Here is a 54,847-nt window from a genome sequence, read left to right as displayed (position 1 = left end):
GACAGCGCGCCGATCAGGACGGCGGTGGCGCCCGCGACCGTCAGCGCCTCGGCCGGACTGAGCACCTGCTCGGGCGCGGGCCCGGACGCCGCCACGAGCAGCGCGCCCAGTCCCAGCAGGGTGAGCGCCGTGCCGCGCCACTCGCCCGCCGCGACCCGGCGCCCCGCCATCCGCGCTCCCATCGGCACGGCGGCCACCAGGGTGAGCGCGCCGAGCGGCTGGACCACGGTCAGCGGCCCGTACTTGAGGGCCACGACGTGCAGCAGTGCCGCCGATCCGTTCAGCGCCACGGCCCACCACCACGCGCCCGAGCGCAGCAGTCGCAGCGTGCCCGAGCCCGCCGTACGCGCGGCGAGCCGTTCCTGGGCGACCGCGGCGGCCGCGTAGGCGACGGCCGAGAACAGCGAGAGGACCACGGCGAGCATGGCGGCGGGGCTCATCGGGCCGCTCCCACCAGGGCGTTCTGCTCGGCCGGTACGGACGTCCGCCGGCTGCGTCCGGCGGCGGTGGCCACCGGGCGGTGCGGCAGCGGTATCACCGCGAGGGCGAGGCCGAGCAGCGCCGTCGCCGCCACCGCGTCGAGCCAGTAGTGGTTCGCGGTGCCCACGATGACCAGCAGGGTGAGCAGTGGGTGGAGCAGCCACAGCCAGCGCAGGCGGGAGGTGGTGGCGACGATGAGGGCGATGGCCACCATGAGCGCCCAGCCGAAGTGGAGCGAGGGCATCGCCGCGAACTGGTTGGAGAGGTGGTCGGTCTTCGGCGGTCCGTACACCGACGGCCCGAAGACGCGCGCGGTGTCGATCAGGCCGGCCTCCGCCAGCATGCGCGGCGGGGCCAGCGGGAACGTCAGATGCAGCACCAGGGCCGCGGCCGTCACGCCGGCGAGCACGCGGCGCGTCCAGATGTAGTGCGCCGGACGGCGCAGATAGAGCCAGATCAGCAGGCCCGCGGTGGCCGGGAAATGCACGGTCGCGTAGTAGGCGTTCGCCACGTGCACGAGGGTGTCGCCGTGCAGCAGCAGGGACTGGACCGAGCCCTCGCCGGGCAGGTGGAAGGCCCGCTCCAGGTCCCACACGTGGTGGGCGTTGCGGAACGCCTCTCCGGTGTGGTCGGCGGCGAGCTGCCGGCCCAGCTTGTAGACGAGGAACAGACCCGTGACGAGCAGGAGCTCGCGCACGAGCGGAGGCCGGGCGGGCCGGTCGGGACCCACTGCGGCGGCCTCGGTTCGGGAAGTCATGCCCCGGCCCCCTCGCTGGCGGTGTGCGTGTGTGTGCGGCTGTACCGCAGCATCGATACGATAGCGTACCGATACGCCAGTGTACCGATACGGTCAGGTACCGGTACACTGGCGTATCGATCGAATGCCTCACACCTGACGCGCCACACTGGAGAGCGGCCGGAGCGCCGCCGGAACACGAGCGAGGAGAAGAGTGATGACGTCGCAGGCCGCGGACGAACCGGAATCGGTCGCCTCCTCGCGCCGCTCCAAGATCACGCCCGCGCGTGAGCGGGAGTTCTTCGACGCCGTCCTCGAACAGATCCGCGAGTGCGGCTATGACGCCGTCACCATGGAGGGCGTCGCCGCCAGCACCCGCTGCAGCAAGTCCACGCTCTACCGGCAGTGGAAGAACAAGCCGCAGTTCGTGGTGGCCGCGCTGCGCGCCAACCGGCGCACGAGGTTCACGGGCATCGACACCGGCTCGCTCGCCGAGGACCTGCGGCAGGCGGCGCGCGCCGCGGGCGAGTGGTCGGGCAACGACACCCGGCTTCTGCAGGCCCTCGGTCACGCGATGCTGCAGGACCGGGAGCTGAAGCAGGCCCTGCGCGAGACGCTGGTCGAGCCGGAACTCGCCGCGCTGCGGGAGATCCTGCAGCGCGGGGTCGAACGCGGAGAGGTCCGCGCCGACAACCCGGCGCTGGAGTACGTGCCCGCGCAGATGTTCGGCGTCCTGCGCATCCGGCCCGTGCTGGAGGGAGAGTACGCCGACCCGGACTATCTGGTCCGGTTCGTGGAGGCCGCCGTGCTGCCCGCACTCGGCCTCACCCCATGACCCAGGCCGCCGTCCACGGGATGACTGGACGGTGACCTGCTCGCGCCGCACCGTGGGGACGGGGGCGGCGCGCACCCCGGCCGGGTGGTGTCCCTCTGAGCGGACAGGGACCCCACCCGGCCGGCGAACATCCGGCCGGATCAGACGTTCTGGCCGCTGCCGCCGCCCGAGGACACCTTGATGCCGCGGGTGATGTCGTCGATCACGGACTGCTGTTCGGAGACGTCCACGCCGAAGCGGACCACGACCAGGCGGCGGGAGTCCGCCGGGGACGGGAAGGCAAGGGACTCCACATATCCGTCGGAGCCCTTCTCGGTGACCGCCTTCCAGCGCACCAGGTAGCCCTTCTGGCCGGCCACGGTCACTTCCTTGGAGGCCAGCACCTGGTGCGAGGTGATCGCGCCGTAGGACTTGCCGCCGTAGGACTCCTTGGCGTTCGCCGCGATGTCGGCCTTGGCGACCTCCTCGGCCGTCTCGCCCCTGGTCCCGAGCAGCAGCGCGGGCGCCGAGTACGCGCCGCCCTTGGTGCAGTCGGCGCTGGTGTCGCCGGGGCACTTGTAGGAGTCGTCCGAGGTGACCTGGGCGCCCATGCCGAGCTGCTGGCCGTACCAGCCGTCGGGTATGGGCAGGCTGATGCCGCTGGCCTGGTCGGTGACCGACCCGCTCCGTATCTTCGGCGCCTCGGACGGGCTGCCGCCGGAGCCTCCCGAATCCCCAGACCCTCCGGAGCCGCCCTGGCCGCCGTCCCCGCCGTCCCCGCCGGGGCCGCCGAACGGCCCGCCTCCGCCGCCGGAACCCTCCTGCCCGCCGGAGCCGCCCTGCCCGCCCGGGCCCTGGTGCGAACCGGCCCGGTTGCCGCTCCCGCCGTCGTCCTTGCTCAGCGCGTACACCCCGACCCCGATGCTCGCCAGCACCGCGGCGGCCAGCACGACGGCGACACCCGTACGCACCCCGCGCCGCCGCGCCGGCGGCTGACCCGGATACCCCGGATACCCCGGATACACCGGGTACCCCGGATACCCAGGAGAGCCGGAATACCCCGGCTGCTCGGGCTGTCCCGGCTGCCCCGCGTACCCGGGCTCTGCCGCGGGCGGCTGCGCCGGCGGACCCCATACGGTGCCCGACCCGGCGGGGCGGGTCCGGTCCGTCCATGCCTTACCGTCCCACCAGCGCTCGGTGGCGGGACCGTCACTTGTCTGCCCCGGGTCGGGGTACCACCCGGGGGGAGTCACCTGCGTCATGCCCCCACCGTATGAGGCCTCGGTGAAAGCCGGATGAGAGGGCCGCCCCTCGGACCGCGACCCCCGCGAGATCGGGTGCGCGGGCCGTCTGCCGGACTGGGCCGCCCCGAGAGCCGGGTGAGTGGGCCGTCCGCCGGACCGAAGCTGTCGGGAGAGCTGGGTGTGTGGGCCGTCCGCCGGGCGTGACCGCCGCGGGAGCCGGGCGAGTGGTCCTCCGCCGGACCGCGACCGCCGCGCACACCGGATGAGAGGGCCGCCCAGCGGACCGAGACCGTCTCGAAGACCGTCAGTCGGCCGCCCACCGGACCGGTGTGGAAGCCGGATGAGACGGCCGCCCCGGGTGTCCGGTCGCCGCGAAAGTCCGTGCGGGGCACGGATGTTGACGGCTGATTGTTGACAAGGCATCCCCGTGCCGCGCAGGTCGCGGGGTCGGCGCGTCGTCGGGCCGTGCCGTAGATCACCCGACACGGCAGCAGGTGCCCGGACCGGCCTCCGTCGCGGCGGTCCGGGGACTAGGCTCGGGATCCGTACGTCGTTCGGGCGACTTGGGGAGGTAGCGGGATGACGGAGGTACGGTCGGGTGCGGCCGCCTCGGCTTCCCTGTGGGAGCGCGACGAGGAAGTCACCGCCGTCCGGCGCGCGGTGGACACACTGTGCTCCGACCGCTCGTCCACCGGAGGGCTGCTGGTCTTCCAGGGCGAGGCCGGACTCGGCAAGACCGCCCTGCTGGCCGAGACCCGGCGGATCGCCGAGAAGCGCGGCTGCACCGTGTGGTCGGCGCGCGGCGGCGAGATCCTGCGCTCCGTCCCGTTCAACGTGGTACGGCAGTTGCTGCAGCCCGCCCTGATAACGCTGATGCCGGAGGAGGCCCGCGACTACCTCGGCGACTGGTACGGCATCGCCGGGCCCGCCCTCGGCATAGCGGAACCCGGCGACCGGCAGGCGGACCCGCAGGGCGTGTGCGACGGCCTGGTCGCCGCGGTGCGCCGGCTGGCGAAGCGCGACTGGCCCCTGGTGCTGATGATCGACGACGCCCACTGGGCCGACGAGGAGACCCTGCGCTGGCTCGCCGCGTTCGCCGAACGCCTCGACGACCTGTCCGTCCTGGTCGTGGTGACCCGCAGGCCCGGCGAGGTGAGCGGGCAGAGCGCCCAGCGGCTGGACGCGGTCGCCGCCGCCGCGGGCGTGAGCACCCTGAGCGCCCTGACCCCCGAGGCCACCGCCGGACTCACCCGCACCGCCCTCGGCCCGCACGCGGACGCCCCGTTCTGCCGCGAGGTGTGGGCCGTCACCGGCGGCAACCCCTACGAGACCGTCGAACTCCTCGCCAAGGTGCACGACAGCGAACTCGAACCCGTCGAGGCCAGGGCCGGAGAACTGCGCGACCTGAACCGCGCGGCCCGCGGCGGCGGACTCGTCGCGCGCCTGGAGGAACTCGGCATCGACGCCACCCGGTTCGCCTGGGCCGCCGCCATCCTGGGCACCGGCATCTCCGTGGACCTCGTCGCCCGGCTCGCCACCATGGGCCGCGACGACGCGCTGCGCTGCGCCGACCTGCTGCGCGGCGCCCGCATCCTCACCGAACCCGACCCGGCGACCGCCCGCGGCGGCGAGGCGGAGCTGGAGTTCGTGCACCCGCTCATCGCCACCGCCGTCTACGACTCCATCCCGGACGCCCTGCGCACCGCCATGCACGGCATCGCCGCCCAGGTCGTCACCGACTCCGGGTACGGCGCCGCCGCGGCCTCCCGGCACCTGCTCCAGGTCCACCCGGACGACGACGAGGAACTCGTCGAACAGCTGCGCAAGGCCGCCCGCGAACACCTCGCCGTCGGCGCCCCCGACGCGGCCCGGCGCTGCCTGGAGCGTGCCCTGCTGGAACCGCCCACCCCGGACGTGCACGCCCGGGTGCTCTACGAACTGGGCTGCGCCACCCTCCTGACCGCCCCCGCCACCACCATCGAGCACCTCCAACTGGCCCTGAGCATGCCCGGCCTTGACGGCGACACCCGGGTCGACGCCGTGTGGCGGCTCTCCCAGGCCCTGCTCCACAACAACCAGCTGGAGGAGGCCGTCCGCACGGTCGAGGCCGAGGCCGCCCGCCACGCACCCGGACCCACCCGGCTACGCCTGCACGCCGTGCAGTACATGTGGGAGGGCCTGCACGCCGGGGAGACGATCTCATCGGGCCGCTCCGAGCACCTCGCCGAACTCGCCGCCGGCTGCACCGGACGCGACAACTCCGAGCGGGCCCTGCTGATCCTGCGCGGCTTCGACGCCATGACCCGCGGCGAGAACGCCGAGGAGGTCGTCGAACTGTGCGACCGCGCCCTCGTCAACGGCCGCCTCGCCCCCGGCCTCGGCTGGACCGACACCGAGTGGGGCATCGAACTGCTGCTGATGCTCGCCAGCGCCTACGCCTACAGCGACCGCCTCGACCGGGCCGAGACCCTCTACACCGAGGCACTGCGCGCCTACGAGACCGCCGGCTGGAGCGGCGGCCACCTCGCCCTCGCACACGCCTACGTCGGCCTCGGCCACCGCAGGCGCGGCCGGCTGAGGGAGGCGGAGGCGGCGCTGCGCGAGTCACTGCGGCTCGCCGAGCGGGTCGGCCGCGGGCTTCCCCTGTACTGGACCGCCACCTGCAACCTCGTCGACACGCTGCTCGCCCGCGGCCACGCCGAGGAGGCCTGGGAGGTCGCCGAGCGGTACGGGTTCGCCCCGCCCTACCCGTCCACCATCGTGATCCCCGACCCGCGCAGCGTCCGCGGCCGACTCCTGCTCGCCGTCGGCCACACCAAGGACGGCGTCAACGAACTGGAGGCGGCCGAGAAGGCGGCGGCCCTGCGCGGCCACCACAACCCGGTGATGGTGCCCTGGGCGGCCGACCTCGCCCGCGCCCTGGCCGCCGAGGACCGGCCCGGGCCGCCCGGCTCGCAGCCGACGTCCGCCGCCAGGCCGAGCGGTTCGGCACCGACACCGCGATAGGAGAGGCACTGCGCTGCGCCGCCGCCCTGGAGACCGGCCAGCGCGCCGTCCGCCTGGCCGCCCAGGCCGTCACCTACCTCGAAGCGTCCCCGTGCCAGTACGAACACGCCGCCGCCCGCGTCGAGTACGGCATCGCCTCCCGTTCGGTCGCCGAACTCGAACGCGGACTGGCGCTGGCGCGCTCCTGCGGCGCGGACGGACTGGTCGCCCAGGCTCGCGAGGTGCTGGAGTCGGGGCGGGGGCTGCGGTAGGCGTCCACCGCCGGACAACTCCAAGGGCCGGCGACCGGGCCTCGGCTCACAGGCCGAGCAACTGCTCGGTCACCGCCGTCAGGCGCGCCCGCACCCCGGCGTCGTAGGCGGCCTCGTGCGCCCGCGCCGGACGCGTGCCGTCGAAGTAGCGGCCGGAGCCCAGGTCGCGGGTGGCCAGGTCGAGCACGCCGGGCGCGCCGTCGGCGACCGTGTTCCAGGGCTCGATGCCGGCCGCCCGCACCATGGACGTGTCCATGTAGGTCGCCGGGTGCAGCACGTTCACCGCGACACCGGTGCCCGCCAGCTCCTCGGCGAGGGAGAAGGTGTGGGCGGCGAGCGCGAACTTGCTGCGGCAGTACGCGGCCACACCGCTGTAGCCGCGGGTCAGCTCGGGATCGGCGAAGTCGAGCGGCTCCTGGCCGGCCGAGCCGACGTTCACGATCCGGGCCGGTGCGTTCCTCCGCAGCACGGGCAGCAGCGACCGGGTCAGCACGACCGGCGCGAGGTAGTTCACCGCCAGCCGCAACTCGTGTCCGTCGGCGCTGACCTCGCGCGCGGAGTCCGGCCCGCCGCTGCCGACGCCCGCGTTGTTGACCAGTACGTCCAGCCCGGGGTACGCCTGTGCGACCTCGGCCCCCAGCTCGCGCACCTGCGCCAGGGAGGCGAGGTCGGCGACGAACCCCGCCGCCTCGCCCTCGGCGCGCAGCTCCTCGACCAGCCGCTCGGTGCGGCCCGGGTCCCGGCCGTGGGCGAGGACGACGTGCCCGGAGCGGACCAGTTCGAAGGCGACATACCGGCCGAGACCGGAGGTGGCGCCGGTGATCAGAACAGTGGACATGCACCCACCGTAGGCACCGGCGCCGCCCGGCGCGTGCTGCCGCTGGGGGTACGACCGGCAGGGTCACCCTTCGCCGGACTCCTCGGCCAGCACCCGCTGGGCCACCGCGAACGCCGAGTTCGCCGCCGGGACCCCGCAGTACACGGCGCTCTGCAGCAGCACCGCGCCGATCTCCTCCGGTGTGAGCCCGTTGCGGCGCGCCGCCCGCACATGCATCGCCAGCTCGTCGTAGTGGCCGTGCGCCACCAGCGCCGTCATGGTGATCATGCTGCGCTCGCGGCGGGTCAGCGTCGGATCGGTCCAGATCTCGCCCCACGCGTAGCGGGAGATGAAGTCCTGGAAGCGGGCCGTGAACGGGGTCTGCCGGGCCTGCGCGCGGTCCACGTGCGCGTCGCCGAGGACCTCCCGCCGCACCTCCATGCCCCGCCGGGGCGCACCGTCCAGGTGGGTGCGCAGCGCGGCCAGGACGGCCTCCGGGCGCTGGGCGGGCGCCAGGTGGGACGCCCCCGGGATCTCCGCCAGCGCCGCGCCCGGCACCGCGTCCGCGATCTGCCGCAGATGCGCGGGAGGTGTGGCCGGATCCTCGCGGCCGGCGATCAGCAGCGTGGGCGCGCCGATCCGGCCCAGCCGGTCGGTCAGGTCGAAGTCGGCCAGCGCGTCGCAGCAGGCGGCGTACGCCTCCGGGTCGGCCTCCCGGTGGTCCCGGACCAGCTCCGGCACGGTGAAGTCGCCCGCGAACCACCGGGCGTCCGCGCCGGCCACCAGCCAGTCCAGACCCTCCCGCCGGACCCGCTCGGCCCGCTCCCGCCACGCCTTCTCGCCACCGAAGTGAGCGGAGGAGCAGATCACCGCCAGGGACGCCACCCGCTCGGGGTGGTGCACGGCCAGATGCAGCCCCACCGCCCCGCCCAGCGACACCCCCGCGTAGGCGAACCGCTCGATGCCGAGCCCGTCCGCGAGCTGAAGCACCAGTCCGGCGAGATCGGCGACGGTCGCGCCCGCACCGACGAGGTCCGCCGCCGAACCGCCGTGCCCGGGAAGGTCCCAGCGGACCACCCGGTGGGAGACCGCCAGCTCCGGGGCGACCTTGTCCCACAGCCTGTACGACGTGCCGAGCGACGGTCCGAGCAGCAGCGGGGGAGCACTGGTGGGGCCTTCGGCAAGGTGGTGCAGAGTCAATGTCGCTCCAGGGCGCGGTCGATGAGGGCTCCGGCGGAGCCGGTGTAGCGGGTGGGGTCGGTGAGCGGGCCGAGGTCGATGTCCTTCAACTCCGATTGCTCGACGAGGAGTTCACCGAGTCCGCGGCCTTCCGTGTAGGTGCGGCGGGCGAGTTCGGTGAGCAGCTCCTTGGCACGGGCTCGGCCGATGAGTGGGGCCAGCTCCGCCGACAACCGCTCGGAGACGATCAGCCCGTGGGTGAGACCGAGATGGGCGCGCATGGCATCGGAGTCCACCCGCAGCCCCTCGGCAAGCTCCGCCGCGTCGCGGGCCGCGCCGCCGGCCAGCCGCAGCAGGTCGCGCAGCGGCTCCCACTCGGCGTGCCAGGCGCCCGCCGGGCGCTCGTCCTCCGCAGCGAGCGACCCGTACAGCGTGGCCGCGAGTTGCGGGGCGCGCCGGGCGGCCGCCGCGATCAGGGTGGCGCGCACCGGGTTCGCCTTGTGCGGCATGGCCGAGGAGCCGCCGCCGCTGCCCTCCGCCAGCTCCGCGATCTCCGTACGGCAGAGCACCAGTACGTCCGCCGCGGCCTTCCCCAGCGCCCCGGCCGTGAAGGCGAGGCATCCGGCGAGGTCGGCGACGGGGGTGCGCAGCGTGTGCCAGGGCAGCAGCGGTGCGCGCAGGCCGAGTTCCCGGGCGTACGCCTCCGTCAGCGCCGTCGCGTCGTCGGCGCCGTACGCGGCGAAGGCCGCCAGCGTCCCGGCCGCGCCGCCGAGTTGGGCGGGCAGCGTGTCCCGTACCTGCGTGATCCGGTCCCGGGCGTCCAGCACCAGCGACCGCCAGCCGGCCGCCTTCAGGCCGAACGTGGTCGGTACGGCGTGCTGGGTCAGCGTCCGGCCGGGCATCACCGTGTCGCGGTGCTCGCGGGCCAGCCGGGCCAGCGCCGCCTCGGTGCGGGCCAGGTCGGCGAGGACCGGGTCCAGGGTGCGCACGGCCACCAGCATCGTCGCCGTGTCCATGATGTCCTGGCTGGTCGCGCCCCGGTGGACATAGGGGCCGTACTCCTCGCCCACGGCCCGCGTCAGGTCGGCGACCAGCGGGATCACCGGGTTGCCGCCCGCGCGGGCGCGCTCGGCGAGCGCGCGCACGTCGAAGCGGGCCGGGTCGGCCGCCCGGGTCACCGCGTCCGCCGCCTCGGCCGGGGCGAGACCGAGCGTGGCCTGCGCCCGGGTGAGGGCGGCCTCGGCGTCGAGCAGCGCCCGCAGGAAGGCGGTGTCGCCCGACGCGGACGCGGCGGGGGAGCCGGCCCAGCCGGGCCCGAGCAGTCCGGCATCGGCCTCGGCGGACGATGCCGGTGAAGCGGGTGATGTCACTGGAACTCCAGGAAGACCGTCTCGCCCTCGCCCTGAAGGCGGATGTCGAAACGGTAGGTCCCGTTGCCCTCGTCCCCGGCGATCAACGTGCCGCGTCGCTGCTCGTCCAGCCGGGAGAGCAGCGGGTCGGACGCTGCCGCCGTCGCGTCGCCCGGCAGATAGATCCGGGTGAACAGGTGCACGAGCAGGCCGCGCGCGAACACGCACATGCTGAGGTAGGGCGCGTTCTGCCCGCGTGCGCCGGGCCGCAGCGTCCGTACGTACCAGTGACCGTCGGCGTCGGTCTGGATCCGTCCGAACCCGGTGAACTCCACGCCGTTGCGGCCGAGGAAGCCACCGGAGGCCGGGTCGCGCCGCATCGAGCCGTCGACGGCCGGCAGGCTGCCGTCCGGGCCGGGCCCCCACACCTCCAGCAGCGCGTCGGGCAGGGGGCGCCCCTCACCGTCGTACACGTACCCGTGCACGGTGATCGTGTCCGGGTGGCCCAGGGGGGCGATCTCCTCGCCGCCGCGGAACGGGAGCGCGTAGCCGTAGAAGGGGCCCACCGTGTGCGACGGAGTGGGCAGCACGCCCTCCGGGCCGCTGGTGTCGATCTTCGTCATGGCAGTCAGCGTCCTTCTTCGATCCAGGTGGCGTGCGGGCCGTCCAGCACGATGTCCCAGTGGTAGCCGAGCGAGAACTCCGGCACCGACAGGCTGTGGTCGTAGGTGGCGACCAGCCGCTGCCGGGCGGCGTCGTCCGTGACGGACTGCAGGATCGGGTCGTAGGGGAAGAGCGGGTCGTTCGGGAAGTACATCTGCGTCACCAGCCGCTGGGTGAACGCCGAGCCGAAGACCGAGAAGTGGATGTGCGCCGGACGCCAGGCGTTGACGTGGTTGCGCCACGGGTACGGGCCCGGCTGGATGGTGGTGAAGCGGTAGAAGCCGTCAGCGTCGGTCAGCGTGCGGCCCACACCACTGAAGTTGGGGTCGAGCGGGGCGTCGTGCTGCTCGCGCTGGTGGGCGTAGCGGCCGGCGGAGTTGGCCTGCCAGATCTCGACGAGCTGGCCGCGCACCGGGCGCCCGTCGCGGTCCAGCAGCCGCCCGGAGACGGTGATCCGCTCGCCGACCGGCTCCCCGGTGTGCTGCCGGGTGAGGTCGTTGTCGATCCCGGTGATGTCCCGCTCGCCGAAGGCGGGCGAGGACAGCTCGACCAGCTCCGGGTCCTTGCTGACGTCGATGGCGACCAGCGGCTGCTTGGGGTGGCGGAGCACGGAGGAGCGGTAGGGCGCGTAGTCGCGGCGCGGGTGGTGCTCGACCGGCGCGCCTTCGGCGAGGCGCTTCTCGTACGCGGCGTGCTCGGCCGCGATCTCCTGGTCGATGTCGTGTTGCGTGAGAGTCATGGGGGTACCTGACGCTTCCTTAGCGTTCGAGAACGAGGGCGAGGCCCTGGCCGACACCGATGCAGAGGGTGGCGACGCCGGTTCCGGAGCCCTTGCGGGCGAGCTGCTTCATCGCCGGAGCTCCTCCGGGACACGGACCTCGGCGTCGGTCCTGGCGGTGATCTCCTCGACGGAGACGCCGGGCGCGGTCTCGACGAGGACGAGTCCGTCGGCGGTGACGTCGAGGACGCCGAGGTCGGTGATGATCCGGTCGACGCAGGCCTTGCCGGTCAGGGGCAGCAGGCACCGCTCGAGGATCTTCGGCGATCCGTCCTTCGCGGTGTGCGTCATGACGACGATGACGGTACGGGCGCCGTGGACCAGGTCCATCGCACCGCCGATCCCGGTGATCATCTTGCCGGGGACGGCCCAGTTCGCCAGGTCGCCGGTGGCGGAGACCTGCATGGCGCCCAGCACGGCGACGTCGATGTGCCCGCCCCGGATCATCGCGAAGGACAGCGCCGAGTCGAAGAACGAGGCCCCCGGCAGGACCGTGACGGTCTCCTTGCCCGCGTTGATCAGATCGGGGTCGACCTGCTCCTCGGTGGGATACGGGCCGGTGCCCAGGATGCCGTTCTCCGACTCCAGGATCACCTCGACGCCCTGGGGCAGGTGGTTGGGGATCAGGGTGGGCAGTCCGATGCCCAGGTTGACGTACTGGCCGTCGCGCAGCTCGCGCGCCGCACGGGCGGCCATCTCCTCACGGGTCCAGGCCATCACGCACTCACCGTCCCTCGCGCCTCGGGCGCGGAAACCGTCCGCTTCTCGATCCGCTTGTCCGTCGCCTGCTCCGGGGTCAGCGCGACCACGCGCTGCACGAAGACGCCCGGCAGGTGCACCGCGTCCGGGTCCAGCTCGCCGGGCTCGACCAGCTCCTCCACCTCGGCGATCGTGATCTTGCCGGCCATCGCGGCCAGCGGGTTGAAGTTGCGGGAGGACTTGTTGAAGACCAGGTTGCCGTGACGGTCGCCCTTCGCCGCCCGGACCAGGGCGAAGTCGGTGCGGATGCCCCGCTCCAGCACGTACTGGACGCCGTCGAACTCGCGCACCTCCTTGGGCGGCGAGGCGAGCGCCACCCCGCCCTGTCCGTCGTAGCGCCAGGGCAGTCCGCCGTCGGCGACCTGAGTGCCGACCCCGGCCGGGGTGTAGAACGCGGGGATGCCCGCGCCGCCGGCGCGCAGCCGCTCGGCCAGCGTGCCCTGCGGGATCATCTCCACCTCCAGCTCACCGGCCAGGTACTGGCGGGCGAACTCCTTGTTCGCGCCGATGTAGGAGCCGGTCACCCGGGCGATCCGCCCGGCCGCGAGCAGCACCGCGAGACCGGAGTCCATGGCACCGCAGTTGTTGGAGACGACCGAGAGGCCGCCGACCCCGCGCTCGTACAGCGCCTGGATCAGCACGTTCGGCACGCCGCTCAGCCCGAATCCGCCCACCGCCAGCGACGCGCCGTCCGGCACGTCGGCCACCGCCTCCACGGCCGTGGCGACCACCTTGTCCATCCGTGAAGTCCATCTCTCCGCGGTTAATCAGGGCACTGAGTAATTCAGCGATATGCCATCACGCTGCCACCGGAGGTCAAAACCGTCAAGACCTCGGTGAATCACTGATCCAGGTGGACGACAGAAGAGGGATCGCCGACTATTGTTCAGTGCACCGACGAATCGATCAGGGAGCGCACATGGCCGCGGTGGACCTGACCACCCACCCCGGGCACCTGGCCCGGCGGCTCCAGCAGGCCCACTACCTGCTGTGGAACACGATGGTCTCCGAGGAGATCACCTCGCCGCAGTTCGCGGTCCTGAACGCGCTCGTCGCCGAGCCCGGGCTCGACCAGCGCACGGTGGGGGAGCGGGTGGGCCTCGACCGGTCCACCATCGCCGAGCTCATCAGCAGGCTCGGCCGCCGGGGACTGCTGGACAAGGTCCGCGACCCGCAGGACGGCCGTCGCTTCCTGCTGCGGCTGACCGAGGAGGGCGAGCGGACCCACCGCAAGCTCACCGTCCGCACGGCCCGGATGAACCAGGTCTTCCTGGCCCCGCTCAGCGCCGAGGAGCAGACCCGGTTCCTCGACCTCATCCGCAGGGTCGCGGACGCGGCCGAGGAACTGCGCAACCCGGGGGAACGCACGGCCGCGCCGGCCTGACTCCGTCGCCGCCGGAGAGTGTCTCGCTCCGCCGGTTCGCCCATGTCTGCCCGGGTACCCGGGCGTCCGCGAAGACGACGGACCACGGCGGAAAGGGGCGCCACACATGAAGGCAGTCACCTGGCAGGGCAAGCGCGACGTCCGGGTGGACGACGTTCCCGATCCGAAGATCCAGGAGCCGACGGACGCCGTCATCCGGATCACCTCGACCGGCCTGTGCGGCTCGGACCTGCACCTGTACGAGGTGCTCACCCCGTTCATGACACCGGGCGACATCCTCGGCCACGAGCCGATGGGCATCGTCGAGGAGGTGGGACCCGAGGTACCGAATCTGAGGCCCGGCGACCGCGTGGTCGTGCCGTTCCAGATCTCCTGCGGCCACTGCTTCATGTGCTCCGCCGGCCTGCAGACCCAGTGCGAGACCACCCAGGTCACCAGCGAGGGCATGGGCGCCGCACTGTTCGGCTACACCCGCCTGTACGGCGCCGTACCGGGCGCCCAGGCCGAGTACCTGCGCGTCCCGCAGGCGCACTACGGCCCGATCAAGGTTCCCCACGGGCCGGCCGACGACCGTTTCGTCTACCTCTCCGACGTGCTGCCCACCGCCTGGCAGGCCGTCGCCTACGCCGATGTGCCCAGGGGCGGCACCGTCGCCGTGCTCGGCCTCGGCCCGATCGGGGACATGGCCTGCCGGATCGCCAAGGCGCGCGGCGCCGAGCGGGTGTTCGGCGTGGACCTGGTCCCGGAGCGGCTGGCACGGGCGCGCCGGCGCGGAGTGGAGACGTACGACCTGCGCGACTTCGACCACGAGAAGGAACTCGTCGCCGCGATCCACGACGAGACCGGCGGGCGCGGCCCCGACGCCGTGATCGACGCGGTCGGCACCGAGGCGCACGGCAGTCATGTCGCCCGGCTCGTCCAGCAGACGGCCTCCGCCATGCCGCGCGCCCTGAGCGGCCCGCTCTCCGAACGCTTCAGCGTGGACCGGCTCTCCGCCCTCCACATGGCCATCGACCTGGTGCGCCGCGGCGGCACCCTGTCGCTCATCGGCGTCTACGGCGGCTCGGCCGACCCGATGCCGATGCTCACCCTCTTCGACAAGCAGCTCCAGATCCGGATGGGCCAGGCCAACGTCCGCCACTGGACCGACGAGATCCTGCCCTACCTCACCGACGAGGACCCGCTCGGCGTCGACGACTTCGCCACGCACCGGGTGCCGCTCGCGGACGCGCCGCACGCGTACGAGATGTTCCAGCGCAAGCAGGACGGCGCGATCAAGGTGCTGATGACACCCTGACGACGACGCACCGGCTCAGCGGGGCCGGGAGCCGAGGATCTCCGCGAGGTCGTAGCGGACCGGCTCCTCCAGCTGGGCGTAGGTGCAGCTGTCCGGGGTGCGGTCCGGGCGCCAGCGGCGGAAGCGTGCCGTGTGCCGGAACCGCGCCCCGTTCTCCATGTGGTCGTACGCCACCTCCGCCACCCGCTCCGGCCTCAGCGGCACCCAGGACAGATCCTTCCTGCCCGACCAGCGGCTCGGCGCGCCCGGCAGCCGGGCCGACTCGTGGGCCGCCTCGTCGGACCAGGCCGCCCACGGGTGCCCCGCCACATCGTCCATCCGCAGCGGCGCCAGCTCCTCGATCAGCTCGGCTCGGCGCTTCATCGGGAACGCGGCCGACACGCCCACATGCTGGAGCCTGCCGTGGTCGTCGTACAGGCCGAGCAGCAGCGACCCGACGACGGGACCGCTCTTGTGGAGCCGGTAGCCGGCGACCACCACATCCGCCGTGCGCTCGTGCTTGACCTTGAACATGGCCCGCTCGTCCTGGAGGTAACGCACCTGAGGCGGTTTGGCGATCACCCCGTCCAGACCAGCGCCCTCGTACTGCTCGAACCACTGCCGCGCCACCTCGACGTCGGTCGTCGCGGGTGCCACGTGCACCGGGGCGGTCGCCTCCGCCAGTGCCCTGACCAGCAGCGCCCGCCGGTCCGACAGCGGCACGTCGAGCAGCGACTCGTCGTCCAGCGCGAGCAGGTCGAACGCCACGAAGGACGAGGGGGTCCGCTCCGCCAGCATGCGCACCCGCGAGTCGGCCGGGTGGATCCGCTCGGTCAGCGCGTCGAAGTCCAGATGGCCCTGCCGGGCGATCACGATCTCCCCGTCCAGCACGCAGCGCTCGGGCACACGCTCCTTCAGGGCCTCCACCAGTTCCGGGAAGTACCTGGTCAGCGGCTTGCCGGTACGGCTGCCCAGCTCGACCTCGTCGCCGTCGCGGAACACGATCGCCCGGAACCCGTCCCACTTCGCCTCGTACTGCATGCCCGCGGGGATCTTCGCCACCGACTTGGCGAGCATCGGCTTCACAGGGGGCATCACGGGCAGATCCATGCTGAGATTGTGCGCGCTCGCGATGCCGTTCGCCCGGTGTGCGAGGTGTGCGGCGTACGCCTACCGTGGCTCGCATGGGCGATGCGGTGGAACTGGACGTGGCGGGCCGGACGGTACGGCTGTCCAGCCCGGACAAGGTCTTCTTCCCGGAGCGCGGCTACACCAAGCTGGACGTCGCCCGCTACTACCAGGCGGTCGCCCCCGGCATCCTGCGCGCCCTGCGTGACCGCCCCACCACCCTGGAGCGCTACCCCGACGGCATCACCGGCGAGTGGTTCTTCCAGAAGCGGGCGCCCAAGGGCATGCCCGCCTGGATCCCGACCGCCCACATCACCTTCCCCAGCGGCCGCAGCGCCGACGAGATGTGCCCCACCGAGGAGGCCGCCGTGGTGTGGGCCGCCCAGTACGGCACCCTCACCTTCCACCCCTGGCCGGTACGGCGCGACGACGTCGACCACCCCGACGAACTGCGCATCGACCTCGACCCGCAGCCCGGCACCGACTACGACGACGCCGTCCGCGCCGCCCACGAACTGCGCGGAGTGCTGGAGGAGTTCGGCGGCCTGCGCGGCTGGCCCAAGACCTCCGGCGGACGCGGCCTGCACGTGTTCGTGCCCATCGAACCCCGGTGGACCTTCACCCAGGTGCGGCGGGCCGCCATCGCCCTCGGCCGGGAACTGGAGCGCCGGATGCCGGAGCAGGTGACGATCAAGTGGTGGAAGGAGGAACGCGGGGCCCGCATCTTCGTCGACTACAACCAGACCGCCCGCGACCGCACCATCGCCTCCGCCTACTCCGTACGCCCCCGCCCCGACGCCCCCGTCTCGGCCCCCCTGACCTGGGACGAGGTGGGCGTCGCCCGCCCTCAGGACTTCGACATCGCGACCATGCCCGCCCGGTACGCCGAACTGGGCGACGTGCACGCCGACATGGACGACCACACCTTCTCCCTGGAGGCGCTGCTGGAACTGGCCGCGCAGGACGAGCGCGACCACGGCCTCGGCGACCTGCCCTATCCGCCGGAGTACCCGAAGATGCCGGGCGAGCCCAAGCGGGTGCAGCCGAGCCGGGCCCGGCGCGCGAAGGCCGCCCCGGAGTCGTAGGGGGTGTCTCGTCGATCGTGCCGGGCTCGCGGTGGCCGGCGCCGCACCTCGCCGCGTTGTCGTCGGTCGCCGATGCTCCGCATCGACTCCCTCCTCCGCCTTGCGATGCTCCCCCACTGCCTGAACGGCGTGGGAGGTGCCCCCACCACCAGCCACCGCTCCCTGATCCGGCCTGATCGACGAGACACCCCCTAGGGCCCCTGCCGGCCGCCGGTTGCGAGAGCGCTCTCAGGGCCGTTGCGGGCCGGGGCTATCCTGATCCGCAACCGCCGGTGAGGAGAGTCCGAAGTGACCGAGACAGCGTCGCGTCCCACGTTGGAGGCCGTGGCCGCGCGGGCGGGGGTGTCGCGGGCCACCGTCTCCCGGGTGGTCAACGGGTCGGACGGAGTCAGGGAGCCCCTGGCCGAGCGGGTCCGGAGGGCCGTGGAGGAACTGGGATACGTGCCGAACCAGGCGGCCCGCAGCCTGGTGACCAAGCGGCACGACGCCGTCGCCGTCGTCATCGCCGAACCGGAGACCCGCGTCTTCGCCGACCCGTTCTTCGCGCTCCAGCTGCGCGGGATCAGCAAGGAGCTGACGGCGCACGACTCCCAGCTCGTGCTGCTGCTGACCGAGGGGCGCGACGACCACACCCGGGTCGGCCGCTACCTCGCGGGCGGCCACGTCGACGGCGCGCTCGTCTTCTCCCTCCACCTCGACGACCCGCTGCCCGGCCTGATCCAGCGCGCCGGGGTGCCGACCGTGTTCGGCGGGCGGCCCGGCTGGAGCGAGGGCACCCGGGACGTGGTGTACGTCGACAGCGACAACCGGGGCGGCGCGCGGCAGGCGGTACGGCACCTCGTCGAGCTCGGCCGGAAGCGGATCGGGCACATCTCCGGCGTCCTGGACCAGACCTCGGCGGTGGACCGGCTGGACGGCTACCGGGACGTCATGGCCGGCGCCGCCCCCGGCTGGTCGTGGAGAGCGACTTCACGCCCGCCGGCGGCGAGCGCGGCATGCGGGAACTCCTGGACCGCTGCCCCGACCTCGACGCGGTGTTCGCCGCCAACGACCTGGCCGCCGCCGGCGCCCTGCGCGTGCTCCGCGAGCGCGGGCTGCGGGTGCCGGAGGACGTCGCGGTGGTCGGTTTCGACGACATGCTGCCCGTCGCCGAGCAGACCGACCCACCGCTGACGACCGTCCGTCAGGACATCGAGGAGATGGGCCGGCTGATGGCCCGCCTGCTGCTGCGCGGCCTCGACCGGCAGGGCGCCGAAGCGGCGGCCGCGGCCGCGCCCACCAGCGTCGTCCTGCCGACCACCCTGGTGCGGCGCGCCTCCGCGTAGACCGGCCGGGCCCGCCCGCCCGGGACCCTCATGCCTGCTGCTGCGGTGCGCTCTTGATGACCGCGAAGCGGGCACCGTAGGGGTCGGCGAGGCGGGCGATGCGGCCGACGCCCGGGACGTCGGCGGCCGCCCGGCGGACCGTGCCGCCCCGCTCCAGGGCCCGGGCGACCGTGACGTCCGCGTCCTCGACCTCGAAGTACGGCAGCCAGTACGGACCGGCCTCCGCCTCGATAGGGTCGTCGGACAGCGGGACGACGCCGCCGAAGATGGCGTCCTCGCCGCCCTCGGCGGGGTTGACACACGTGTACGTGCCGCCGGGGAAGGGGGCCGCCGAGGTCTCCAGACCCAGCACCTTGTAGTAGAACGCGGCGGCCGCCGCGATGTCCGGCGTGTACAGCTCGACCCAGCACAGCGAGCCCGGGTCACCGGCCAGGTCCACGCCTCTGATCCGCCCCGGCTGCCAGAGACCGAACGGCACGCCCGCCTGGTCGGCGAGGATCGCCATGTGGCCCTCGCCCATCACGTCCATGGGCCGCACCAGCACCCTGCCGTGCGCCTGTTCGGCCGCCTTCGCGGTCGCCTCCGCGTCGGAACACTGGAAGTACACGGTCCAGGCGGGCGGACCCTGCTCGGCCGTGGTCTGCATGCCGCCGGCCACGGTTCGGCCGTCCAGCTGGAAGAAGCCGTAGCCGCCTGCATCGGGCCCCGCGGACCGGAACTGCCAGCCGAACAGCGCGGCGTAGAAGGAGCGGGCGCCGTCGATGTCGGGGGTGCCGACGTCGATCCAGTTCGGAGCGCCGTCCACGAAACGGGTGGTGAGCATCGCTGCCCTCCTCGGGAAGAGACCCGTTGTCTGCTCTGCCGAGTCTCGCACCGCCCACTGACAATCGCGTGTCGCCGCCTTCCTCGGGCGCGCCGCCGTGCGCCGGCCCCGGTCGCGGCGCCATCATCGGGACCGCGGGCGGCCACTGTACGCGTCGTTGATCCGGCGTTGATCGAACGTTTTTCGCCGTCCGGCACGATCTCGCTCATGCACATCGAGACCCTCACCCCGGCCGACCCCGCCTGGCAGGCCCAGGCGCTGTGCGCGCAGACCGGGGCCGACTTCTTCTTTCCCGAGCCGGGCAGCTCCGTGCGCGAGGCCAAGCGCATCTGCGGCATGTGCGAGATGCGCTCGGCCTGTCTGGAGTACGCGCTGGCGAACGACGAACGCTTCGGCGTCTGGGGCGGACTGTCCGAAAAGGAACGGCAGAACCTGCGGCGGGTGACCCCCTAGGGGGACCGGCGCCACTGGGCCGTTCGGCCGCGGTTCCGGCCGGTTCGTTCAGGCGCCGGCGCGGGACGCCATGCGCGCCTTGCGGGCCGCCAGCTTCTCGTCGAACCTGGCCGCCTCCGCGTCCAGACCGCCCATGAACAGGCCGAGTTCCTCCTGTGCCTGCCGCCCCTCGGGGCCGAGACCGTCGATCTCCATGACCTTCAGGAAGCGCAGCACCGGCTGGAGCACGTCGTCGTGGTGGATGCGCAGGTTGTAGACCTCGCCGATGGCCATCTGGGCCGCCGCCCGCTCGAACCCGGGGATGCCGTGGCCCGGCATGCGGAAGTCGACCACCACGTCCCGCACCGCCTGCATGGTCGGGTCGGGGGCGATCTCGAAGGCCGCCTTGAGCAGGTTGCGGTAGAAGACCATGTGCAGGTTCTCGTCGGTCGCGATCCGCGCCAGCATGCGGTCGCAGACCGGATCGCCGGACTGGTGACCGGTGTTGCGGTGCGAGATGCGGGTGGCGAGCTCCTGGAAGGCGACGTAGGCGACCGAGTGCAGCATCGAGTGCCGGTTGTCGGACTCGAAGCCCTCGCTCATGTGCGCCATGCGGAACTGCTCCAGCTTGTCCGGGTCGACCGCGCGCGAGGTGAGCAGGTAGTCGCGCATCACGATGCCGTGCCGGCCCTCCTCGGCCGTCCATCGGTGCACCCAGGTGCCCCAGGCGCCGTCGCGCCCGAACAGGGTGGCGATCTCGTGGTGGTAGCTGGGCAGGTTGTCCTCGGTCAGGAGATTGACGACGAGGGCGATCCGGCCGATCTCCGTTACCTTGGACTGCTCCTTGTCCCAGGCCTCGCCGTCCGCGAACTGCCCGGGGAAGTTGCGGCCGTCGCTCCACGGCACGTACTCGTGCGGCATCCAGTCCTTGGCGACCATAAGATGCCGGTTGAGCTCGTTCTCGACCACTTCCTCCAGTGCGTACAGCAGCCGGGTGTCGGTCCAGGCGGACGGGCTGCCGAGGTGCGGGGAGGTGATCGTCACGGGAACTCCAGGGGGGACGCACAAGAAAGAGGGGACGTACCGGCGAGCGGTGCCGGAACTTACGGGATCGTAGGCTACGAAGCCGTAGGTTACGAAGCCGTAGGTTAAGTTCGCTGTAAAGGCCGCTGATCAGGCCGCCGAGCCCCGGGAGTTGGCCGCGCCTGGCGCACAGGCGGAGCGACCCCCGGGACCCGCAGGTCCCGGAGCCGCGCGAGGGACCGGCTCACCCGGTCAGGCGTACAACTCCCGCAGCCGCACCGAGAGGCATGTCACACACCCCTCCAGCTTCTCGAACTCGCTGATGTCCACCACGACCGGTTCGAAGCCGAGGTCGCCCAGCAGTTCGGCCGTCTTCGGCGCGCTCGCCGCCATCAGCAGCCTGCCGCCCCCGAGCAGCACCACATGGCCGCCGGACTCCTCCGGCACCGGCAGGAAGCGCGGGTACAGCGACGGTGTGTCCACCTTCGGGATGTGGCCGATGACGGTGCCGTCCGGGAGCGCCGTCACCGCCGACTTCAGGTGCAGCACCTTGCTGACCGGGACGGCCACCACCCGCGCGCCCAGCGGCTCGAACACGGCCCGCAGCTGCTGCACCCCGGCCGCGTTGGTACGCCCGCCACGGCCCACGTAGATCGTGTCGCCGACCTTCAGCACGTCGCCGCCGTCCAGGGTGCCCGGCTCCCAGACCCAGTTGACGGAGCAGCCCAGCCGTGCCACCGCCTCCTCGACCCCGGCGGTCTCCGCGCGCCGCGACTCGGCGCCGGGCCGGGTGATCAGAGCGACGTTCCGGTACACCACGACGGTGTCCTCGACGAACACCGCGTCGGGGCAGTCGTCGGCCGGCTCGACCTCGGTCGTCTCCCAGCCGTTCGCCCGCAGCGCCTCGACGTACGCCTCCCACTGCCGCGCCGCCAGCTCCACGTCGACCGTCTCCCGCTCGATGTGGGTCACCAGCCCTTCGGCGAGGCGCGGGCCGGGGCGGCGGACGAGGGCCTTCTGGCTGGGCACGAGGGTCTCCGTATCGAGCGGGGTGGTACTGGTGTGGTGGTGCCGGTGCCCTGCGGACGCGAGGCGCGGCAGGGCACCGACTGGCCATCATGCGTCACCGGAGCGCGCGGACTGAACCCCCGTTGCCGGGCTGTGGCCCTCCTGAGATGCGCATCCTGAGACGCGCACTCCCGTGCCCGCGACTACGCGGGGTCCCCGACGGCCTCCCGGTCGGTCTCCTTCAGCTCTCCCTCCTCCAGCAGCAGCCAGCGCGTGATGCCGATCGACTCCAGGAACGGCAGGTCGTGGCTGGCCACGATCAGCGCGCCCTCGTAGGACTCCAGGGCCGTCGTCAGCTGCCGCACACTCGCCATGTCGAGGTTGTTCGTCGGCTCGTCGAGCATCAGCAGCTGCGGCGCGGGCTCGGCCAGCATCAGCGCGGCCAGCGCGGCCCGGAAGCGTTCGCCGCCGGACAGCGTCCCCGCCTTCTGGTCTGCCCGGGCGCCCCGGAACAGGAAGCGGGCGAGGCGGGCCCGGACCCGGTTGTTGGTGGCTTCCGGCGCGAACCGGGCCACGTTCTCCGCGACGCTCAGCTCGCCGTCGAGGACGTCCAGGCGCTGCGGCAGGAACCGCATCGGGACGTGCGCGGCCACCGTGCCCGACTCCGGCACCAGCTCCCCGGCGATCGTGCGCAGCAGGGTCGTCTTGCCCGCGCCGTTGCGCCCGATCAGCGCGACGCGCTCCGGACCGCGCAGGTCGAGACCGCCGTCCACGCGCGCGCCGTACGCCAGCCGGAGGTCCTGGAGGGTGAGGACGGTACGGCCCGGCGGCACGGCCGTGTAGGGAAGGTCGACGCGGATCTCGTCGTCGTCCCGTACCGCCTCCACCGCCTCGTCGAACCGTTCCCGGGCCTCGGCGAGCCGCTCCTCGTGCATGATGCGGTGCTTGCCCGCGGACTCCTGGGCCGCGCGTTTGCGGGCCCCCATGACGATCTTCGGTTCGCGTTTGCTGTCCCACATCTTCTGGCCGTACCGCTTGCGGCGGGCCAGCTTGACCTGGGCGTCGGCCAGCTCGCGCTTCTGCTTGCGCAGATCGGCCTCGGCGACCCGCACCATCCGCTCGGCGGCCTCCTGCTCGATCGCGAGGACCTCCTCGTACGCCGAGAAGTTGCCGCCGTACCAGGTGACCTCACCGGAGCGCAGATCGGCGATCTGGTCGACCAGCTCCAGCAGTTCGCGGTCGTGGCTGACGACGACCATCACCCCGGGCCAGGCGGCGACGGCCGCGTACAGCCGCCGGCGCGCGTACAGGTCGAGGTTGTTGGTCGGCTCGTCCAGCAGCAGGACGTCGGGGCGGCGCAGCAGCAGCGCGGCCAGGCGCAGCAGCACCGACTCGCCGCCCGACACCTCGCCGATGGTGCGGTCCAACTCGATGTGGCCGAGTCCGAGCTCGCCGAGCGTGGCCAGGGCGCGTTCTTCCACGTCCCAGTTGTCGCCGATGGTCTCGAAGTGCTCCTCGGCCGCGTCGCCGGCCTCGATGGCGTGCAGCGCGGCCCGCTGCGCGGCGATGCCGAGCGCCTCGTCGACGCGGAGCGCGGTGTCGAGCGTGACGTTCTGCGGCAGGCAGCCGACCTCGCCGGAGACCCGCACGGTGCCGTCGGACGGCGCGAGCTCACCGGCGATCAGCTTGAGCAGGGTGGACTTGCCGGACCCGTTGACGCCGACGAGCCCGGTCCGGCCGGGGCCGAAGGCGATGTCGAGGCCGCTGAAGACGGTGGTGCCGTCGGGCCAGGCGAAGGACAGGGAGGTGCAGGTGATGGATGCGGACATGGGCGCCTCGCGGTTTGCTGTGGGTGCGGTAAGGGGGCAAACGCGTGTCGAGACACCGCAAGGCGAAGATCACCGTATGTGGGGAAGGGCCCACGGGGCATGAGAAAAGCCCTGGCCGGATTCCCGGAGGACGGCTCGGACGCCGAGGTCGCACGCGACGCACACACCTGTTCGATGTGACGCGGTGTCTCAGGACCTCAGACGAGCAACGTCCTTCTCCAATCGACGGCAACAGGACCGCTGTACACCGTACGAGAGCGCGAGACGGCTGTCAACGAGATAACGGGCCGCGCCGGGCACCCACCGGCGCGAACGTCCGAGAAGCCCGTTCCGGGTCCCGCGAGCCCGTTCCTGGGGCGGGAGTCCGTCTCGGGGCCGGGAGCCCGTTGCGGGCCGGGCGTCAGCAGGCGTCGCGCATCAGCTCCGCCAGGTCGCGGTCCAGGTCGAACTGGAGGTGCTCCAGGCCGGCCGGCACCAGCTCGCTCGTGGCGCTGAGGAACCGCCGAATCTGCTCGCTGCGCACATGCACCACGGCGGTGCCCTCCGGCGCGTGGAACTCCAGGACGGTCCGGTCGTAGCCGTACGGCCGCACGCGTACGTCCCCGTGGCCCTCGGGCTCGTGCAGGCCGGCCGCGAGCAGGTCGCGCGCGAAGGTCCAGCAGACCTCCACGCCCTCGAGGGTGGCCGGGGCCGGGAAGGTCATGCGGACGGCGAACGGGTCGCGCCGGTCGTAGTGGAATGTGGCGGGAATGCTGGGCATCCGCGGTGCGGCGGCGACCAGACGCGCCTCGACGGTCTGCTCGATGACGGTGGACAACGCCTTGCTCCCTTGTGGCATATGACGATCACGATCACACAGGACGATCACGCAGGACGGCTGGAGGGACGTCCGCACGGACGAGGCCGGGCACTGGGAGAGACGTCGGATCCAGCCGATCCGTGCACACGAAGTGCGAGTGACCTCTGTCACCGCGTTCATTCACAGAAGTTACGAGCGGTGTCTGTCCGCGCGGAACGGTTCTCCGGCCGTGCGAGGCAAGGGAGTTGGGGCCGTGGTCCGCGGTCCGGCGGTCGTGCGGTCCCACGGACGCGTTCGACGCCGTCGACCGCCCAGGGTCCGCGCGGTGCCGGGCAGCCGACGGCGAGGAGCGGGTCGCTCGACTGGAGGAGTGGATATCGCCTGAAATGACGAACTGTTTCAGGATGCGGGTATCCGTTCCTTGACAGAGAGGAAGTGAACGGCATGCCACGCGGTTCCAGCTCCAAACGGGAGCGCCAGTACGAGCACATCAAGGAGAGCGCTCAGGACCGGGGGGAGAGCGCAGGCCGCGCCAAGGAGATCGCCGGGCGCACGGTGAACAAGGAGCGCGCCCGCTCGGGCGAGTCCAAGACCGCGAGCCGGTCCGGACAGCGCTCCGGCCGGGGCTCCGAGGGCCCCACCTACGATCAGCTCTACGAGGAGGCCAAGCGGCGCAACATCCACGGCCGCTCGGACATGAACAAGCAGCAGCTGCGGCAGGCCCTGGGCAAGAGCTGACCCGCGCCCGGGGCGGGACGGGCCCACCCCGCCCCGCCCCGGCGTCCCTGGCGGACACGACGCCCCGTACCCTCGTCAGCACCATGACGACGACCGTAGGCATTCCCGCCGGCTGGCCTGTGACCGAGGAGCAGGCTCGCGCCGTGCAGGACGAGTTGCGCGCACGCGTGGTGCTGGACGAGCGGGGGCCGGAGCCCGGCGCGGGGCACGTCACGGGCGTCGACGTCGCCTACGACGACGAGCGGGACGTCGTCGCGGCGGCGGCCGTCGTGCTGGAGGCGGCCACGCTGCGCGTCGTCGCCGAGGCCACCGCCGTCGGCCGGATCTCCTTCCCCTACGTGCCCGGGCTGCTCGCCTTCCGGGAGATCCCCACCGTGCTCGCCGCGCTGGACGCCCTGGACCGCCCGCCCGGAGTGGTCGTCTGCGACGGCTACGGCCTCGCCCACCCCCGTCGCTTCGGCCTGGCCAGCCACCTCGGCGTGGTCACCGGGCTGCCGACGATCGGCGTCGCCAAGAACCCCTTCACCTTCGCCTACGACGACCCCGGCACCCCGCGTGGCAGCGCCTCCCCGCTCCTGGCCGGCTCCGACGAGGTGGGCCGCGCACTGCGCACCCGGGACGGGGTGAAGCCGGTCTTCGTCTCCGTGGGCCACCGGGTGACCCTGGACAACGCCTGCGCCCACACCCTCGCCCTCACCCCGGCCTACCGTCTGCCGGAGACGACCCGCAGGGCCGACGCACTGTGCCGCCGGGCGCTGAGGGAGGCCACGCAGCACGTCTAGGGGATGTCTTGCGCGGGGGCCGGGACGCAGGCGCCGCGCTAACGGCTCGCCGCCGTGCGGAAGGTGATGCCGGCCGCGCGCAGGCGGTCGATCAGCGTGTTGCCCATGGCCGCGGCCGTCGTCACCTGGCCGGCCGTGTGCGGCAGGTCGTCGAAGGCGAGGGACAGAGCGGACTCGGCGAACATCTTCGCCGTCTCGTCGTACCCGGGGTCGCCGCCCGCGACCTCGGTGAACACCCGCCTGCCACCGCCCTCGCCGACGAAGCGCAGCGAGAACCAGCTCCGGGCGCGCTTCTCCGCGCTCGGCCCCTCGCCGGGCCTGAGCCGGCCGGACAGCCAGCGGCGGGCGGGCGCCAGTTGGGCCGCCGCCGCGAGCGTGCCGACGGCGGCGACCCCGCCCACCGCGACCGGCAGGTGCCGTACGGCCGCGTAGTGGCGGTAGCGGAAGTCCGGGCCGTACCGTTCCAGCGCCCGCGCGGAGCGCACCACGATCTGCGGGTCGATGGTCGGCAGCGGCAGCGCCCACGCGCCGATCTCCCCGGCGAACCGCGGCGCGCCCACCGGTGCGGACGCCCGCCGCCCCATCAGCCGCGGCTCGTGCCGCGCGCGGTCCCGGGCCGCCGCCCGCATGCTCAGCGGACGCGCGAACTGGTTGAGCGCCGAGGCGAACGTCCCGCCCGAGAAGGCCGCGTCCGCCCGGACGTACCCGTCCACCGCGAGCGGCACGCCCTCCGGCAGCTGCTGCACGGTGAAGTACACGCCCAGGTCGTGCGGCACCGAGTCGAACCCGCACGCGTGCACCAGGCGCGATCCGGTCTCCCGCGCGCGCGTGTCGTGCCGGACGTACACCAGGTCGACGAACTCCGGCTCACCGGTCAGGTCCAGGTAGTCCGTGCCGCTGTCCGCGCAGGCGGCGACCAGTTCCTCCCCGTACGTCACATAAGGACCCACGGTGGTGGCCACCACGCGCGCCTGCCGGGCCAGTTCCCGCAGGGAGTCCGGTTCGGCCACGTCCGCCCGCAGCACCCCGACGGACGCACCGCCGGGCAGCCGTTCGCGCAGCTGCCGAAGCCTGTGCTCGCCGCGGCCGGCGATCGCCCAGCGCAGCCCCTCGGGGGCATGGGCGGCGAGGTACTCCGTGGTGAGCGTCCCCACGAAGCCCGTGGCCCCGAAGAGCACGATGTCGTACGGACGCTCCGTCGTTTTCAGCCTGCTCATGACACCCCTCGCCGTCGCTCCCGCAGCCCACATGCCCGCGCCGCTGTCGGTGGCCGAGGCTAGCGTGAAGCACGGCGGAACCCGACGGCGAGGGGTGGTGAGTGGTACGGCCACCGCCGTATCGGGTACATCTCGCCATGGCTCGGCTAAGCGCTTGCTCGTTCAGGGCTTGTGCGCGGTGGAACACGTTCTTAGCATCGTCGGTGTGACATCAGTTGTGTCACGTCGGTCGCGGCAAGGGGGCTCGATGGCAACGGCACAGGGACCAGGGCGGCACGGGCCGCTCACCGGCGTGCGCGTGGTCGAGCTGGCCGGCATCGGCCCCGGACCGTTCGCCGCGATGCTGCTGGCCGATCTGGGAGCCGACGTGGTGCGGGTGGACCGCCCCGGCGGCGCCGGACTGGGCATCGACCCCGCCCATGACCTCACCAACCGCAACAAGCGCTCCGTGATCGTCGACCTGAAGGCGCCGGACGGCCCCGCCCGCGTCCTCGACCTCGCCGCCCGCGCGGACGTCCTCATCGAGGGCTACCGCCCCGGCGTCGCCGAACGCCTCGGCGTCGGCCCCGAGGACTGCCACGCCCGCAACCCCCGGCTCGTCTACGGCCGGATGACCGGCTGGGGCCAGGACGGACCGCTCGCCCCGCGCGCGGGACACGACATCGCCTACATCGCCGTCACCGGCACCCTCGGCATGATCGGCGAGGCGGACGGACCCCCGGCCGTGCCCGTCAACCTCCTCGGCGACTACGCGGGCGGTTCCCTGTACCTCGTCGTCGGCGTCCTCGCCGCCCTGCACCACGCCCGCGCCACCGGCACGGGTCAGGTGGTGGACGCCGCCATCGTCGACGGCGCCGCCCACCTGTCCACGATGATCCACGGCATGCTCGCCGCCGGCGGCTGGCAGGACCGCCGCGGCTCCAACCTCCTGGACGGCGGCTGCCCGTACTACGGCACCTACGAGACCTCCGACGGCGGACACATGGCGGTCGGGGCGCTGGAACAGCGGTTCTACGACGAGTTCCTCAGCCTCCTCGGCCTGGCGGACCTCGCCGAGGCGCACGGCGACATCACCCGCTGGGACGAACTGCGCAAGGCGGTCGCCGACCGCTTCAGATCCCGCACCCGGCAGGAGTGGACCACCGTCTTCGAGGGCTCCGACGCGTGCGTGGCCCCCGTGCTGTCACTGCGCGAGGCCCCGCGCCACCCGCACCTCGCCGCCCGCGCCACGTTCACCGAGCACGCCGGCCTCACCCAGCCCGCCCCCGCGCCCCGCTTCTCCGCCACCCCCACCGCCGTCCGCACCGGCCCCGCCCTGCCGGGCGCCGACACGGCGGACGTGGCCCGCGACTGGGACCTGTCCTCCCTCGCCCCCCGACCTCATCGCACCGAGAACCCTCGCTGAAAGGCTTGCCCGTGACCACCGAAGCGTACGTGTACGACGCGATCCGCACCCCCCGCGGGCGCGGCAAGGCAGGCGGCTCCCTGCACGGCACGAAGCCCATCGACCTGGTCGTCGGCCTCATCCACGAGATCCGCGACCGCTTCCCCGGCCTGGACCCGGCGGCCGTCGACGACATCGTGCTCGGCGTCGTCGGCCCCGTGGGCGACCAGGGCTCCGACATCGCGCGCATCGCCGCCGTCGCCGCCGGACTGCCCGACACGGTGGCCGGCGTGCAGGAGAACCGCTTCTGCGCCTCGGGCCTGGAGGCCGTCAACCTGGCCGCCGCCAAGGTGCGTTCCGGCTGGGAGGACCTGGTCCTGGCCGGCGGCGTCGAGTCGATGTCCCGGGTGCCGATGGCCTCCGACGGCGGCGCCTGGTTCAACGACCCGATGACCAACCTCGCCGTCAACTTCGTGCCCCAGGGCATCGGCGCCGACCTGATCGCCACCATCGAGGGCTTCACCCGGCGCGACGTCGACGAGTACGCCGCCCTGTCCCAGGAGCGCGCCGCCACCGCCTGGAAGGAGGGCCGCTTCGACCGCTCGGTCGTCCCCGTCAGGGACCGCAACGGCCTGGTCGTCCTCGACCACGACGAGCACCTGCGCCCCGGCACCACCGCCGACTCCCTCGCCAAGCTGAAGCCGTCCTTCGCGGACATCGGCGACCTGGGCGGCTTCGACGCCGTGGCCCTGCAGAAGTACCACTGGGTCGAGAAGATCGACCACGTCCACCACGCCGGCAACTCCTCCGGCATCGTGGACGGCGCCTCCCTCGCCGCCATCGGCTCCAAGGAGGTCGGCGAGCGCTACGGCCTCACCCCGCGCGCGCGGATCGTCTCCGCCGCCGTCTCCGGCTCCGAGCCCACCATCATGCTCACCGGGCCCGCCCCCGCCACCCGCAAGGCGCTCGCCAAGGCCGGCCTGACCATCGACGACATCGACCTCGTCGAGATCAACGAGGCGTTCGCGGCGGTCGTGCTGCGCTTCGTGAAGGACATGGGCCTTTCCCTGGACAAGGTCAACGTCAACGGCGGCGCCATCGCCATGGGCCACCCGCTCGGCGCCACCGGCGCGATGATCCTCGGCACCCTCGTCGACGAACTGGAGCGCCAGGACAAGCGCTACGGTCTCGCCACGCTCTGCGTGGGCGGCGGCATGGGCATCGCCACGATCGTCGAGCGCGTCTGACCCCCTCCCAACGGATCACCACGGACCATCACGGAGCACCTTCCATGAGCACTGAGCCCACCACCATCCGCTGGGAACAGGACGACACCGGCGTCGTCACCCTCGTCCTCGACGACCCCCACCAGTCCGCGAACACCATGAACCAGGCGTTCCGCGACTCCCTCGCGGCGGTCACCGACCGCCTGGAGACCGAGAAGGACTCGATCCGCGGCGTCATCCTCACCTCCGCCAAGAAGACCTTCTTCGCCGGCGGCGACCTGCGCGACCTGATCCGGGTCACGCCCGAGACCGCCCAGGACCTGTTCGACGGCGGTCTCGCCATCAAGCGGAACCTGCGCCGCATCGAGACCCTCGGCAAGCCGGTCGTCGCGGCCATCAACGGCGCCGCCCTCGGCGGCGGCTACGAACTCGCCCTCGCCTGCCACCACCGGATCGCCCTCGACACCCCCGGCACGAAGATCGGCTGCCCCGAGGTGACCCTGGGCCTGCTCCCCGGCGGCGGCGGAGTGGTCCGCACCGTACGGCTGCTGGGCATCACCGACGCCCTGCTGAAGGTGCTCCTCCAGGGCACCCAGTACAACGCCCGGCGCGCCCAGGAGAACGGCCTCGTCCACGAGGTGGCCGAGACCCCCGAGGACCTGCTCGCCAAGGCCCGCGCCTTCATCGACGCCCACCCCGAGTCGCAGCAGCCCTGGGACCGCCCCGGCTACAAGATCCCCGGCGGCACCCCGGCGAACCCCAAGTTCGCCGCCAACCTGCCCGCCTTCCCGGCCAACCTGCGCAAGCAGACGAACGGCGCCCCCTACCCGGCGCCGCGCAACATCCTCGCCGCCGCCGTCGAGGGCGCCCAGGTCGACTTCGAGACCGCCCAGGTCATCGAGGCCCGCTACTTCGTGGAGCTGGCCGCCGGGCAGATCTCGAAGAACATGATCCAGGCGTTCTTCTTCGACCTCCAGGCCGTCAACTCCGGCGCCAACCGCCCCCAGGGCGTCGAGCCCCGCCAGGTCCGCAAGGTGGCCGTCCTCGGCGCCGGGATGATGGGCGCGGGCATCGCCTACGCGTGCGCCCACGGCGGCATGGAGGTCGTCCTGAAGGACGTCTCCCTGGAGGCCGCCGTCCGGGGCAAGGGCTACTCCGAGAAGCTGTGCGCCAAGGCCGTCGCCAGGGGCCGTACGACGCAGGACAAGGCGGACGCGCTGCTCGCCCGCATCACGCCCACCGCCGAGGTCGCCGACCTCGCCGGCTGCGACGCGGTGATCGAGGCCGTCTTCGAGGACCCGGCCCTCAAGCACAAGGTGTTCCAGGAGATCGAGGCCGTCGTCGCGCCGGACGCGCTGCTGTGCTCCAACACCTCCACCCTGCCCATCACCGCCCTCGCCGAGGGCGTCCAGCGCCAGACCGACTTCATCGGGCTGCACTTCTTCTCGCCCGTCGACAAGATGCCGCTGGTGGAGATCATCAAGGGCGAGCGCACCGGCGAGGAGGCGCTGGCCCGCGCTTTCGACCTGGTCCGGCAGATCAAGAAGACCCCGATCGTGGTCAACGACTCGCGCGGGTTCTTCACCTCCCGGGTGATCGGCCACTTCATCAACGAGGGCGTGGCGATGGTCGGCGAGGGCATCGAGCCCGCGTCGGTGGAGCAGGCGGCGGCGCAGGCGGGCTACCCGGCCAAGGTGCTCTCCCTCATGGACGAGCTGACGCTCACGCTGCCCCGCAAGATCCGCAACGAGTCGAAGCGCGCCGTCGAGGAGGCGGGCGGCACCTGGCCCGCGCACCCGGCGGAGGCGGTCATCGACCGCATGATCGACGAGTTCGGGCGCACCGGGCGCAGCGGCGGCGCGGGCTTCTACGACTACGACGAGGACGGCAGGCGGGCCGGGCTGTGGCCGGGCCTGCGCGAGCACTTCTCCGAGCCGGGGTACGAGATCCCGTTCCGGGACATGCAGGAGCGCATGCTCTTCGCCGAGGCGCTCGACACCGTCAGGCTCCTGGAGGAGGGCGTCCTGACCTCCGTCGCCGACGCCAACATCGGCTCGATCTTCGGCATCGGCTTCCCCGGCTGGACCGGTGGCGTCCTGCAGTACATCAACGGCTACGACGGCGGCCTGCCCGGGTTCGTGGCCCGCGCGCGGGAGCTCGCCGAGCGCTACGGCGAGCGGTTCACCCCGCCCGCCCTGCTGGTTGCCAAGGCGGAGAAGGGGGAGACCTTCACCGACGCGAGCTGAAGCACGTGCTCAGGCGGACGACGCGTCCCGGGACGCGTCCCCAGAGGTCCCGTCCCGCGACGCGCCGTCCGCCTCCGCCTCCGTCTCCGTCTCCGCAGAGCCCACCCACTCCCGCAGCTCCTCCTTCAGCGACCGCTGGAAGGTGGTCAGCAGGGCCTGCACCACCAACGGGTGCATATGAGCCGAAAGCGACTTCACGTCCCGGGTGTCACGCTCGGCGACCGCGTCGCGCAGCAGCCCCGACAGCTCGCGGGCGGCGGCGCGCGCGTGGTCGGTCAGCGCCGTGCGCGCGGCGAGGATCGTCTCCTGGGACAGCGGGACGTCCAGCAGCTCCACCCCGAGCCGGAAAAGCCCCGCGTCGACGCGGAACGCGTCCTCGCCCTCCCGCACGACCACGTTCATCGCCGCGAGCCGCTGCACGTCCTCGTCGGACAGCGGCCGCCCGGCCCGGCGGCCGAGCTCGCGGCGGGACACCGTCTCCACGCTCTCCGGCGCCCAGGAGGCGACGACCGCGCGGTGCACGGCCAGGTCGTGCGGGCTGAGGTCCGGCGGCAGCTGCCGCAGATGGCGCTCGATCGCGGCGAGTGTCATGCCCTGGTGCTGCATCTCCTCGATCAGCGCCAGACGCGCCAGGTGGTCCGTGCCGTAGCGGCCCACCCGGCGCGGACCGATCACGGGCGGCGGCAGCAGACCGCGACTGCTGTAGAAGCGGACCGTGCGCACGGTGACACCGGCCCGCGCGGCCAGCTCGTCGATCGTGAGGGCCGGCTCGTCGCTGTCCGTCGTCGTCATGTGCAGCAGTATCGCTGTCTCACCAATGGTGTGAAAGACGGTGACCGATCTGCGTGGGTCGTGTGAGAAGTTCCGCTCTGTGACCTACGCCATCGCATGACGGTCGATCTCCCTGGGAAGCTGCGGTTCTGGTCTGTACCGCGTCACGGGTGGTGCGGGCCGCGACTTGTACGGACGACCGGGCGCACCCCGCCCGGCGCACCAGAGAGTGGAACCACCCTTGAGCAAGGACGCCGTGCACACGGCCCAGGTCGCCGACCATCCCCAGGCGACCACGATGCCCGCCGACGCGGGCGACGCCGGATACAGCAAGGACCTCAAGCACCGCCACGTCAACATGATCGCCATCGGCGGAGCGATCGGCACCGGCCTCTTCCTGGGCGCCGGCGGCCGCCTCCACAACGCGGGCCCCGCGCTCGCGCTGGCGTACCTGGTGTGCGGCGTCTTCGCGTTCTTCGTGGTCCGGGCCCTGGGCGAGCTGGTCCTGTACCGGCCCTCCTCCGGGTCCTTCGTGTCGTACGCGCGCGAGTTCCTCGGCGAGAAGGGCGCCTACGTCGCCGGCTGGATGTACTTCCTGAACTGGTCGACGACCGGTATCGCCGACATCACCGCGATCGCCCTGTACACGCACTACTGGAGCCTGTTCACACCGGTCCCGCAGTGGGTGCTGGCGCTGATCGCGCTCGCCGTCGTGCTCGCCGTGAACCTGATCTCGGTGAAGATCTTCGGCGAGATGGAGTTCTGGTTCGCGATCGTCAAGGTGGCCACCCTGGTCGCCTTCATGCTGGTCGGCATCTTCCTGCTGGCCACGCAGCACCCGGTGGACGGCCAGACCCCCGGTCTGGGCGTGATCACCAACCACGGCGGGATCCTGCCGCACGGCGCCATGCCGGTCGTGATCGTCATGCAGGGCGTGATCTTCGCGTACGCCGCGCTGGAGCTGGTCGGTGTCGCCGCGGGCGAGACCGCCGAGCCCGAGAAGGTCGTCCCGCGCGCGGTGAACTCGATCATGTGGCGCGTGGGCCTGTTCTACGTCGGCTCGGTCGTGCTGCTCGCCCTGCTGCTGCCCGGCTCGGTGTACTCGGCCGACGAGAGCCCCTTCGTGACGGTGCTGTCGAAGATCGGCGTCTCCGGCGCGGGCGACGTGATGAACCTCGTCGTCCTCACCGCCGCCATGTCGTCGCTGAACTCCGGCCTGTACTCCACCGGCCGCATCCTGCGCTCCATGGCCGTGGCGGGTTCCGCGCCGAAGTTCACCCGCGTGATGAGCCGCACCCAGGTCCCCTACGGCGGCATCCTGCTGACCTGCGCGATCTGCGTGCTCGGCGTCGGCCTGAACTACCTCATGCCCAGCCAGGCCTTCGAGATCGTGCTGAACGTCGCCTCCCTCGGCATCATCAGCACCTGGGTGATCATCATGATCTGCCACCTGATCTTCGTCCGCCGCGCCAAGGCGGGCCTGGCCACCCGGCCGCACTTCCGCCTCCCGGGCAGCCCGGTCACCGAGATCGCCACGATCGCCTTCCTCCTGGCCTGCCTGGGCCTGATGTGGAACGACCCCGAGGTGGGCCGCAAGACCCTCCTCCTCATCCCTGTGGTCGCCGTGCTCCTGGTCGCCGGCTGGTTCGGCGTCCGCCGCCGGGTCAACCAGCAGACGGACCAGGAACTGTCCCAGCTCACGAAGTAGCAGCTCACCGCCACTGTCAGTGGCAGCCCGTACGGTGGCGTCATGTCGGAGATCACCTACATCCGAGGTGACGCCACCGCGCCGTCGGCGAAGGGCGTCAAGATGATCGCCCATGTCTGCAACGACATCGGGGGCTGGGGCAAGGGCTTCGTCCTGGCCCTCTCCCGGCGCTGGCCCGAGCCGGAGGCGGCCTACCGGGCCTGGCACCGCGACCGCGCGAGCAACGACTTCGGCCTGGGCGCCGTCCAGGTCGTCCCCGTCGACCGGTATGTCTGGGTGGCCAACATGATCGGCCAGCGCGGGATACGCCGAGGCAGCAAGGGCGTGCCCGTGCGGTACGACGCGATCGACAGGGCGCTGGACCGGCTCGCGGAGCGGGCCGTCGAGCTCGAGGCCTCCGTGCACATGCCGCGCATAGGGTGCGGGCTCGCCGGGGGCAGCTGGGAGCGGGTCGAGCCGTTGATCGTGCAGCGGCTGCTGCGGCGGGGGATCGCGGTCACGGTGTACGACCACGACGGCTGAACGGGACCGCCCGAGGCGTGAGCCGGACCGCCCTGGGCGGAGTGGCCCGGGGGGCGGTCCGGCCCTCACTCACCTGCCGTGCACGTCGTTCGTCGCCTCGATCTTCTTCCACGACTTCGGCTGCCGCTCGGTCGTGGGCGTCGCGGTGAGGGACGCCGTGCGGGCCGCCGGGGCGGCCGGCTTCAGCGGCTGGAACAGCCAGGTGTCGAAGAGCGCGGCCAGGGGCCGGCCCGAGACCTGTTCCGCGTACTTCTGGAAGTCGGCCACGGAGGCGTTGCCGTAGGCGTGCTCCTGCGGCCAGCCCTTCAGGACGGCGAAGAACGCCTCGTCGCCGATGTCGTTGCGCAGCGCCTGGATGGCGAGGGCGCCCCGGTCGTAGACCGCCGCGTCGAACTGGTCGTCCGGACCCGGATCACCCGGCTTCACCGTCCAGAAGGCGTCGTCGGCCGGGTGCGAGGCGTAGACGTAGTCCGCCAGCTCCTGTGCCGTGCCCTCGCCCTCGTGCTCCGACCACAGCCACTGCGCATAGCGGGCGAAGCCCTCGTTGATCCAGATGTCCTTCCAGCCCTTGAGCGACACGCTGTCGCCGTACCACTGGTGGGCCAGCTCGTGCACCACCACGGACGTGTTGGATCCGTTCGCGAACTGCTTCGGGCTGTAGTACACGCGGGTCTGCGTCTCCAGCGCGTACCCGGTCGTCGTGTTCGGCACGTAGCCGCCCGCCGAGCTGAACGGATACGGCCCGAAATAGCCGCTCAGCCAGTCGACGATCTCCCCGGTGCGCTCCACGCTCGCCCGCGCCGCCCCGTCATTGTCGCCGAGGTCCTTGCTGTAGGCGTTGATCACCGGCACGCCGCCCTCGGAGGTGCCGGTGGTGATGTCGAACCTCCCGAGCGCGAGAGTGGCCAGATATGTCGCCTGCGGCTTGTTCTGGCGCCAGTTGTAGCGGGTCCAGCCCCGCTGCGAGCTGGTCGACTGCAGCGTGCCGTTGGAGATCGCCTGCGTGCCGTCCGGGACCGCCACCGACACGTCGTAGGTGGCCTTGTCACTGGGGTGGTCGTTGCTCGGGAACCACCACCAGGCGGCCTCGGGCTCGTCCGCCGCCACCGCGCCGTCCGGGGTGCGGTGCCAGGTCGTGAAGCCGTACGCGCTCTTCGTGGACGGCACCCCGCTGTAGCGGACCACCACCGTGATCGGCGTGCCCTTGGCCAGCGGGTGCTTCGGCGTGACCACCAGCTCGTGCTGCCCGGAGGTGGTGAAGGCGGCCTGCGCGCCGTTGACCCGTACCTCGCTCACGTCCAGCAGGAAGTCCAGGTCGAAGCTGGACAGGTCCTGCGTGGTCCGCGCCGAGACGGTCGCCGTGCCCGCCAGTTCGTCCGTGCCGGGCCGGTACGTCAGCCTCAGGTCGTAGTGCGACACGTCGTAGCCGCCGTTGCCGTAGTACGGGTAATAGGGGTCGCCGATGCCCGGCGCGCCGGGGGAGTAGCTCGCGGCCGATGCCGGGATCGCCAGCAACAGGGAGGCCGCCGCCAGTGCGCCCGGCACGATGATTCTGCGGTGCACGTCAGCTCCAAGTCATAGGTGGACGAAGGCTGTTCGGAGCCTATTGAGTCCCTGTGACCGCAGGCATGTCCATGGCCACCGCTGTCACACGATCGCCATCCGGCCGTCATGAGTGCCGCCGATTTCGGACATGAGTGCCACCGATCTCGGGCAAGACCGCGGCCGGGCTCCTGCATGAGGGCGGCCGATCTCCGACCGGGCGCTCGTGCGATCAGGCCGCCGGACACGCCAGCGTGGCGGCCGCACGCGCGCATCCCCACGCCACGGTGACCCCGGCCCCGCCGTGCCCGTAGTTGTGCACCAGCACCCGCCCGTCCGGCAGCTCCGCGCGCTCCAGCCGCACCGCGTGCCGCGCCGGACGCAGCCCCACCCGATGCTCCAGCACCCGCGCCCCTGCGATCTCCGGCCGCAGCGCCGCGCACCGCGCCACGATCCGCTCGGCCACCGCCGGGTCGGGCGTCAGGGACCAGGCGTCCTCCTCCGCCGTGCCGCCGAGCAGCAGTCCGCCCGGCTGCGGAAGGAAGTACGTCGAGGACTGCGACGCCCGGTCGACGGAGGTCAGCCATGTCGTGATCCCCGGGTTCTCCACGACCACGAGCTGCCCTCGTACCGGGTGCACCCCTGGATCCGGTACGAGATCGCGGGCGCCCAGGCCCGTGCAGTTCACCACCACCGGGGCGTCGACGGCGGCCAGATCCGTCACCGCCCGCTCCTCGACCGCCCCGCCCGCCGTCAGCAGCCGCTCCCGCAGCCAGGGCAGATGAGTCGACATGTCGATCAGCGGCAGCCGCGCCCACAGCGCCGTCCCCGGGTACTCCCCGGCATCTGCCACCCGCAGTCCGGGCACCCGCGCGGCCCACGGCCCGAGCGCGTCCAGCCGGGTCTCGCCGTGCACCCCCTCGACCATCCGCACGCCCGTCTCGTCCGGGCGTGCGGCCAAGTCCTCGTACACGGCCAGTGAGTCGAGCGCCCACTCCCCGACGAGGGCGTCCGGCTCGATCCGGTAGGGCCACCACAGCCCGCCCGCCACGGCCGAGGTCGACCGCTCGGCCGGCTCCCTCGTCCACACCCGCACCCGCCGGCCGCCCTCGGCCAGCACGATCGCCGTGGTCAGCCCGATGACCCCGCCACCGACCACCACGACCTCGTCACTCGGTCCACCCGGTTCACCAACCATGCCGGGACCGTAGCGGAACCCGTCATGCCGCACGCACACCGGCCCTGCGCCGGCACACTCCCGTCAGACGCTCCCGTTAGGATCGGCGACCTGATGACTGCCACCCTCGTCGCCAAGAACCTCGCCGCCGGACACGGTGACCGCACCCTGTTCTCCGGGCTCGACCTCGTCGTCGCGCCCGGCGACGTCATCGGGCTGGTCGGTGCCAACGGCGCGGGCAAGTCCACGCTGCTCAGGATGCTCGCCGGGCTGGACGCGCCAGAGCAGGGCGAACTCACGCTCTCCCCGCCGGCCGCGACCGTCGGCCACCTCCCGCAGGAGCCGGAACGCCGCCCGGGCGAGACCGTACGCCGGTTCCTGGCCCGCCGCACCGGAGTGGCCGAGGCCCAGCGGGCGATGGACGAGGCCACCCAGGCCCTCGTCGACGCCGCCCCCGGCGCGGACGACCGGTACGCGAGCAGCCTGGAGCGCTGGCTCGGCCTCGGCGGCGCCGACCTCGACGAGCGCGCCGAGGAGGTCGCGGACTCCCTCGGGCTGGCCGTCGACCTGGACCAGCCCATGACGTCCCTCTCCGGCGGCCAGGCGGCCCGCGCCGGCCTCGCGTCCCTGCTGCTCTCCCGTTACGACGTCTTCCTGCTCGACGAGCCGACCAACGACCTCGACCTGGACGGCCTGGAGCGGCTGGAACGCTTCGTGACCGGGCTGCGCGCCGGCACGGTCGTCGTCAGCCACGACCGCGAGTTCCTCACCCACACCGTCACCAAGGTCCTCGAACTCGACCTCGCCCAGCGGCAGATCAACCTCTACGGCGGCGGGTACGCGGGCTACCTGGAGGAGCGGGAGGTGGCCCGCCGGCACGCCCGGGAGGACTACGAGGAGTACGCGGACAAGAAGGCGGCCCTCCAGGACCGGGCGCAGATGCAGCGCACCTGGATGGACAAGGGCGTGCGGAACGCCCGGCGCAAGTCGGGCAACGACAACGACAAGATCGGCCGCAAGTTCCGCAGCGAGGCCAGCGAGAAGCAGGCCGCCAAGGCCCGCCAGACCCAGCGCATGATCGAACGGCTGGAGGTCGTCGAGGAGCCCCGCAAGGAGTGGGAGCTGCGCATGGAGATCGCGGCGGCCCCGCGCTCGGGCGCGGTCGTCGCCACGCTGCGCGACGCCGAGGTGCGGCGCGGCGACTTCGTGCTCGGCCCGGTGTCCCTGCAGATCGACTGGGCGGACCGGGTCGCGGTCACCGGCGCGAACGGCGCCGGCAAGTCGACGCTGCTGGCCGCCCTGCTGGGGCGGATCACGCCGGACGCGGGACACGCGGCCCTGGGCTCGGGCGTCCTGGTCGGCGAGGTCGATCAGGCCCGCCGCCTCTTCCACGGCCCCGAGACGCTGCTGGACGCCTTCCGCGCGGCGGTCCCGGACGCCGAACCGGTGGACGTGCGCACGCTGCTGGCCAAGTTCGGCCTGAAGTCCGACCATGTGCTGCGTCCCGCCGCGACCCTCTCGCCGGGGGAGCGCACCCGGGCCGCCCTCGCCCTCCTCCAGGGCAGGGGCGTCAACCTGCTGGTCCTGGACGAGCCCACCAACCACCTCGACCTGCCGGCGATCGAACAGCTGGAGTCGGCCCTGGAGTCCTACGAGGGCACGCTGCTGCTGGTCACCCACGACCGCCGCATGCTCCAGGCGGTGCGGACCACCCGTCATCTGGAGGTCGCCGACGGCAAGGTGACCGAACGTTAGCCGCTCGAGGCACCGGGTGCCATGAGCGCGGCGGACGCGGGGCTTTACACTCGGCAACCGTTGCCTCGCGCAGCGAGACTCCCGACCGAAAGGCCTGGTTGCCCATGTTCCAAGACGCCCCCATCTACCACCAACTCGTTGCCGAGCGCGGCGACGTGCCCGCACGAGTCCGTGACGCGGCCACGAGCATACGCCGGGAACTCGACGAGGTGATGCGTACGGGGCAGCCGTCGGGCGCCTTCCAGTTGGGCCCCTCGTCCGCCAGCGCGGCCCCGCGACCGTACTCGGCCCTACCACCGGGCCCGCACCCCCGATAACGCCCCGCGGGCACGTGCCCGCGGCGGCCGTGTGCCTCGCGACGCGCGCCTCGCCCGCCGCCGGCCCGCGGCCCGCAGCGGCCGGCGGGCGTAACTGCCGGTACCGTCCGGGCCGCGCGTACGGCCCGGTGCCGCCTACCGCCGGGACCCGCTCGCTCACGCGGCGGGCCCGGCGGCGCCGGTTCGAGGGCCGGGCCCCGGCGGCGCCGGTTCCCGGTCCTCGGCGGTTGCCGTCAGCGGCGGCCGTTCTTCGAGTCGAGCAGGCCCGCGCGGCGCAGGGCGTCGGCCATCGCGCTGTTGGCGGGCGGCGGCGCCTGGCGCGAGCCGCCACCGCCACCGCCGCCACCGCCGCCACCGCGGCCCTGACGCTGCTGCGGCGGACGGCCGCCGCGCTGCCGGCGCTCGCCGCCGCCCTGCCGCTCCTGCGGCGCCGCCTCGTCGTCCAGGCGTAGCGTCAGCGAGATCCGCTTGCGCGGGATGTCGACGTCCAGCACCTTCACCTTGACGATGTCGCCCGGCTTGACCACGTCCCGCGGGTCCTTGACGAACGTCTTCGACATCGCCGAGACGTGCACCAGACCGTCCTGGTGGACACCGACGTCCACGAACGCGCCGAAGGCCGCCACGTTCGTGACCACGCCCTCCAGGATCATCCCGGAGGACAGGTCGGAGATCTTCTCCACGCCCTCCTTGAAGGTGGCCGTCCTGAACGCGGGCCGCGGGTCGCGGCCCGGCTTCTCCAGCTCGCGCAGGATGTCGGTGACCGTCGGCAGGCCGAACGTGTCGTCGACGAACTCGGCCGGCTTCAGCGAGCGCAGCACCCCGGTGTTGCCGATCAGCGAGGCCACCTCCTGACCGGTGGTCTTCACCATCCGCCGGACCACCGGATACGCCTCCGGGTGCACGCTGGAGGCGTCCAGCGGATCGTCACCGCCGCGGATGCGCAGGAAGCCCGCGCACTGCTCGTATGCCTTCGGGCCGAGCCGAGGCACCTTCTTCAGCTCCGCGCGGGACCGGAACGGCCCGTTGGCGTCCCGGTGCGCCACGATGTTCTCGGCGAGCCCGGAGGTGATGCCGGAGACCCGCGCGAGCAGCGGCACGGACGCGGTGTTGACGTCCACACCCACACCGTTCACACAGTCCTCGACCACCGCGTCCAGCGAGCGGGACAGCTTCACCTCGGACAGGTCGTGCTGGTACTGACCGACGCCGATCGACTTCGGATCGATCTTGACCAGTTCGGCGAGCGGGTCCTGGAGGCGGCGCGCGATGGAGACCGCGCCGCGCAGCGACACGTCCATGTCCGGCAGCTCCCGCGAGGCGTACTGCGACGCCGAGTACACCGACGCGCCCGCCTCCGACACCATCACCTTGGTGAGCTTCAGCTCCGGGTGCCGGCTGATCAGCTCACCGGCGAGCTTGTCCGTCTCCCGGGACGCCGTGCCGTTGCCGATCGCGACCAGATCGACCGCGTGCTCCTTGGCGAGGCGGGCCAGCTTGGCGATCGCCTCGTCCCACCGGTTGGCCGGGACGTGCGGGTGGATCACGTCCGTGGCGACGACCTTGCCGGTCGCGTCCACCACGGCGACCTTCACACCCGTACGGAAGCCCGGGTCCAGGCCCAGCGTCGCGCGGGTGCCGGCCGGGGCGGCCAGCAGCAGGTCGCGCAGATTGGCCGCGAACACGTTCACCGCCTCGTCCTCGGCGGCCGTACGCAGTCGCAGGCGCAGGTCGATGCCGAGGTGGACCAGGATCCGGGTGCGCCAGGCCCAGCGGACCGTGTCCGTGAGCCACTTGTCGGCGGGCCGGCCACGGTCGGCGATCCCGAACCGGTGGGCCACGATGCCCTCGTACGACGACGGGCCGTCGGTGGCCTCCTCCGGCTCCAGGACGAGGTCGAGGACCTCCTCCTTCTCGCCGCGCAGCATCGCGAGGATCCGGTGCGAGGGCAACTCGGTGAACGGCTCGGCGAAGTCGAAGTAGTCGGCGAACTTCGCGCCCGCCTCCTCCTTGCCCTCCCGCACCTTGGCGGCCAGCCGTCCGCGCACCCACATGCGCTCGCGCAGCTCGCCGATCAGGTCCGCGTCCTCGGAGAACCGCTCGGTGAGGATCGCCCGGGCCCCGTCCAGCGCGGCCTGCGGATCGGCCACTCCCTTGTCGGCGTCCACGAAGGCGGCCGCGGCGGCGAGCGGCTCCACGGCCGGGTCGCCGAGCAGGCCCTCCGCCAGCGGCTCCAGGCCCGCCTCGCGGGCGATCTGCGCCTTGGTCCGCCGCTTGGGCTTGTACGGCAGGTAGATGTCCTCCAGCCGCGCCTTGGTCTCGGCGCCCCGGATCCGCGCCTCCAGCTCGTCGGTGAGCTTGCCCTGCTCGCGCACCGACTCCAGGATCGCCGTCCGGCGGTCCTCGAGCTCCCGCAGATAGCGCAGCCGCTCCTCGATCGTGCGCAGCTGCGCGTCGTCGAGCATCTCGGTCGCTTCCTTGCGGTAGCGGGCGATGAAGGGCACCGTCGAACCGCCGTCGAGCAGCTCCACGGCGGCCTTCACCTGCCGCTCCCGTACGCCGAGCTCCTCGGCGATCCTGCCTTCGATGGACCCTGCTCCGAGGGACCCGGGTGTCGTCACGTTCCCGTACCGCCTTCTCGCTTCGACTTGCGCGGCAATTGTGACAGGCGGCACCGACAGCCGGGCGGACAGGGCGCGGCCCGGCGGGGCGGAATCCCGCCAGGGGCCCGCCCCGCGCGCCGCCGGGCGTCGCTCGCGGGCCGGTCAGGCCCCGCTGCGGCGCGTCGTGCTCGAAGCTCCGCCGAAGAGCCGGGCCAGGGCGCGGAACGGCAGCGTCACCACCGTGGCGATCGCCCCGCCGATCTGCCGCAGCACGTCTGCGATGGCACGGAACACGGGCATCTCCCTTCCTTCCTCCGGTCCGGTGACCGGAGCCGGTCGAGTACCGCTGGTGACCGCGCGGTATGCCTGCTCATCGGTGTCCGCATGGCAGGAAAGGTGGGAAATCCGTCGTTGCCGCCGTCGGCAGGGCCGCGAAGAATCGGAGCCATGGCGCAGCGAACCCTTCTCGTCGTCCTCTTCGACGGCGTGCAGAGCCTGGACGTCACCGGACCCGTGGAGGTCTTCTCCGGTGCCGAGCGGCACAGCCCGGGGACCTACCGCGTGCGTACGGCCTCCCTCGACGGCGGTCCCGTGCGCACCTCCAGCGGCCTGACCCTCGTACCGGACGGGTCACTGACCCGGGCGTCCGAGCCGCACACCCTGCTCGTGCCCGGCGGCGAGGGCACCCGTCGGCCCGATCCGCGGCTGGTGGAGTGGCTGCGGTCGGCCGGCCCCCGTGCGCGGCGGCTCGTCTCGGTGTGCACCGGGGCGATCCTCCTGGCCCGCGCCGGCCTGCTGGACGGCCGCCGGGTCACCACGCACTGGGCGTACTGCGAGACGCTCGCCCGGCAGCACCCCGCCGTCGAGGTCGACCCCGACCCGATCTTCGTGCGCGACGGCGACGTGGCCACCTCGGCCGGTGTCACCGCGGGAATCGACCTGGCGCTCGCGCTCGTCGAGGAGGACCTGGGCCGGGACGCCGCGCTCACCGTCGCCCGCCACCTGGTGGTGTTCCTGCGCAGGCCGGGCAACCAGGCCCAGTTCAGCGCCCAGCTCGCCGCGCAGACCGCGCGGCGCGAACCCCTCCGGGACGTCCAGCAGTGGATCACCGAGCACCCGGCCGGCGACCTGAGCGTCGAGTCCCTGGCCGCCCGCGCCGCCCTCTCGCCGCGCCACTTCGCCCGCGCCTTCCAGGCCGAGACGGGCATGCCACCTGGCCGGTACGTGGACCGGGTCCGCCTCGAACACGCCCGCCGCCTGCTGGAGGACACCGCCGACGGCATCGAGGAGATCTCCCGCGCCAGCGGCTACGGCACACCCGAGGCGATGCGGCGCGCCTTCCTGCGCACGCTCGGCGCCTCACCCGCGGAGTACCGGCGCCGCTTCCGCCCCGCGCCCGTCACCTGATCCACCCCCCTGATCCACCCGACACGGCACCACCTACCGAAGGGAAGACCCGTGCAGATCGCCATCGTCCTCTACGACCGCTTCACCGCACTCGACGCCGTCGGTCCCTACGAGACCCTGGGCCGCCTCCCCGGCGCGGACACCGTCTTCGTCGCCGAGCGGAGCGGACCGGTCCGTACCGACACCGGGCACCTCGCGATCACCGCCGACCGGACCCTGGCCGACGTGCCGTCCCCCGACATCGTGGTCGTGCCCGGCGGTCCCGGCCAGAGCCCGCAGATGGAGAACCAGGTCCTGCTGGACTGGCTGCGCGCCGCCGACGCCACCAGCACCTGGACCACGTCCGTCTGCACGGGTTCCCTGCTGCTGGCCGCCGCGGGGCTCCTGCAGGGCCGTCGCGCGACCTCCCACTGGCTGGCCCTGGACCAGCTCCCGCGCTTCGGGGCCGAACCGACCGGCGAGCGGGTGGTCGTCGACGGCAAGTACGTCACCGCGGCCGGCGTCTCCTCCGGCATCGACATGGGCCTGACCCTGCTGGGCACCCTCGCGGGCGACGACTACGCCATGTCGGTCCAGCTGCTGACCGAGTACGACCCACAGCCGCCCTACGACGCGGGCTCCCCGCGGAAGGCGCCGGCCCGCCTCGTCGAGGAGTGGCGCGCCAAGAGCCGCTTCATCGTGTCGTAGGCACATTCCAGCCGAAGCGCGGCTGCCTGCGCTCCAGGAACGCGGCGACCCCCTCGGAGGTGTCGCTGCTGCCGGCCGCCTGTTCGACCCAGTGCGCGTCCCGGTCCGTCCGGCCGTTCGCGAACTCCTTGGCCGCGGCCTGGGTCAGCTGGGAACGGGACACCAGGATCCGGGTCAGCTCGGCGACGCGCTTGTCCAGTTCGCCCTCGGGCAGCACCTCGTCGACGAGTCCGGTGCGCAGCGCCCGCTCCGTGCCGATCAGCTCGCCGGAGAACAGCAGGTACTTCGCGGTGGCCGGCCCCACCAGCGACACCAGCCGCCGGGTGGAGGACGCCGGATAGACGATGCCGAGCTTCGCGGGGGTCACCCCGAACAGCGCCCCCTCCTCGGCCAGCCGCAGATCGCAGGCCGCCGCGAGCTGGGCGCCGCCGCCGACGCAGTGACCGCGTACGGCGGCGAGCGTCGGCTTGGGGAACGCGGCGAGTGCCTCCTCGGCCGCCACCGACAGCCCCTGCGCCTCCTGCGGGGAGCCCTGGAGCGTGGAGATGTCGGCACCCGCGCAGAAGGTCGCGCCCTCCCCGGTCAGCACCAGCGTCCGCACCGCCGGGTCACGGGCCAGCCCGTCCAGCAGCGGCGGCAGCGCCCGCCACATCGCGGCCGTCATGGCGTTGCGCTTGGCCGGATGGCTGACGACGACGGTGGCGACCGAGCCGGCGACCCGGTGGGACAACTGGGGCTCCATGGGCCGGATGCTATCCGCCCGGCCAAGCGCTTGCTCAACAGGGTGCGCCGGTCCGGGACGGGGGCGATGACGGCCCGTACAACCCGAAGAGTTCCCGAAAGGGGCGCGGACCGGGCAGAAACGGTCGCCGCCGCGACGTGGTCATGCGCAAACGGTCGGAAAGTGCTGGAAATCAGCTGACTTGCGTTCAGTCCTTGGGGCCGAGCGCTGCGTTACCAACACTCGACGTGTGGTGACAATCGAGCGCGAGGGCGGCGACTGGGCGATGGACAACCACGGGCGCGGCGACGGGCCGCGCCCAGCGGGCGGCGCGGAGGCCTACCTGGACGCCCGGCCGCCGGATCCGCCGCCGTACGAGGGGGTCTGGCGGTTCACCGCGCCCGCCGTCGACGCCTCGGTCCCGCAGGCCCGGCACGCCGTGCGGGACCTGCTGCGCCGCCAGGGGGTACCGGCCTCGGACGACCTGGTCCACGGGCTGCTGCTGATCGTGTCCGAACTGGTCACGAACGCCGTGCGGCACGCGGCGGTGCTGTCCCCGATGCTCGCGGTGGAGGTCGCCGTCGGCGCCGAGTGGCTGCGGGTGTCCGTGGAGGACAACCATCCCTACCGGCCGACCGCGCTGGAGACCGACCACGCGCGCACCGGCGGGCGCGGACTGCTGCTGGTCCGGGAGATCGCCCGGGAGGCGGGCGGGGTCTGCGACGTGGAGCACACGGCGAGCGGCGGCAAGGTGATCTGGGCCGCCCTGCCGCTCAAACCCGTGCTGTGACCGTGCCACCCGGTCGGGTGACCGCGCCCTCCGGTCCGGTGACCGCGTCCCCCGGTCCGGTGAGTGTTCCGCCCCGCGTGTTCACCAGCCCGCCGGACCGGTCAGCTCCCTGATCGCGGGACGCGCGGCGTCCAGCACCGTCATGAACCAGGAGGAGAAGGTCTCCGTGGCGTGCCGCTCCATGAGCTCCGCGGGCGTCACGAACGCCGTCGCGCCGACCTCCTCCGGGTCCGGCCGCAGTGCGGCCTGCACCAGGCCGACGAAGAGGTGGTTGTACTCCTGCTCCACCAGACCCGACACCGGGTCCGGGTGGTTGTAGCGGACGGTGCCCGCCTCGGCCAGCAGCGAGGGGGAGACCCCGAGCTCCTCGTACGTCCGCCGGGCCGCCGCCGCGAAGGGCGCCTCGCCCGGGTAGGGATGGCCGCAGCATGTGTTGGACCAGACACCCGGGGAGTGGTACTTGCCGAGCGCCCGCTGCTGGAGCAGCAGCCGGCCGTGCTCGTCGAAGAGGAACACGGAGAAGGCGCGGTGCAGCCGCCCCGGCGGCTGATGGGCGGCGAGCTTCTCCGCGGTGCCGATCGTCACGCCGTCCTCGTCGACGAGTTCCAGCAAGATCGCGTCCGCGGTCCCGTTCGACGAGCTGTGCGTCGCGGTAGCAGGTGTGATCGGCATACCCATCCTTCACATCGGTCCTCGGGCCCCAAGTCTGCCGCACGAATCCGGCACTCCCGGCACTTCCCGGCACACCCGCATGTCCCACGCTGCAGCCGTGGGCGGCGGCCGTCACCGGTCGGACGCCGGAAGCGGGACCCGGTAAGTGATCGTGCCCGTCCGGACCCGTCCGGAACCGTCCGGGCATCTCCGGTCGGTTCCAGAACACGGCTTCAGTGGCACAGACGCGCCTCGTGCTCCGCGTGCCCGCTCGGCTCCAGCTGGAAGGTGCAGTGCTCCACGTCGAAGTGGTGGCCGAGGCAGCCCTGCAACTCGTGCAGCAGCTTCTCGTGGCCGATGGCGCTGAGCACCTCGGAGCTGACGACCACGTGTGCGGACAGCACCGGAAGGCCGGAGGTGATCGTCCAGGCGTGCAGGTCGTGCACGTCCTCGACGCCGTCCAGGGCCAGGATGTGCGCCCGTACGTCGGCCATGTCGACGTTCTTCGGAGCCGCCTCCAGCAGCACGTCGAGGGTCTCGCGCAGCAGCTTGACGGTGCGCGGCACGATCAGCAGGCCGATGGCGAGGGAGGCGATCGGGTCGGCGGCCTGCCAGCCGGTGAGCAGGATCACCGCCGCGGAGATCATGACCGCCAGCGAGCCGAGCGCGTCCGCGGCGACCTCCAGGAACGCGCCGCGCACGTTCAGGCTCTCCTTCTGGCCGCGCATCAGCAGCGTCAGGGAGACCGAGTTCGCCACCAGGCCGATCAGACCGAACACGATCATCAGCCCGCCGTGGGTGCCGGCCGGGGAGAGGAACCGCTGGACGGCCTCGTACAGGACGTAGCCGCCGACGCCGAGCAGCAGCAGGCAGTTGGCGAACGCGGCGAGGATCTCGGCCCGCGCGTAGCCGAAGGTGCGGTTCCGGCTCGGCGGCCGGTTCGCGAAGTGGATCGCCAGCAGCGCCATGCCGAGCCCGAGGGCGTCCGTCGCCATGTGGGCGGCGTCCGCGACCAGCGCGAGCGAGTCCGCGAGCACACCACCGATGATCTCCACCACCATCACGGTGAGCGTGATCGCCAGTGCGACGCGCAGCGTGCCGCGGTGCGCCGCCGCGGCCGTACCGCCCGCGCCGTGCGTGTGCCCGTGGTCGTGACCGGCCCCCATGAGACTGACCGCCCTCCTGTGTTCCGCTCGGGACCACAGTGAACTACGGGTGGGGGGTATCGGGCAACGCGGCACTGAACACCGTTGTCATGTGCCCTGACCTGCGTAAACGAAGCGCAGGTCAGGACGCGCGACCGATCGGCCGCCGTGGCGCGGCCCCCACCTCTGCCGCGCCGAGGAGACCATCTCGAGTACCCCGCGCCGGGCCTCAGCCGATCCGGGAATCAGGGACAGGTGGAGGGTGTATGTGGAAGTACGTCCGATCTGGTGCCGGAGTTTGTGAACCGGCCGTCCGATCAACGATGATGATCGCGGCCAAGGCCTGCGGCATGCCCCGTCGATCGGCCCGTGAACGGCCGGTGAACACGGAATTCCGAGCATCCGATAGCCTCTGCCGACATGCCGCCGCGGTGCCACGGGCCAACGGTGCGCCTTCCATCATGCACATGACCGGCGCGGACGCGTCGGCACCAGGGAGTGAGTTCGGTTGTCGACCGCCATCCTCACCGGCCGACCGGTGCCCGGATCGTCGATCGAGGGCGATCTGCTGTCCCTCGGCTTCGACGTGCGGATCGCCGTCGATGTCTCCGCCGCCGAGACCCTGCTCGCGCAGGTGCCCGGCGACCAGCGGGTCGCCGTCGTCGACGCCGGGTTCGTCGGCCATCTGCACGCCCTGCGCCTGGGGCTGACCGACCCGCGCTTCCCGCTCGCCGCCGTCCCCGGCGCCGTGACGGCACAGCCGGACGGCCGGCAGGCGCTGACCCGCGCGATGGCCCGGGAGAACTCCGCCGGCGGCGGCACCGCGGTCGCGGTCGACAGCCTCGCCGACCGGATCACCGCCGGCCTGGAGGCCGACGGCGCCGGCGTGCACCGTCCCGAGCTCGGCAGTCTCGTCGCCGTCGTCCCCGCCGACCCGCAGGCCCGCAACGAGGCACGGCAGGCCGTCTCCGCCGTGGACGACGAGGCGGTCCGCCTGAAGTCGGCCGTCAAGGCCCGCGACGGCTTCTTCACCACCTTCTTCATCAGCCCGTACTCGCGCTACATCGCCCGCTGGTGCGCACGCCGCGGCCTGACCCCCAACCAGGTCACCACCGCATCCCTGCTCACCGCGCTCATAGCGGCCGGCTGCGCCGCCACCGGCACCCGCGGCGGGTTCGTCGCCGCCGGAGTGCTCCTGATCGCCTCGTTCGTCCTGGACTGCACCGACGGACAGCTCGCCCGCTACTCGCTGCAGTACTCCACCCTCGGCGCCTGGCTCGACGCCACCTTCGACCGGGCCAAGGAGTACGCCTACTACGCCGGACTCGCCCTCGGCGCCGCCCGCGGCGGCGACGACGTGTGGGCCCTGGCGCTCGGCGCCATGGTCCTGCAGTCCTGCCGGCACGTGGTCGACTTCTCCTTCACGGAGGCCAACCACGACGCCACCGCCAACACCAGCCCCACCGCCGCCCTCTCCGACAAGCTCGACAGCGTCGGCTGGACGGTCTGGGTGCGCCGGATGATCGTGCTCCCCATCGGCGAGCGCTGGGCGATGATCGCCGTCCTCACCGCGGCCACCACCCCCCGCATCACCTTCTACGCCCTGCTCATCGGGTGCGCCTTCGCCGCCACGTACACCACCGCGGGCCGCGTGCTGCGCTCGGTGACCCGCAAGGCGAACCGGACGGACCGGGCGGCGCAGGCGCTGGCCGACCTGGCGGACAACGGGATGATCGCCGCCCTCGTGGGCCGTGTCACACGCGTCCGCCTCGGCGGCCCGCTGCCCGCGGCCCTGGCCGGTACGGCCGTCCTCGCCGTGTCCCTGTTCTCGGGGGTGGCCTGGGCGCCCGTCTGCGGCGCCGTCGTCTACGCGGTCACCTCGGGCCAGGCCCTCTCCCGCCCCCTCAAGGGCTCCCTCGACTGGCTGGTCCCGCCGCTGTTCCGGGCCGCGGAGTACGGCACGGTTCTGGTCCTCGCGGCCCACGCGAACGTGAACGGAGCGCTGCCGGCGGCTTTCGGGCTGGTTGCGGCCGTCGCCTACCATCACTACGACACGGTGTACCGCATCCGCGGCAACGCCGGAGCGCCACCGGCTCTGCTGGTGCGCGCCATAGGGGGGCAGGAGGGGCGGACGTTGCTCGTCACCGTGCTCGCCGCACTGCTCACCGCTGCTCAGTTCAAGGTCGCGCTCACGGCCCTCGCCGTGCTCGTGGCCGTGGTGGTGCTCACCGAGAGCATCCGCTTCTGGGTGTCCGCAGGGGCGCCCGCTGTACACGACGAAGGAGAACCCGCATGATCGGCCTCGTGCTGGCGGCCGGTGCCGGACGGCGCCTGCGCCCCTACACCGACACCCTGCCCAAGGCGCTGGTGCCGGTGGGGCCCGAGGGTGCGGAGGACAGCCTGACGGTGCTCGACCTCACGCTGGGCAACTTCGCCGAGGTGGGCCTGACCGAGGTCGCCGTCATCGTCGGCTACCGCAAGGAGGCCGTGTACGAGCGCAGGGCGGCCCTGGAGCAGAAGTACGGACTGAAGCTCACCCTGATCGACAACGACAAGGCCGAGGAGTGGAACAACGCCTACTCCCTGTGGTGCGGCCGTGACGCCCTCAAGGACGGCGTGATCCTCGCCAACGGCGACACCGTCCACCCGGTCTCCGTCGAGAAGACCCTGCTGGCCGCCCGCGGCGACGGCAAGAAGATCATTCTGGCCCTGGACACCGTCAAGCAGCTCGCCGACGAGGAGATGAAGGTCGTCGTCGACCCCGACAAGGGCGTCCGGAAGATCACCAAGCTGATGGACCCGGCCGAGGCGACCGGCGAGTACATCGGCGTCACGCTGATCGAGGGCGAGGCGGCCGAGGAGCTGGCGGACGCGCTGAAGGCCACCTTCGAGCGCGACCCGCAGCTGTACTACGAGGACGGCTACCAGGAGCTCGTCAACCGCGGCCTGAAGATCGACGTGGCCCCGATCGGCGACGTGAAGTGGGTCGAGATCGACAACCACGACGACCTCGCCAAGGGCCGGGAGATCGCGTGCCAGTACTGACCCGGCTCATCCCGACGCCGGTCGCCGTCGACATCCGCGCGGGGGCGCTGAACGACCTGGCGACCGTGCTGGCCGACGAGCGCGTCTCGCACTCGGGCCGCCTGGCCGTCGCGGTCAGCAACGGCTCCGGTGCCCGGCTGCGCGAGCGGATCGAGCCCCTGCTGCCCGGCGCCACCTGGTACGAGGTGGGCGGCGGCACCCTCGACGACGCGATCCGGCTGGCCGGCCAGATGAAGTCCGGCCACTACGACGCCGTGGTCGGCCTGGGCGGCGGCAAGATCATCGACTGCGCCAAGTTCGCCGCCGCGCGCGTCGGCCTGCCGCTGGTCGCCGTACCCACGAACCTCGCCCACGACGGCCTGTGCTCCCCGGTCGCCACCCTCGACAACGACGCGGGCCGCGGCTCGTACGGCGTGCCGAACCCGATCGCGGTGGTCATCGACCTGGACGTGATCCGCGAGGCACCGGCGCGCTTCGTGCGCTCCGGCATCGGGGACGCCGTCTCGAACATCTCCGCGGTCGCGGACTGGGAGCTGGCCAACCGCGTCAACGGCGAGAAGGTGGACGGCCTGGCCGCCGCCATGGCCCGGCAGGCCGGAGAGGCCGTGCTGCGCCACCCGGGCGGCATCGGCGACAACGGCTTCCTGCAGGTGCTCGCCGAGGCGCTGGTGCTCAGCGGCATCGCCATGTCGGTGTCGGGCGACTCACGGCCGTCCTCCGGGGCCTGCCACGAGATCAACCACGCCTTCGACCTGCTGTTCCCGCAGCGCGCCGCGAGCCACGGCGAGCAGTGCGGACTGGGCGCGGCCTTCGCGATGTACCTGCGCGGCGCCCACGAGGAGTCGGCCTTCATGGCCGATGTGCTGCGCCGCCACGGGCTGCCCGTGCTGCCGGAGGAGATCGGCTTCACCGTGGACGAGTTCGTCCGCGTGGTGGGGTTCGCCCCGGAGACCCGGCCCGGCCGCTACACGATCCTCGAACACCTCGACCTGAAGACCGACCAGATCAAGGACCTCTACGCCGACTATGTCAAGGCCATCGGTAGCTGAACTCAGACCGGTCGTCCACCCCGCGGGGGTCAAGGACCGGCGCAGCGGCGAACACTGGGCGGGGCGCCTCTACATGCGCGAGGTGTCCCTGCGAATCGACCGCTACCTGGTAGGCACCAGGGTCACGCCCAACCAGCTCACCTACCTGATGACGCTGTTCGGCGTCCTCGCGGCCCCGGCCCTGCTGGTGCCGGGGATCTGGGGCGCCGTGCTCGGCGTGGTGGCGGTCCAGCTGTACCTGCTGCTGGACTGCGTCGACGGTGAGGTCGCGCGCTGGAAGCAGCAGTTCTCGCTCGGCGGCGTCTACCTGGACCGGGTCGGGGCCTATCTCACCGACGCGGCGGTCCTCGTCGGGCTGGGACTGCGCGCCGCCGACCTGTGGGGAGGCGGGCGGATCGACTGGCTGTGGGCCTTCCTGGGGACCCTGGCCGCGCTCGGCGCGATCCTGATCAAGGCCGAGACAGACCTCGTCGGCGTCGCCCGCCACCAGGGCGGGCTGCCGCCGGTGAAGGAGGCCGCGGCCGAGCCGCGCTCGTCCGGGATGGCGCTGGCCCGCCGGGCCGCGGCGGCGCTGAAGTTCCACCGGCTGATCCTCGGGATCGAGGCCTCGCTGCTGATCCTGGTCCTCGCGATCGCCGACCAGGCCCGGGGGGATCTGTTCTTCACCCGGCTCGGCACGGCGGTGCTGGCCGGCATCGCGCTGGTGCAGACGCTGCTGCACCTGGTGTCCATCCTCGCCTCCAGCAGGCTGCGGTGAGTGCCGTGGGCAGGTCGCCGAAGGTCGGGGCCGTCGTCATCACCATGGGCAACCGTCCCGACGAGCTCAGGGCCCTGCTCGACTCGGTCGCCAAGCAGGACGGCGACCCGGTGGAGGTGGTGGTCGTCGGCAACGGCTCGCCCGTGCCGGACGTCCCCGAGGGTGTCCGGACCATCGAGCTGCCCGAGAACCTGGGCATCCCCGGTGGCCGCAACGTCGGCATCGAGGCCTTCGGCCCGGGCGGCCGCGACGTCGACATCCTGCTGTTCCTGGACGACGACGGCCTGCTCGCCCGCCACGACACCGCCGAGCTGTGCCGTAAGGCCTTCGCGGCCGACCCGGAGCTGGGCATCATCAGCTTCCGCATCGCCGACCCGGAGACCGGGCAGACCCAGCGCCGCCATGTGCCGCGGCTGCGGGCCTCCGACCCGATGCGCTCCTCCCGGGTCACCACCTTCCTCGGCGGCGCCAACGCCGTCCGTTCGAAGGTCTTCGCGGACGTCGGCGGCCTCCCGGACGAGTTCTTCTACGCGCACGAGGAGACCGACCTGGCCTGGCGGGCCCTCGACGCGGGCTGGATGATCGACTACCGGTCCGACATGGTGCTGTACCACCCGGCGACCGCGCCCTCGCGGCACGCGGTCTACCACCGCTTGGTCGCCCGCAACCGGGTCTGGCTGGCCCGCCGCAACCTCCCGGCCCCGCTGGTGCCGGTCTACCTGGGGGTGTGGCTGCTGCTCACCCTCGCCCGCCGCCCCTCGCGCCCTGCCCTCAAGGCCTGGTTCGGGGGCTTCAGGGAGGGGTGGACCGCGCCGTGCGGGCCGCGCCGGCCCATGAAGTGGCGTACGGTGTGGCGGCTCACCCGACTGGGCCGTCCGCCGGTCATCTGACAAGCTCGTTCCCTGGGAGCACCGGCCGGCCACCGCCGGCCGTGCTCGCGCCACGCCCGTGACCCGCACGGGCTGCGCATCTCGAAGACGAAAGTATCCACTTGTGAGTGAGACAACGCATGACGGCGGCGTCGCCCTCGGCGCGGCGCCGTCGCCCGACGAGGGGCTCCCGGCGGCCCGGCTCGCCGCCAAGTACGGGCTGTCCGTCAGCGGCGCCCGGCCCCCGCTCATGGAGTACGTACGCCAGCTGTGGGGCCGGCGCCACTTCATCCTGGCCTTCTCCCAGGCGAAGCTGACCGCCCAGTACAGCCAGGCCAAGCTCGGCCAGGTCTGGCAGGTGGCCACCCCGCTGCTCAACGCGGCCGTCTACTACTTCATCTTCGGCATCATCCTCAAGGCCAGCCGGGGCATGGGCCACGACACGTACATCCCGTTCCTGGTGATCGGCGTGTTCGTGTTCACCTTCACCCAGAGCTCGGTCATGGCGGGCGTGCGGGCCATCTCCGGCAACCTCGGTCTGGTGCGCGCGCTGCACTTCCCGCGCGCCTCCCTGCCGATCTCGTTCGCCCTGCAGCAGCTCCAGCAGCTGCTGTTCTCGATGATCGTGGTGTTCGTCGTGGCGATCGCGTTCGGCAACTACCCGAGCCTGTCGTGGCTGCTCATCGTCCCGGCGCTGGTGCTGCAGTTCCTGTTCAACTCCGGCCTGGCGCTGATCCTGGCGCGGATGGGGGCCAAGACCCCCGACCTCGCCCAGCTGATGCCGTTCATCATGCGCACCTGGATGTACGCGTCGGGCGTGATGTTCTCCATCAGCGGCATCATGGCCGGGCGGCCGGAGTGGGTGATCCGCGCCATGCAGGCCAACCCCGCCGCGGTCTACATGGACCTCGTGCGCTTCGCGCTGATCGACGACTACGGCGCCTCGCACCTCCCGCCGCACGTGTGGCCCCTTGCCGTGTTCTGGGCCGTGGTCTTCTTCGCGGGCGGTTTCGTGTACTTCTGGAAGGCGGAGGAGAGGTACGGCCGTGGCTGAGCAGAACTCCGGCAGGGACGCCGCGCGCAGGGACGGGGCACGGGTGCCCACCGTCATCGCGGACGAGCTGCACATCGTCTACCGCGTCAACGGCGCCAAGTCCGGCAAGGGCAGCGCCACCGCCGCCCTCAGCCGCATCGTCAAGCGGGGCTCCGACGACTCGGCGCGGGGCGTGCGCAAGGTGCACGCCGTGAAGGGCGTGTCCTTCATCGCCTACCGCGGCGAGGCCATCGGACTGATCGGCTCCAACGGCTCCGGCAAGTCCACCCTGCTGCGTGCCATCGCCGGCCTGCTGCCCGCCGAGAAGGGCAGGGTCTACACCGACGGCCAGCCCTCGCTGCTCGGCGTGAACGCGGCGCTGATGAACGACCTGACCGGCGAACGCAACGTCATCCTGGGCGGTCTCGCCATGGGCATGTCCCGCGAGGAGATCAGGTCCCGCTACCAGGAGATCGTCGACTTCTCCGGCATCAACGAGAAGGGCGACTTCATCACG

The 54,847-nt window shown here is 72.4% G+C and carries 48 protein-coding genes and 3 pseudogenes; 25 read left to right on the top strand and 26 right to left on the bottom strand.

Translation table 11 applies throughout. The annotated features are described in order from the left end of the window. A partial coding sequence (locus IE318_RS30645; protein WP_506005419.1) for a DMT family protein occupies positions 1 to 440 on the bottom strand: 440 nt, incomplete at its 3' end. Continuing rightward, positions 437 to 1,237 carry a phosphatase PAP2 family protein gene (locus tag IE318_RS30640; protein ID WP_189905554.1) on the bottom strand — a complete coding sequence of 267 codons (801 nt, stop codon included), beginning with the start codon at positions 1,235 to 1,237 and terminating at the stop codon, positions 437 to 439. The genes IE318_RS30645 and IE318_RS30640, both read right to left, overlap by 4 nt. Positions 1,238 to 1,433: 196 nt before the next feature. Between IE318_RS30640 and IE318_RS30635 the strand changes: the two genes are divergently transcribed. Then, entirely contained in the window at positions 1,434 to 2,051 is a 618-nt protein-coding gene (locus IE318_RS30635) for a TetR/AcrR family transcriptional regulator (RefSeq protein ID WP_030169234.1), read from the top strand. Positions 2,052 to 2,191: 140 nt separating this feature from the next. Here IE318_RS30635 and IE318_RS30630 read toward each other — a convergent pair whose 3' ends face one another. Next, positions 2,192 to 3,292, bottom strand: a complete 1,101-nt coding sequence (locus tag IE318_RS30630) for a DUF2510 domain-containing protein (RefSeq protein ID WP_189905552.1) — start codon at positions 3,290 to 3,292, stop codon at positions 2,192 to 2,194. A gap of 561 nt (positions 3,293 to 3,853) precedes the next feature. On the opposite strand from IE318_RS30630, the pseudogene IE318_RS30625 reads away from it, so the two are divergent. Beyond that, a pseudogene (locus IE318_RS30625) lies at positions 3,854 to 6,531 on the top strand (ATP-binding protein). Between the two features lie 46 nt (positions 6,532 to 6,577). Here the strand turns inward: IE318_RS30625 and IE318_RS30620 are convergent. The 8 genes and pseudogenes from IE318_RS30620 to IE318_RS30585 form a co-directional block, all read right to left on the bottom strand. Beyond that, entirely contained in the window at positions 6,578 to 7,369 is a 792-nt protein-coding gene (locus IE318_RS30620) for an SDR family NAD(P)-dependent oxidoreductase (protein WP_189905550.1), read from the bottom strand. A 63-nt stretch (positions 7,370 to 7,432) separates the two neighbouring features. Then, on the bottom strand, positions 7,433 to 8,548 hold the full coding sequence (gene pcaDC, locus IE318_RS30615) for a bifunctional 3-oxoadipate enol-lactonase/4-carboxymuconolactone decarboxylase PcaDC (protein ID WP_189905548.1): 1,116 nt from the start codon (positions 8,546 to 8,548) through the stop codon (positions 7,433 to 7,435). Continuing rightward, on the bottom strand, positions 8,545 to 9,897 hold the full coding sequence (gene pcaB / locus IE318_RS30610; RefSeq protein ID WP_189905546.1) for a 3-carboxy-cis,cis-muconate cycloisomerase: 1,353 nt from the start codon (positions 9,895 to 9,897) through the stop codon (positions 8,545 to 8,547). Before pcaB ends, pcaDC begins: the two co-directional genes overlap by 4 nt. After that, on the bottom strand, positions 9,894 to 10,499 hold the full coding sequence (gene pcaG, locus IE318_RS30605; RefSeq protein WP_030169215.1) for a protocatechuate 3,4-dioxygenase subunit alpha: 606 nt from the start codon (positions 10,497 to 10,499) through the stop codon (positions 9,894 to 9,896). The genes pcaB and pcaG overlap by 4 nt, the downstream gene beginning before the upstream one ends. 5 nt (positions 10,500 to 10,504) lie before the next feature. Then, positions 10,505 to 11,278 (bottom strand): protocatechuate 3,4-dioxygenase subunit beta, encoded by a 774-nt coding sequence (gene pcaH / locus IE318_RS30600; RefSeq protein ID WP_189905544.1) that lies wholly within the window; start codon positions 11,276 to 11,278, stop codon positions 10,505 to 10,507. Between the two features lie 19 nt (positions 11,279 to 11,297). Continuing rightward, positions 11,298 to 11,384: pseudogene (locus tag IE318_RS30595) on the bottom strand (thiolase family protein); the annotation flags it as partial. Between the two features lie 2 nt (positions 11,385 to 11,386). Continuing rightward, positions 11,387 to 12,034, bottom strand: coding sequence for a CoA transferase subunit B (locus IE318_RS30590; protein WP_189905542.1), 648 nt, complete (start codon positions 12,032 to 12,034; stop codon positions 11,387 to 11,389). Further along, positions 12,034 to 12,816, bottom strand: a complete 783-nt coding sequence (locus IE318_RS30585; RefSeq protein ID WP_189905540.1) for a CoA transferase subunit A — start codon at positions 12,814 to 12,816, stop codon at positions 12,034 to 12,036. Before IE318_RS30585 ends, IE318_RS30590 begins: the two co-directional genes overlap by 1 nt. A gap of 179 nt (positions 12,817 to 12,995) precedes the next feature. Between IE318_RS30585 and IE318_RS30580 the strand changes: the two genes are divergently transcribed. Together IE318_RS30580 and IE318_RS30575 are read left to right on the top strand one after the other, a co-directional pair. Next, positions 12,996 to 13,460, top strand: a complete 465-nt coding sequence (locus tag IE318_RS30580; RefSeq protein ID WP_189905538.1) for a MarR family winged helix-turn-helix transcriptional regulator — start codon at positions 12,996 to 12,998, stop codon at positions 13,458 to 13,460. 106 nt (positions 13,461 to 13,566) lie between these two features. Then, complete coding sequence (locus tag IE318_RS30575; RefSeq protein WP_030169205.1) at positions 13,567 to 14,757, top strand: zinc-dependent alcohol dehydrogenase; 1,191 nt, start codon at positions 13,567 to 13,569, stop codon at positions 14,755 to 14,757. Positions 14,758 to 14,772: 15 nt separating this feature from the next. On the opposite strand, the gene IE318_RS30570 is transcribed toward IE318_RS30575, so the two are convergent. After that, complete coding sequence (locus IE318_RS30570) at positions 14,773 to 15,846, bottom strand: ATP-dependent DNA ligase (protein ID WP_189905537.1); 1,074 nt, start codon at positions 15,844 to 15,846, stop codon at positions 14,773 to 14,775. Between the two features lie 74 nt (positions 15,847 to 15,920). Here IE318_RS30570 and ligD point away from each other — a divergent pair, with 74 nt between their 5' ends. Beyond that, complete coding sequence (gene ligD / locus IE318_RS30565; protein WP_189905535.1) at positions 15,921 to 16,949, top strand: non-homologous end-joining DNA ligase; 1,029 nt, start codon at positions 15,921 to 15,923, stop codon at positions 16,947 to 16,949. 288 nt (positions 16,950 to 17,237) lie between these two features. Then, positions 17,238 to 18,274, top strand: a pseudogene (locus IE318_RS30560) (LacI family DNA-binding transcriptional regulator). Positions 18,275 to 18,302: 28 nt separating this feature from the next. Here IE318_RS30560 and IE318_RS30555 read toward each other — a convergent pair. Continuing rightward, complete coding sequence (locus IE318_RS30555; protein WP_189905533.1) at positions 18,303 to 19,097, bottom strand: VOC family protein; 795 nt, start codon at positions 19,095 to 19,097, stop codon at positions 18,303 to 18,305. A gap of 207 nt (positions 19,098 to 19,304) precedes the next feature. On the opposite strand from IE318_RS30555, the gene IE318_RS30550 reads away from it, so the two are divergent. Next, entirely contained in the window at positions 19,305 to 19,550 is a 246-nt protein-coding gene (locus IE318_RS30550) for a WhiB family transcriptional regulator (protein ID WP_189905531.1), read from the top strand. Between the two features lie 48 nt (positions 19,551 to 19,598). Here the strand turns inward: IE318_RS30550 and IE318_RS30545 are convergent, their stop codons facing one another. The 4 genes from IE318_RS30545 to ssgD form a co-directional block, all read right to left on the bottom strand. Continuing rightward, a complete protein-coding gene (locus IE318_RS30545; protein ID WP_189905529.1) occupies positions 19,599 to 20,573 on the bottom strand; it encodes an acyl-ACP desaturase in 975 nt (324 codons plus the stop codon). 231 nt (positions 20,574 to 20,804) lie between these two features. Then, positions 20,805 to 21,581: a dimethylargininase gene (gene ddaH / locus IE318_RS30540; RefSeq protein WP_189905527.1), complete on the bottom strand. Its 777-nt coding sequence runs from the start codon at positions 21,579 to 21,581 to the stop codon at positions 20,805 to 20,807. Between the two features lie 182 nt (positions 21,582 to 21,763). Beyond that, positions 21,764 to 23,389: an ABC-F family ATP-binding cassette domain-containing protein gene (locus IE318_RS30535; protein ID WP_189905525.1), complete on the bottom strand. Its 1,626-nt coding sequence runs from the start codon at positions 23,387 to 23,389 to the stop codon at positions 21,764 to 21,766. Positions 23,390 to 23,789: 400 nt separating this feature from the next. Beyond that, on the bottom strand, positions 23,790 to 24,206 hold the full coding sequence (gene ssgD, locus IE318_RS30530) for a spore wall synthesis regulator SsgD (protein ID WP_189905523.1): 417 nt from the start codon (positions 24,204 to 24,206) through the stop codon (positions 23,790 to 23,792). A 426-nt stretch (positions 24,207 to 24,632) separates the two neighbouring features. Here ssgD and IE318_RS30525 point away from each other — a divergent pair, with 426 nt between their 5' ends. Both IE318_RS30525 and IE318_RS30520 read left to right on the top strand, forming a co-directional pair. Beyond that, entirely contained in the window at positions 24,633 to 24,926 is a 294-nt protein-coding gene (locus IE318_RS30525) for a hypothetical protein (protein ID WP_030169176.1), read from the top strand. Between the two features lie 83 nt (positions 24,927 to 25,009). Further along, positions 25,010 to 25,708, top strand: a complete 699-nt coding sequence (locus tag IE318_RS30520; protein ID WP_189905521.1) for an endonuclease V — start codon at positions 25,010 to 25,012, stop codon at positions 25,706 to 25,708. A 38-nt stretch (positions 25,709 to 25,746) separates the two neighbouring features. On the opposite strand, the gene IE318_RS30515 is transcribed toward IE318_RS30520, so the two are convergent. After that, positions 25,747 to 26,925, bottom strand: coding sequence for a saccharopine dehydrogenase family protein (locus IE318_RS30515; protein ID WP_189905518.1), 1,179 nt, complete (start codon positions 26,923 to 26,925; stop codon positions 25,747 to 25,749). 247 nt (positions 26,926 to 27,172) lie between these two features. Between IE318_RS30515 and IE318_RS30510 the strand changes: the two genes are divergently transcribed. The 3 genes from IE318_RS30510 to IE318_RS30500 are packed head-to-tail and all read left to right on the top strand — an operon-like array spanning position 27,173 to position 31,781. Continuing rightward, positions 27,173 to 28,330 (top strand): CaiB/BaiF CoA transferase family protein, encoded by a 1,158-nt coding sequence (locus IE318_RS30510; protein ID WP_189905516.1) that lies wholly within the window; start codon positions 27,173 to 27,175, stop codon positions 28,328 to 28,330. 11 nt (positions 28,331 to 28,341) lie between these two features. Further along, positions 28,342 to 29,556: an acetyl-CoA C-acetyltransferase gene (locus tag IE318_RS30505; RefSeq protein ID WP_030169164.1), complete on the top strand. Its 1,215-nt coding sequence runs from the start codon at positions 28,342 to 28,344 to the stop codon at positions 29,554 to 29,556. Positions 29,557 to 29,600: 44 nt separating this feature from the next. Further along, positions 29,601 to 31,781, top strand: coding sequence for a 3-hydroxyacyl-CoA dehydrogenase NAD-binding domain-containing protein (locus IE318_RS30500; protein WP_189905514.1), 2,181 nt, complete (start codon positions 29,601 to 29,603; stop codon positions 31,779 to 31,781). Positions 31,782 to 31,790: 9 nt separating this feature from the next. On the opposite strand, the gene IE318_RS30495 is transcribed toward IE318_RS30500, so the two are convergent. Then, positions 31,791 to 32,573, bottom strand: a complete 783-nt coding sequence (locus tag IE318_RS30495) for a MerR family transcriptional regulator (RefSeq protein ID WP_229903837.1) — start codon at positions 32,571 to 32,573, stop codon at positions 31,791 to 31,793. Positions 32,574 to 32,793: 220 nt separating this feature from the next. Between IE318_RS30495 and IE318_RS30490 the strand changes: the two genes are divergently transcribed. Further along, positions 32,794 to 34,260 (top strand): amino acid permease, encoded by a 1,467-nt coding sequence (locus IE318_RS30490; protein WP_189905512.1) that lies wholly within the window; start codon positions 32,794 to 32,796, stop codon positions 34,258 to 34,260. Positions 34,261 to 34,302: 42 nt separating this feature from the next. Next, on the top strand, positions 34,303 to 34,782 hold the full coding sequence (locus IE318_RS30485; protein ID WP_189905510.1) for a macro domain-containing protein: 480 nt from the start codon (positions 34,303 to 34,305) through the stop codon (positions 34,780 to 34,782). Positions 34,783 to 34,851: 69 nt separating this feature from the next. Here the strand turns inward: IE318_RS30485 and IE318_RS30480 are convergent, their stop codons facing one another. Continuing rightward, entirely contained in the window at positions 34,852 to 36,345 is a 1,494-nt protein-coding gene (locus IE318_RS30480; protein ID WP_189905508.1) for a M1 family metallopeptidase, read from the bottom strand. 211 nt (positions 36,346 to 36,556) lie between these two features. Beyond that, positions 36,557 to 37,522, bottom strand: coding sequence for an FAD-dependent oxidoreductase (locus IE318_RS30475; protein ID WP_189905507.1), 966 nt, complete (start codon positions 37,520 to 37,522; stop codon positions 36,557 to 36,559). A gap of 93 nt (positions 37,523 to 37,615) precedes the next feature. Between IE318_RS30475 and IE318_RS30470 the strand changes: the two genes are divergently transcribed. Beyond that, positions 37,616 to 39,256 carry an ABC-F family ATP-binding cassette domain-containing protein gene (locus tag IE318_RS30470; RefSeq protein ID WP_189905505.1) on the top strand — a complete coding sequence of 547 codons (1,641 nt, stop codon included), beginning with the start codon at positions 37,616 to 37,618 and terminating at the stop codon, positions 39,254 to 39,256. 550 nt (positions 39,257 to 39,806) lie between these two features. Here IE318_RS30470 and IE318_RS30465 read toward each other — a convergent pair. Together IE318_RS30465 and IE318_RS30460 are read right to left on the bottom strand one after the other, a co-directional pair. After that, entirely contained in the window at positions 39,807 to 42,194 is a 2,388-nt protein-coding gene (locus tag IE318_RS30465; protein ID WP_189905503.1) for a Tex family protein, read from the bottom strand. Positions 42,195 to 42,338: 144 nt separating this feature from the next. After that, positions 42,339 to 42,470: an LPFR motif small protein gene (locus tag IE318_RS30460; protein WP_267882681.1), complete on the bottom strand. Its 132-nt coding sequence runs from the start codon at positions 42,468 to 42,470 to the stop codon at positions 42,339 to 42,341. Between the two features lie 153 nt (positions 42,471 to 42,623). On the opposite strand from IE318_RS30460, the gene IE318_RS30455 reads away from it, so the two are divergent. Together IE318_RS30455 and IE318_RS30450 are read left to right on the top strand one after the other, a co-directional pair. Further along, complete coding sequence (locus IE318_RS30455) at positions 42,624 to 43,583, top strand: GlxA family transcriptional regulator (RefSeq protein ID WP_189905500.1); 960 nt, start codon at positions 42,624 to 42,626, stop codon at positions 43,581 to 43,583. Between the two features lie 51 nt (positions 43,584 to 43,634). Beyond that, positions 43,635 to 44,270 (top strand): DJ-1/PfpI family protein, encoded by a 636-nt coding sequence (locus tag IE318_RS30450; protein WP_189905498.1) that lies wholly within the window; start codon positions 43,635 to 43,637, stop codon positions 44,268 to 44,270. Here IE318_RS30450 and IE318_RS30445 read toward each other — a convergent pair. Further along, positions 44,257 to 45,012 carry an enoyl-CoA hydratase/isomerase family protein gene (locus IE318_RS30445; protein ID WP_189905496.1) on the bottom strand — a complete coding sequence of 252 codons (756 nt, stop codon included), beginning with the start codon at positions 45,010 to 45,012 and terminating at the stop codon, positions 44,257 to 44,259. The genes IE318_RS30450 and IE318_RS30445 overlap by 14 nt on opposite strands. A 265-nt stretch (positions 45,013 to 45,277) precedes the next feature. On the opposite strand from IE318_RS30445, the gene IE318_RS30440 reads away from it, so the two are divergent. Next, positions 45,278 to 45,781: an ATP-binding protein gene (locus IE318_RS30440; protein WP_189905598.1), complete on the top strand. Its 504-nt coding sequence runs from the start codon at positions 45,278 to 45,280 to the stop codon at positions 45,779 to 45,781. An 81-nt stretch (positions 45,782 to 45,862) separates the two neighbouring features. On the opposite strand, the gene idi is transcribed toward IE318_RS30440, so the two are convergent. Together idi and IE318_RS30430 are read right to left on the bottom strand one after the other, a co-directional pair. Next, complete coding sequence (gene idi, locus IE318_RS30435) at positions 45,863 to 46,453, bottom strand: isopentenyl-diphosphate Delta-isomerase (protein WP_030168821.1); 591 nt, start codon at positions 46,451 to 46,453, stop codon at positions 45,863 to 45,865. A gap of 212 nt (positions 46,454 to 46,665) precedes the next feature. Then, the gene (locus IE318_RS30430; protein WP_189905494.1) at positions 46,666 to 47,598 is read right to left on the bottom strand and encodes a cation diffusion facilitator family transporter; all 933 of its coding nucleotides are present in this window, start codon (positions 47,596 to 47,598) and stop codon (positions 46,666 to 46,668) included. 487 nt (positions 47,599 to 48,085) lie between these two features. Between IE318_RS30430 and IE318_RS30425 the strand changes: the two genes are divergently transcribed. The 7 genes from IE318_RS30425 to IE318_RS45355 all read left to right on the top strand — a co-directional run. After that, a complete protein-coding gene (locus IE318_RS30425; RefSeq protein WP_189905492.1) occupies positions 48,086 to 49,873 on the top strand; it encodes a DUF5941 domain-containing protein in 1,788 nt (595 codons plus the stop codon). After that, the gene (locus tag IE318_RS30420) at positions 49,870 to 50,622 is read left to right on the top strand and encodes a phosphocholine cytidylyltransferase family protein (protein WP_030168811.1); all 753 of its coding nucleotides are present in this window, start codon (positions 49,870 to 49,872) and stop codon (positions 50,620 to 50,622) included. The genes IE318_RS30425 and IE318_RS30420 overlap by 4 nt, the downstream gene beginning before the upstream one ends. Next, entirely contained in the window at positions 50,610 to 51,671 is a 1,062-nt protein-coding gene (locus tag IE318_RS30415; protein ID WP_030168808.1) for an iron-containing alcohol dehydrogenase family protein, read from the top strand. The genes IE318_RS30420 and IE318_RS30415 overlap by 13 nt, the downstream gene beginning before the upstream one ends. After that, positions 51,649 to 52,428, top strand: a complete 780-nt coding sequence (locus tag IE318_RS30410; protein WP_189905490.1) for a CDP-alcohol phosphatidyltransferase family protein — start codon at positions 51,649 to 51,651, stop codon at positions 52,426 to 52,428. The genes IE318_RS30415 and IE318_RS30410 overlap by 23 nt, the downstream gene beginning before the upstream one ends. A gap of 44 nt (positions 52,429 to 52,472) precedes the next feature. Beyond that, positions 52,473 to 53,318, top strand: coding sequence for a glycosyltransferase family 2 protein (locus IE318_RS30405; RefSeq protein ID WP_373311326.1), 846 nt, complete (start codon positions 52,473 to 52,475; stop codon positions 53,316 to 53,318). 103 nt (positions 53,319 to 53,421) lie between these two features. After that, on the top strand, positions 53,422 to 54,351 hold the full coding sequence (locus tag IE318_RS30400; protein ID WP_030168799.1) for an ABC transporter permease: 930 nt from the start codon (positions 53,422 to 53,424) through the stop codon (positions 54,349 to 54,351). Further along, positions 54,344 to 54,847 (top strand): ATP-binding cassette domain-containing protein (locus IE318_RS45355; RefSeq protein ID WP_229903836.1); only part of this gene is annotated, 504 nt, incomplete at its 3' end. The genes IE318_RS30400 and IE318_RS45355, both read left to right, overlap by 8 nt.

This window comes from Streptomyces spiralis, assembly GCF_014654675.1.
Classification (GTDB): domain Bacteria; phylum Actinomycetota; class Actinomycetes; order Streptomycetales; family Streptomycetaceae; genus Streptomyces; species Streptomyces spiralis.
The sequence above is the reverse complement of the archived record's forward strand: the minus strand, read 5'-3'. Positions and strand labels throughout refer to the sequence as shown.

Coding starts and splice junctions, on each gene's coding strand:
- IE318_RS30640 (WP_189905554.1), bottom strand. CDS start 1,237: ATGACTTCCCGAACCGAGGCCGCCGCAGTGGGTCCCGACCGGCCCGCC.
- IE318_RS30635 (WP_030169234.1), top strand. CDS start 1,434: ATGACGTCGCAGGCCGCGGACGAACCGGAATCGGTCGCCTCCTCGCGC.
- IE318_RS30630 (WP_189905552.1), bottom strand. CDS start 3,292: ATGACGCAGGTGACTCCCCCCGGGTGGTACCCCGACCCGGGGCAGACA.
- IE318_RS30620 (WP_189905550.1), bottom strand. CDS start 7,369: ATGTCCACTGTTCTGATCACCGGCGCCACCTCCGGTCTCGGCCGGTAT.
- pcaG (WP_030169215.1), bottom strand. CDS start 10,499: ATGACGAAGATCGACACCAGCGGCCCGGAGGGCGTGCTGCCCACTCCG.
- pcaH (WP_189905544.1), bottom strand. CDS start 11,278: ATGACTCTCACGCAACACGACATCGACCAGGAGATCGCGGCCGAGCAC.
- IE318_RS30590 (WP_189905542.1), bottom strand. CDS start 12,034: ATGGCCTGGACCCGTGAGGAGATGGCCGCCCGTGCGGCGCGCGAGCTG.
- IE318_RS30585 (WP_189905540.1), bottom strand. CDS start 12,816: ATGGACAAGGTGGTCGCCACGGCCGTGGAGGCGGTGGCCGACGTGCCG.
- IE318_RS30580 (WP_189905538.1), top strand. CDS start 12,996: ATGGCCGCGGTGGACCTGACCACCCACCCCGGGCACCTGGCCCGGCGG.
- IE318_RS30575 (WP_030169205.1), top strand. CDS start 13,567: ATGAAGGCAGTCACCTGGCAGGGCAAGCGCGACGTCCGGGTGGACGAC.
- IE318_RS30570 (WP_189905537.1), bottom strand. CDS start 15,846: ATGGATCTGCCCGTGATGCCCCCTGTGAAGCCGATGCTCGCCAAGTCG.
- ligD (WP_189905535.1), top strand. CDS start 15,921: ATGGGCGATGCGGTGGAACTGGACGTGGCGGGCCGGACGGTACGGCTG.
- IE318_RS30555 (WP_189905533.1), bottom strand. CDS start 19,097: ATGCTCACCACCCGTTTCGTGGACGGCGCTCCGAACTGGATCGACGTC.
- IE318_RS30550 (WP_189905531.1), top strand. CDS start 19,305: ATGCACATCGAGACCCTCACCCCGGCCGACCCCGCCTGGCAGGCCCAG.
- IE318_RS30535 (WP_189905525.1), bottom strand. CDS start 23,389: ATGTCCGCATCCATCACCTGCACCTCCCTGTCCTTCGCCTGGCCCGAC.
- IE318_RS30525 (WP_030169176.1), top strand. CDS start 24,633: ATGCCACGCGGTTCCAGCTCCAAACGGGAGCGCCAGTACGAGCACATC.
- IE318_RS30520 (WP_189905521.1), top strand. CDS start 25,010: ATGACGACGACCGTAGGCATTCCCGCCGGCTGGCCTGTGACCGAGGAG.
- IE318_RS30515 (WP_189905518.1), bottom strand. CDS start 26,925: ATGAGCAGGCTGAAAACGACGGAGCGTCCGTACGACATCGTGCTCTTC.
- IE318_RS30510 (WP_189905516.1), top strand. CDS start 27,173: ATGGCAACGGCACAGGGACCAGGGCGGCACGGGCCGCTCACCGGCGTG.
- IE318_RS30500 (WP_189905514.1), top strand. CDS start 29,601: ATGAGCACTGAGCCCACCACCATCCGCTGGGAACAGGACGACACCGGC.
- IE318_RS30495 (WP_229903837.1), bottom strand. CDS start 32,573: ATGACGACGACGGACAGCGACGAGCCGGCCCTCACGATCGACGAGCTG.
- IE318_RS30485 (WP_189905510.1), top strand. CDS start 34,303: ATGTCGGAGATCACCTACATCCGAGGTGACGCCACCGCGCCGTCGGCG.
- IE318_RS30475 (WP_189905507.1), bottom strand. CDS start 37,522: ATGGTTGGTGAACCGGGTGGACCGAGTGACGAGGTCGTGGTGGTCGGT.
- IE318_RS30470 (WP_189905505.1), top strand. CDS start 37,616: ATGACTGCCACCCTCGTCGCCAAGAACCTCGCCGCCGGACACGGTGAC.
- IE318_RS30455 (WP_189905500.1), top strand. CDS start 42,624: ATGGCGCAGCGAACCCTTCTCGTCGTCCTCTTCGACGGCGTGCAGAGC.
- IE318_RS30445 (WP_189905496.1), bottom strand. CDS start 45,012: ATGGAGCCCCAGTTGTCCCACCGGGTCGCCGGCTCGGTCGCCACCGTC.
- IE318_RS30440 (WP_189905598.1), top strand. CDS start 45,278: ATGGACAACCACGGGCGCGGCGACGGGCCGCGCCCAGCGGGCGGCGCG.
- idi (WP_030168821.1), bottom strand. CDS start 46,453: ATGCCGATCACACCTGCTACCGCGACGCACAGCTCGTCGAACGGGACC.
- IE318_RS30430 (WP_189905494.1), bottom strand. CDS start 47,598: ATGGGGGCCGGTCACGACCACGGGCACACGCACGGCGCGGGCGGTACG.
- IE318_RS30420 (WP_030168811.1), top strand. CDS start 49,870: ATGATCGGCCTCGTGCTGGCGGCCGGTGCCGGACGGCGCCTGCGCCCC.
- IE318_RS30410 (WP_189905490.1), top strand. CDS start 51,649: ATGTCAAGGCCATCGGTAGCTGAACTCAGACCGGTCGTCCACCCCGCG.
- IE318_RS30405 (WP_373311326.1), top strand. CDS start 52,473: ATGGGCAACCGTCCCGACGAGCTCAGGGCCCTGCTCGACTCGGTCGCC.